This window comes from Chitinophaga sp. XS-30, assembly GCF_008086345.1.
Taxonomy (GTDB): Bacteria; Bacteroidota; Bacteroidia; order Chitinophagales; family Chitinophagaceae; genus Chitinophaga.
On sequence record NZ_CP043006.1, the window covers coordinates 2941246 to 2998916 of the forward strand.

Sequence of the window (57671 nt, forward strand, 5' to 3'; positions counted from 1 at the left end):
CCTGGGGATCAATTACTTCGATACGGCGGACCTCTATGATAAAGGGCTTAATGAATCCATACTGGGCAAAGCGCTCGACGGTATCCGCGACCAGGTGGTGATCGCCACCAAAGTGGGCAACCAGTGGCGGCCGGATGGCAGCGGGTGGGACTGGAACCCCGGCAAAGATTACATTCTCTCCGCCGTTGAGGCCAGCCTGAAGCGTTTGCGAACGGACCATATCGACCTGTACCAGTTGCACGGCGGCACCATCGATGACCCGATCGATGAAACCATCGAAGCATTTGAATCCCTCGTAAAGGCCGGAAAGATCCGGTATTACGGCATATCATCCATCCGCCCGAATGTTATCAGGGAATACATCAAACGTTCCAATATCGTCAGTGTAATGATGCAATACAGTTTGCTGGACCGGCGGCCGGAGGTCTCCTGCCTGCAACTGCTGGAACAGCATAACATCGGTGTACTCGCCAGGGGCAGTGTTGCCCGGGGGCTGCTGGTGGATAAACCGGCGGAGCCTTATCTCGATTATACCGCCGAACAGGTGCAGCTGGCCAGGGAAGCCATTGCCGCGGCATCAGGCCCGGAAAGGTTGCCTTCACAGACAGCCATCCAGTATGTACTGAAACATCCCGCGGTCGTTTCTGCTGTTGTGGGCATCCGTACCCCGCAGCAACTGGAAGAGGCGGCTATGGCTGTAAAAAGACTTGATGCGATGGAATATGAAGCGCTGACGCGCGCCGTGCCGGTAAAGGATTATACGGCGCATCTCTGATCATCTCCGTTGTAAGGAACAATATCCGGGAAACGTATATTTCAGGAGGGAAGCAGCCGTGTGTGGCAATGCCATTCAGGATGTTGCTAACGCGGAAGATTCACGGATAATAAGGCTGCTCGGCAACACCCTGTTCTCGAAATCCGTGACGGGCCGTTTACTTTCGATCATCCGGATCAGCAGTTCCGTTGCGCTTTGCCCGATCTCGAATGCCGGCTGCCGGATCACGCTCACCGGCGGTGTGAAAAGTTCTGCCAGGTTGGTATTGGTGAAACCGATGAAACCTACCTGCTTGTATTTCCGGGCTACATTCTTCAATGCGCTGAGCGTTACCGTCGTGAGCCGGTCCCCTGCCGTAAAGATGGCATCTACCGTGGGCCTCGACTGAAAAAGATGCTCCACTGCCTGCTCCACTTCATCATAGATCATGCCCCCGTGATTGCAATGCTTTACCAGCCCCGCATCATAAGCGATGTTGTACTGCTCCAGCGCATCCTTGTATCCCTGCAGCCGTTCGCGCGTAATGGAAAGATTGCTGGTGCTGGTGATATGCGCGATCTTTTTAAAACCCTGCGATATCAAATGCTCCGTGGCATGGAAGGCACCGAAATAATTATCCGCCGTTACACGATGCGTATCAATTTCATCCGTTACCCGGTCGAATTGTACGATGGGAAATCCTTTATCATGCAGTTGCTTCAGATAGGAAAGGTCAGTCGTTTCGCAGGAGAGCGAAAGCAGCAGCCCGTCAACCGACCGGGATACCAGGTGCTGGATATTCACCATTTCCCGCTCTTTTGATTCATGTGTTTGTGTGATGATAACGTGATACCCGTTATTATAGGCAATGGACTCTATTCCGTTGATGGCCTGGGAGAAGAAGTTATTGGCGATCTCTGAAACCACCACGCCGATAGCCTTGCTGCGCTGCTCTTTGAGGCTGAGGGCAATGGGATTGGGGCGGTAGTTCATCCGCTCGGCATACTCCATGACCAGTTTCTTTGTTTCTGCAGAAATCTCGTAACGTCCCCGTAAAGCCCTGGATACCGTGGAAGTAGAGAGGTTAAGGGCTTTGGCAATATCTTTTATGGTGATTGCGTCGTCGAATTTCATATCTGGATCAAACGTGGTCTGTACGTAAAATAAGAAATTAATCGAACTCCACCTGCTTTTTGTAACAGCTACGCTTTCCCGCAGCCTTATGCAATCGTTCCCGACAACGATTGCATAAATAAAGTCGCCGGTCTGCGGCCATCGTGATGAATTAATATGTACACTTGCCTTACCACGTTTTATCAACCTTCCACATATGAAACTGATATTATCCGCTAATAACTTCAACACATGCTTTAATACAAACACAGTGAACAGGCTCGCTGCCTGCCAAATCAAACGGTGCCTGCAAAATTCCGGGTGTTTTGCACCCGGTGCAGGGCCGGAAAGATCAAATATGAACAGATGAAACATTACAGCCCTGTTATTCCAGTTATATTCCCCTTCATCTTGTGTAAACACTACCCGGAAGGGGCGCCGGTGTCCGCTGCCCCGGACATCGCTTTTTCAAAACGTGAACAATGCCCGGATGACGGTGTTGGGAGCTTACAGCTCCCTCACCGGCGACCAGGGGTGCTGCACTATGGTATTGCGGCCATCCGGTTCCGGTGCGGCCACAGCCGGTAATAGTGGTCTTATCGATTCCCCCGGCGGGCTATTGGCGGAAACAGTTCCGGCCGGCGAATGATGGCATAAAACTTATTGAACTGATGTTGACAGCTAAACGATACAGTGTATTATGCTGGCTGCTGCTCTGCACATGGAACGTGCAGGCGCAGGAAAGGTCCATGGCGAAGGAAATGGCGGCTACGGTCATGCATATATGGAAAGACTCCCTCTCCATGCATCCCGGAAGACCTGTTAAATGGACTTATGACCAGGGCGTAGTATTACGCGGTATCGAAGGGCTCTGGCGCCGCACGGGAGATACGGCTTACCTGGCTTACATCCGGAAGTGCATGGACCATTTCGTGCAGCCGGACGGGAGCATCCGCACCTATAAACAACAGGATTACAATATCGATAACGTGATGCCCGGCCGCAATTTGCTGCTGCTTTACCAGGTAACGGGCGGGGAAAAATACCGCAAAGCGGTGGACATACTGCGCAGCCAGCTGGCCACGCATCCCCGCACAAAAGCAGGAGGTTTCTGGCACAAAAAGATCTATCCCTGGCAGATGTGGCTGGACGGCCTGTATATGGCGCAGCCCTTCTATGCGGAATATGCCGTGGCGTTCCGGGAAGATACCATCTTCCATGATATCACCCGGCAGTTCGTACTGATGGAACAGGTGTCCCGCGATGCCCGCACAGGCCTGCTGTATCACGGATATGACGAATCGCGCCGGCAAAAATGGGCCGACCCGGTTACGGGCCGCTCCCCGCATTTCTGGGGCAGGGCAATGGGATGGTATGGCATGGCCCTCGTGGATGCGCTGGAACATTTTCCCGCTACGCATCCCGGTAAAGCGCAGCTGACCGCTATACTCAACAGGCTGGCCGTAGCGGTGACAAAATACCAGGATAAAAAAACGGGCCTTTGGTGGGATATCGTCGATCTGCCCGACAAAGCAAAGAATTACCGGGAAGCCTCCGCTTCCGCCATGTTCGTGTACACGCTGGCGAAAGGCGTACGGCTGGGGCTGTTGCCGGCAAAGTATAAAAAGGTGGCTGCAAAAGCCTATCAGGGCATTATCCGTGAGTTCGTGAAAAAAGACGAACAGAGATATGTCCACCTGCATGGCACGGTAAGCGTGTCCGGCCTCGGCGGCAATCCTTACCGCGATGGCAGCTTTGATTATTATATGAGTGAAAAGGTGGTAGTGGATGACCCCAAAGGAGTAGGGTCTTTTCTGCAGGCCGCCAATGAAATGGAGTAAATATTAACCGGAGGAGTATGATCCTGTCTCGTTTTACATTAAAGAACATTGTGCCGGGCGCACTGGAAGTACCGGATGGATCGCTCTTCAGCCTGCCGGAAAAAGTTTTGCAATTCGGTACCGGCGTATTGCTGAGGGGACTGCCGGATGATTATATCGACAAAGCCAACCGGAAAGGGATCTTCAACGGAAGGATCGTGATCGTCAAGTCCACCGCACAGGGCGATACAACTGCTTTTGAGCAGCAGGACAACCTGTACACGCTTTGCGTACGGGGCATCAGGAACGGGGAAAAGATCGAAGAGAACAGGATCAATTCCGCGATCAGCCGTGTGCTCAATGCGCAGAGCGATTGGGAGCAGATACTGGAATGTGCGCATGACAGCGATATGCAGGTGATCATTTCCAATACCACAGAAGTAGGCATTCACTTGGTGAATGACGATATCCGCCGCCATCCGCCTGTTTCTTTTCCCGGCAAGCTGCTGGCATTTTTGTACGAACGCTTCCGCGCCTTCGACGGTAGCCCGCATAGCGGCATGGTGATCGTACCCACGGAACTGGTAGAGAACAACGGGAAGAAGCTGGAATCTATCGTATTGGAACTGGCACATCTCAACAGCCTGCCGGAGGAATTCATAGAGTGGCTGGAGCAGTACAATCATTTCTGCAATTCGCTGGTAGACCGTATTGTGCCGGGCTGGCCGGATGCGGAAAAGCAGGCGGCGCTGGAAGCGGAGTTCGGTTACCGGGACAAGCTGCTTTGCATGGCCGAAGCCTACAGTCTCTGGGCGATCGAAGGAAATGAGCACATCCGGAAAGTACTGGGTTTTGCGGAAGCGAATGAGGAGATCGTTATCGTGCCGGACATCAGCCTGCATCGTGAGCTGAAGCTCCGCCTGCTGAACGGAACGCATACCCTCAGCTGCGGTCCCGCTTTCCTGGCGGGAATTGACACCGTGAAGGAAGCAACGGATGATCCCGTGCTGTCTGTTTTTATACAGGACCTCATGCTGCAGGAATTGGCGCCGGCGATCCCTTACGGGGTGGAACCGGCCGTAGCGGCTGCTTTTGGCAACAGCGTGCTGGACCGTTTCCGGAACCCGAACATCCGTCATCTCTGGAAAAGCATTACCGCACAATACAGTTCAAAAATGAAAATGCGCTGCATCCCGCTGCTGCTGCATCATTACAGATCGAACACCACACCGCCGCCTTTGTTTGCCTTCGGCTTTGCGGCGTACCTGTGGTTCATGAAAGGAGAAACACATGCCGTAACAGATGATCAGGCCCCTGTTTTCAGCAAGCGCTGGAAATCCCTGTCTACAGAAGAGCTGGTGTTGCAGACGCTGACGGACAAGGCTTTCTGGGAAACCGACCTGACTTTGCTGCCCGGATTTTATACCGCTGTCGTTACCCACCTGCAGGCCATGATGCAGTCCGGTGTAAAGGCAGCCCTGCAAAAACATACCGTACAAGCTATATGAAACAGTTCCTGGACGAGCATTTTTTACTGGAGACACCAACAGCGCAAAGGCTGTATCACGATTTTGCGAAGCAGATGCCGGTGATCGATTATCATTGTCACCTGCCACCGGACCAGATCGCCGGTGATATCAATTTTCCCAATCTCACTCAAGCCTGGCTGTATGGCGATCATTACAAATGGCGCGCCATGCGTACGAATGGCATTCCCGAACGCTTTTGCACCGGGGATGCGAAGGATGAGGAAAAGTTCGCCAAATGGGCGGAGACCGTGCCCTTCACCATGCGTAATCCCCTGTATCACTGGACGCACCTGGAACTGCAGCGTTACTTTGATGTGCATGATATCCTCAACGAACGCTCTGCCGCCGCGATCTACGAAGCCTGCACCGCAAAGCTGCAGACCGCCGAATATTCCGTGCGGAACCTGCTGCGGAAGATGAACGTAAAGGTCGTTTGCACAACCGATGATCCTGCGGACACGCTGGAACATCATCAGAAGATCAGGGAGGAAAATATGGATATCCGCGTATTGCCTGCATTCCGGCCGGACAAAGCGATGGCCGTGGAAGATCCTGCATCCTTCAATCAATACATCTCCCGGCTGGAAGCTGTGTCCGGTATCGCCGTTTCCGATTACCGGCATTACCTGGACGCATTGAAACAGCGGCATGATTTCTTCGCATCGATGGGCTGCTCCGTATCTGATCATGGGCTCGAAAGGATCTACGCGGACGACTATACGGAGCAGGAAGTGACGGCGGCTTTTTCAAAGATCCGTGCCGGAAAGGCCTTGTCCGCGGAGGAGCAGTCAACATTCAAATCCGCCATGCTGGTAGTGTTTGCGCAGTGGGACCATGAAAAAGGATGGGTGCAGCAATATCACCTCGGGGCTTTACGCAATAACAACTCCCGGATGTTGCGGCAGCTGGGCCCGGATACGGGCTGGGATTCGATCGGGGATTTCTCCCAGGCCGCAGCCCTCGCCCGTTTCCTCAACCGCCTGGATGCAAATGATCAGTTGACAAAGACCATCATCTACAATCTCAATCCCGCCGATAACGAACTGATGGCTACCATGACGGGGAATTTCAATGACGGGAGCTTCCCCGGCAAAGTGCAGTTCGGCTCCGCCTGGTGGTTCCTGGACCAGAAGGACGGTATGGTACGCCAGCTGAATGCCCTGAGCAATATGGGCTTGCTGAGCAGGTTTGTGGGCATGCTCACCGATTCGCGCAGTTTTCTTTCCTATCCCCGTCATGAATATTTCCGCCGCATCCTCTGCAATCTGCTGGGAGAGGAGATCGAGAAAGGAGAACTGCCCAATGATATCACCTGGGTAGGCAGCATGGTGGAGCAGATATGTTACTTCAATGCCGTACGGTACTTTAACTGGAACAAGGTTGTTATACAGTGAACACGGTTTACAGGCACTGCCATACGGTGTCTGTAAACCACTTTTTTGTATCGTGAAAATGCCGCAGCGGCTTGAATCCCGCGCTCTCCATCATCTGGTGGATCTCTTCCAGGGTGTATTTCTGCGATATCTCCATATAGATCGCTTCATCTTTCCGGAACCGTACTGTTCCTGCTTCTCCGATACGTACCGTCTGTTCAGCAAGACTGATGAGATAGCTTTTGCAGCTGCCGGTCAGCGGATCGTACACGGGATAATGCCCGAAATTGTCCGTATTGAAATCCGCGCCAAGTTCCCGGTTGATGCGGTGGAGCAGGTTGAGGTTAAAAGCTTTGGTAATGCCCTGTGAATCGTTATAGGCTTTCAGGATAATGGCCGGATGTTTTTTCAGGTCAAATCCGACAATGAGCACATCGCCCGGGTTCATCTGCTGGCGCAGCCTGCAGCAGAACTGCAAGGCTTCGGGCGGAGTGAAGTTCCCGATGCTGGAGCCCATGAACATGATCACCCGTTTTCTGCCGGAACGTTGCCTGGTCATTTGCAGCATATCCAGGTAATCTCCGTTCAGCCCCTCCATGTTCAGTCCCGGTAATTTGGCCGGCAGCGTTTCTTCCAGGTGTGCGATGATGTTGGCGGATATATCTATCGGGTAGTAGCAGTGCAGGGATTTGCGCTGTATAAGCGCCTTCAGCAGATGGAAGGATTTGGATGCATCCCCCGCGCCCAGCTCTATCAGGTCGAACGGTTGGTCTCCCGAAAGCAGGGCCGCCATTTCGCCGGATTGTACCGAGAGTATTTCCATCTCGCAGCGGGTCAGGTAATAGTCCCGGCAATGCATGATCTGCTGGAACAAGGCATCTCCTCTGGCGTCGTAAAAGTATTTCGACTGGAGGTATTTGGGGCTGGCGTTCAGGCCGGCCATTACATCGCTCATAAAAACATTGACCTGCTTCCGGGTCGTCACTGCTGTGTTCATAAGTTTGTTATTGTGCAAGCCGGATGCCAGTCAGCTGCCATCTCAAATGCGGATGAAAGAAATTCCGGTAAGTGATCCGCTGATGCCCCGGGGACGTAAATGCGGATGCGCCCCGCAGCACTTTCTGGTTCACCATGAATTTACCGTTATATTCTCCTACAGCGCCGGGAGCGCGGGTAAAACCGGGATAGGGGAGGTATGCGCTTTCCGTCCATTCCCAGCATTTCCCCCAGGCAAAACGGTCTGCCGCGGCTTCCCATTCAAATTCCGTAGGCAGGCGCTTTCCCTGCCAGGCAGCGTAGGCGGCCGCTTCGTAGTAGCTGACATGCGTTACCGGGTCCTGCATGTTGACCGGTTGCAGGCCCTGCAAGGTGTAATTGTACCATTGCCCGTCGATGTAATGCCAATACAGCGGGGCTTCCACGGCATTATTTTTTACCCAGTCCCAACCCTCGGCATGCCAGTGTACGAAGTTCTTGTATCCGCCTTCATGGATAAAGGCCAGGTATTCTTCGTTCGTTACCAGTTCCGATGCGATCCTGAAATCCTGTATGTACACCGGATGCCGGTCCAGTTCATTATCATAGCAAAAGCCATCTCCCTCATAACCGATATCGTACAACCCTTCCTGTACCTGCAAAAAGCCGGGTTTCGCCATTTTTTGCGTGGCTGCAGGCGCCTTTTCGCTGTATGCAGGGAACAGGGGATTATGGCCCAGGATGTATTTGATATCCGTCCACAAAAGCTCCTGGTGTTGCTGCTCGTGATGGCAGCCCAGCACAATGAGCGTAGCCAGATCGCTGTTTACCGGGGAGGCCAGCAATGTTTCCATGCCTTTATCTACGTGTGCACGATAACGATAGATCTCGTCCACCGTCGGGCGGCTGAGATTGCCGCGCTGTGTGCGGATCACCCTGGTACCAAGACTTTCATAGTAACTATTGAAAACGAAGTTGAAATCGGGATCATATTCCGTATAGTCTTTGCTGTAAGGTTTCAGTATCAGCGTCTCGAAGAACCAGGTGGTATGGCCGAGATGCCATTTGGGAGGACTGACATCCGCTACGGGCTGCACCACATAATCTTCCTTTTGTAAAGGGCTGCAGATACGCTCTGTCAATTGCCGGACGGTCTTGTATTGTGTAAGAAGGTTCATCTTTTGTTTGTTTTTCCGGTAAATGGTTCCTGTCACATTGTCTTGTTATCATCATTTGTCATTCCCGCCGAGATAATCTGCGAGGTCCGATATGCTGCGGATATTCAACTCTTCCGCGCGCTCTTTCCGCATCATCAGCGCATAAGCATTATTGAAGCCGATGGGTTGCAGCCAACGGAGCTGGTACTGCCGCAAGAATTGTTCCTGAACGAATTGGTACACACTATCCTTATTTTTTGTCAGGCGGCTGACATTTTCTTCCTCCGCCTGCAGGATCACCAGCAGGCCGGTGCCGGTATATTCGGGATAGAGATCTATCTGGTCGTTAACGATCGCATCGAAGCAGATCTTGGTGCCGCCAAGGCCGGTTTTGGCCGATACGTCCAGATCTGTATATCCTTTGATCAGCATGCTGTACATTTCCACGAGAATGTATTGCTCCGTGAATATTTTCGAGCCGATGCGCACCGTGCCTTTGGTGCCTTTGCGCGGTGGCTGGTAGAGCTGTTGGGCAACAAGGAAATCCTTTGCCACGGCGGCCGGATCTTTTTTCAGGAAATCCGCCTGGTAATTGAGCATGGTCATCACCGAATCATTGATCCTGCCGGCCAGTTTGTTCAGCGCATCTTCCAGCTCAGGATACTTTTCCAGCGTGGCGGTGCGTACAACCGGTGCGGCAAAATACGGCGGGAAGATGTGGCGGTCATCTTCCAGCGTTACGAGGTTGTAGGAGCGGATGCGCCCGTCCGTACTGTATCCGCTGACCACATCCAGCTTACCTTCGTACATGGCCTGGTACATTACTGCGTCATTGATCACCACGGTACGGATATCCAGCCCGTAGTATTTTTTCAGCCCAAGATATCCATCCATCCGCCCCATGAACTCCGGTGTGAAGCCCGCCAGCAGTTTACCCTGCTTTACGGAAGGCAGCATCGAAAAAAGAACGAAGGATATTACCACTGCGCCGATAATGCCCGCTTTCATGCGGTATTTGCGCCAGTTGAATTTTTGTATACGGGACAGGATGAAGTCGAACAAAAGCGCCAGTAATGCCGCGGGAATAGCCCCCGCAAGGATCATGTTCGTATTGTTCAGGGCAATGCCGCCGAAGATAAATTCTCCAAGCCCTCCCGCTGCGATGTAGGCGGCCAGCGTGGCCACTCCCACATTGATAACGGTAGCCGTTCTGATACCGGCGATCAGCACGGGCATGGACAGGGGGAGTTCCACTTTGAACAGTATCTGGCTGCTGCTCATGCCAAGGCCTTTGGCCGCTTCGATCACCGTAGCGTCCACACCGGTAATGCCCGTATAGGTATTGCGGATGATGGGCAGCAGGGCATAGAGGAAGAGCGCGACAATAGCAGGTTGCGAGCCGATGCCGAGCAAAGGGATCATGAAACCCAGCAGCGCGATGCTGGGGATGGTCTGCATTACCCCCGCGGCCCCCAGCACCGTGCCGGCCAGCCTGCGTTTCCGCGCCACCAGGATGCCCAGCGGCACCCCGATCAGTATAGCGATCGCTACGGATACCAGGGTAAGATTGATATGCGTGAGCGTCTGCTGCAATATTTTGCCCCCGTGCGATCGCAGAAAGCCGGCAAATTCATTCATCATGTTGCGTGGTTATATTCTCCCTGAAGGAAACGGCTCACAAAATCGTTCACCGGTTTTTCCCGCAGTTCTTCCGGTGTGCCCAGCTGCACAATGGCGCCTTTATCCATCAGGCAGATGCGCGTAGCCAGGGCAAAAGCGTCCTGTACATCATGCGTGACCATCACGATGGTCTTTCGCTTCAGCTCATCCACTTCTTTGAAATCATTCCTGATCTTCTGCCGCGTAATAGGGTCCAGCGCACCGAACGGCTCATCCATCAATAATACCGGCGGGTCCGCCGCCAGCGCGCGCGCAATGCCTACCCGTTGCTGCTGGCCGCCGCTCAGTTCATGCGGGAACATATGCACATGCGTGTCGTAAGACAAGCCCAGCTTATGCATCAGCTCCCGCGTGCGCGCATTGATCTTTTCACCTGGCCACTTTTCCAGTTTAGGCACAATGGCGATATTTTCCGCTATGGTATAATGCGGAAACAATCCCGTCTGCTGCATGACATACCCTATCCCCCGGCGTAATTTTTCCGGGGAAACCGACCGTACATCCCTGCCGTTGATGCGGATGTTGCCGGATTCAGGCATAATGAGGCGGTTAAGCATCCGCAGTGTGGTGGTTTTTCCACAGCCGCTGGTGCCGAGAAGTATAAGGTTTTCGCCCGTATTTACTTCAAATGATATATCCTTTACAGCAACCGTATTGCCGAAGGACTTTCGGAGATGCGAGACTTCAATCATTATCCAGCGTCATAAACAGATTATTCAATGATTCTGTAAATGTAGGGTGTGCAAAAACATTATTGCGCATTTCTTCATATGTAATGTGGCCCATCATCGCCACCTGTAAAACAGACATGATCTCTCCTCCGCTCACGGAGAGGATGGAGGCGCCGAGGATCTGTTTCGTTTCCGCATCCACCACCGCTTTCATCAAGCCCCGGGTTTCGCCGGACTCGATGCCCCGCGCCACTTTTGTCAATGGTAATTTAGCAACTTTTATCTTAAATCCCTGCGCGCGCGCTTCTTTTTCCGTCAGCCCTATCCTGCCTAGTTCCGGATCGGTGAACATGCAGTACGGCACCTGCCGGTCCCTGACAGAGCGCTGTTTTTTTTCCAGGAGATTGCCTGACACGATCAGGAAATCGTTATAAGAAATATGTGTGAAAGCCGGACCGCCTTTTACATCGCCAAGCGCATAAATGCCTTCCACATTTGTTTCCAGTTTTTCATTGGTGATGATGTATCCTTTGTCGTCCGCAGCCACACCTGTTTGCTGCAGCTGCAGGGCATCGGAGTTGGGAATGCGGCCTGCGCCGATGAGGAGATGGGAGCCGCTGATCCGCTGTGTGGCGCCGTTGATCGCAACGGCAAGCGTGATCTTCCCGTTTTCCTGCGTGGCTTCCTTTACATCAGCGGAGGTAATGATGCGGATGCCGTCTTCTTCCATGATGCCCGCTATCGTTTCGGCAACGTCCTCATCTTCGCGGATGAGAATGTTGGGCGCGCGTTCCAGGATGGTTACGGCGGACCCGAAGCGCCGGAACATCTGCCCGAATTCCATGGCAATGTAGCCGCTGCCCAGTATCAGCAGGTGTTCGGGTTTCTCCGGTATATCGAGCAACGTAGTGGAGGTGAGATAAGGCACATTGTCCAGTCCGGGTATGGAGGGGATGCGGGGCCTGGTGCCGGTATTGATGAAAATATGATCAGCGGAGAGTTCATCCGCGCTGCCGTCGGTATAAGTGACGTTGACGGTCTTGTGGCCGCTGAATGCGGCCGTGCCGGTCAGCAGATCGAGACCGGGCGTTTCCGTCAGGCTTTTGAGCAGACCTTCCCGGGAGCGGCTGACCACACTGTTCTTTCTGTCCACTACGGTTTTCAGGTCTATTTGCGAAGGGTCTGAAGGAATGCCGAATTCCTGTGCCCTGCCTGCCATATAGGTCATTCTGGCGGCGCCTGCCATCGTTTTGGAAGGAGTGCATCCATCATTGACACAGGTGCCGCCAACGAACCGTTTTTCTATGATCGCTGTTTTCCATCCTGCTTTTGCCAGTTTTTTCGCGAGCGGAGTGCCGGCCTGTCCTGATCCGATAATAATAGCGTCATATTTTTTCATCTGTTCATATTTACTTGTTACGGGTCAGATGGAATGTTATTTCATCTGTTCATATTTACTTGTTACGGGTCAGATGGAATGTTATTTCATCTGTTCAGTTTTTTCCCAACAACTATAACAAGGACTGCTCCAGCTTGTTCATAGTGCGATATTAGTATGCCTGGCTGAAGTAATTTAAAATGTAAGGCATACTTAAGGCATATATAAGCCATATCTTATAAAGATAGCTTATCAATAAGTGGGATATAACTTCGATATGAATGAGATATGGCTTAACCTGCCTGTATTCCCCTGTCATGGTGCATTATAAGGCATGCAATGATACGGGATGATGAGATAGATGGACAGAGAGACCGGAATAAAAACAAACAGGTACGCGTCTGCGTACCTGTCGGGAGGATGTATAAAAATAACCCGGAACTTATAAGACAATTAAATTGAAAATATTTATATGTAATATATTTTCGGAAGTCATTTTGTTGATTTAAAACAAATCTCTATTGTAAGTCATGAAAATAAAGTAAATTTTTTATTTTTACGCTTGTTCGATGTGATTGTTATCAAATAATTGTTTATTTAATGTATATAATATGCCAGATCCGCAATTATCTTTAGTGGGAGCGGGGCCGGGAGATCCCGAGTTGATCACGCTGAAAGCCATCCGCACGATCGGGCAGGCCGATGTGATCCTTTATGATGCGCTGGTGAATGCGGATCTTTTGCAATATGCCTCACCGGCCGCGCATAAGCAGTTCGTTGGCAAGCGCTATGGCTGCCACGCGCTGTCCCAGCAGGAGATCAACGATCTCATCGTGGAGATGGCATTGGCGCATGGGCATGTGGTGCGATTGAAGGGAGGTGACCCCTTCATATTCGGAAGGGCCGTAGAGGAGATGGAAGCTGCGCAGAAAGCGGGTATCCCGGTGAATGTGGTGCCCGGCATTTCCAGCGCACTGGCAGTTCCGGCCATGCAGCTGCTGCCGCTCACCTGCCGCGGTGTTTCGGAAAGCCTCTGGATCACCACGGGCACAACCCGGACCGGCGATATTTCAGCCGACATCCGGCTGGCAGCGCAGTCCACCGCCACCGTAGTGATCCTGATGGCCATGAGCAAACTGGCCGGGATCATGGACATATTCGCAACTAACGGCAAGGAACATACGCCGGTGGCCATTATTCAGAACGGCACCATGGCAAATGAACGTATTATCACCGGCACCGTCAGGGATATTATGCTGAGAGCGGAAGCCGGCGGTTTTGCCAACCCCGCCATCATTGTGGTGGGAGAAGTCGTAACGGTGCGTGCGCAGCTGTTGAAAATATTGGAGGAGCCGCGCGTACGGCCGAATGTAATTACAGGTAATGAAGAAAGATAAGCAAGGATGTGATCTGCAAACCTGTCTTTTATGCAGGAGAGGCATGAAGGAGTGGTTGCCCGCTATTCATGCGCACAAGAAAAATTTCACGCTCAGGAAAGGGGATACCATTTTCAGGGAAGGTGATCCGGTGAACGGCATATTTTTTCTCTACTCCGGGAAAGTGAAAGTGCACAAGCATTGGGCGGATGGCAAGGAACTGATCGTCCGTTTTGCCCGGGAGGGCGATATTGTAGGCCATCGCGGCATTGGTACGGAGCTGGTGTACCCCGTCACGGCTACCGCACTGGAACCGGCAGCGGTCTGTTTCTTCGAGATCGATTTTTTTAACGCCAGTCTGAAAGTAAACCATGACCTGTTATACGAACTGATGCAGTTCTATGCAAAGGAACTGATGGAATCCGAAAAAAGCATGCGCAACCTCGCGCATATGTCTGTAAAAGGCCGCCTGGCCAATGCGCTGCTGGTGCTGAAAAGTAAATTCGGGCTGGACGAAGAGGGATTTATTGCGTTCCCGCTCAGCAAGCAGGACATGTCTTCCTACATCGGCGCAACTTACGAAACAACTTTCCGGATGATGAACGAACTGATCAACGAGCATATCATCTCCGTATCCGCCAAATACATCACGATCCTGCAGGAAGAGAAACTCCGGCAACTGATCCGGGAGGATTGATATCAAATAATAGCGCATCTTTGTAAAAACATCAGCGCTTGGCATCCGAATCACTGACAAGGTCAAAATACATTTCGCTTATTCTGATCCTCGGCTCCCTCACTGCATTGGGGCCATTTACAATCGACATGTATCTTCCGGGTTTTCCGGCCATTGCAAAGGACCTTGACACGGATGTTTCCACCGTGGCCCTTACGCTTTCCAGTTATTTCATCGGCATTTCAGCCGGGCAGTTGTTGTATGGCCCGCTGCTGGACCGTTTTGGGCGCAAGCCGCCATTATACATCGGCCTGGTCCTCTATATCCTCACCTCCGCGGGCTGCGTGTTCGTGCAAACGATAGACAGCCTGATCGCCCTGCGTTTTTTGCAGGCCGTGGGCAGCTGTGCCGCGGCAGTGGCGGCGGTAGCCATGGTGCGCGATCTTTTCCCGGTGAGCGAGACCGCGAAAGTATTTGCCCTGCTTATGCTGGTGGTGGGCGCTTCTCCCATGGTGGCCCCGACCGTTGGCGGTTATGTGACCAGCGCATGGAACTGGCATGCGGTGTTCGTGATCCTTGGCGGAATGGGCGTGGCTATATTGCTGGCTACCATTTTCTGGCTGCCGGACAGTTATAAGCCGGATACTACGCTGTCTTTAAAGCCCAAACCTATCATCAGCAATTTTCTGGCGGTGGCAAGGGAGCCGATGTTCTATACTTATGCATTTACCGGCTCGGTGGCCTTCGGTTTGCTGTTCGCCTATGTGTCCGGCTCCCCCAAGGTATTCATGGATGTATTCGGCCTGAGCGATAAAGCGTATGGATGGGTGTTTGCCCTGCTTTCCGTAGGTTTTATCGGCGCTAACCAGGTGAACAGCCTGCTGCTCAGAAGGTTCAGCAGCGAGCAGATCGTACCGGTGGCGCTGGGTTGCCAGACTGCAGCGGGAGCTTTATTTGTAGCGGGTTTGCTCAACGGGTGGATCGGCTTGTATGGAACGGTCATTTTCCTGTTCATTTTGCTGAGTTGCCTCGGCCTGGTCATTCCCAATACTTCGGCGCTGGCGCTCAGGCCGTTTTCCAGGAATGCGGGAAGTGCCTCATCCCTGATGGGGGCCTTACAGATGGGTACCGGTGCGCTGGCTTCGGTAGTGGTTAGCCTGTACGCGGAAAAAAGTGTGCTGCCTATGGCCTGTACAATGGCCGCTGCCGCCACGCTTGCCCTGATGATACTGATGATCAGCCGCAGGATCTCCGGGGGGAAAGGCGCATTATAGCAGTTCCCTGTTTCTCCGCACCCTCAGCAACCCTTTTACAAGGCTCTTCCATTGCAACCGGGATATGCCCAGCATGGCTCCCAGCCCCGCAAGCAGGTTGCGCAGTTTCCTGAATGCACGGCCAGTAACGGTATTGGGCATTTCATTCCGCCCGTAAACGCTGGCCCTGATGAGATTGCCTCTTTTTTCAACAATAAAGGAACTGGTAGCATCCTGCCGGAAGAAATGCTCAATTTCCCTGTCCACATCCTCCGGCGGGGTGGCGGGCCTTACGCGCATGCCGGTGTACGCGGTGCCGCGGGGGCTTCTCATTTCAACGATCTTTTCTATCCTGACCCAATCAAATTCCCGCGTTTCATCCGCGGTGGAACCGGGTATCCTGATACGGATATAGTCACCTTCCATGGCCGGCCGCCGTACAATTGTCCCCCGGCTGTCGTTCAGCACGAACGAGGCGCTGACGTTGCCGCTGATCTCTTTCCAGCTGTTAACGTCCAGCAATCGCTGTTGCGCAGCCTCGTACAGCGCCCGCGCTGCTTTGTGATTTTCCGTCTTGATGGTGTGGGAGGTGGCGGATTGATGACCTTTTTCGTTCGAAGGGATCAGGTCCCCGCCTGATAAATTTTTTTCCATGCCATCCTTTTTGAAAATGTCCCGCCAATATTATGCCGTTGAAAATGCTCATCCTGCGCAATGCTGTTGTGCAATTTCCTCTACAGGTTGGCTTGATTTTCTGCTGTTTCTCCTGCTGTTAAAGATGGCACAGATTTTTACCTTCTTTCCGTAAAAAAGAATATGGATGAGAAAGATATGAAAGACAACCGGCGCGACGAGCAGCGCATGCAGCCGGAGGAAGTGAATATGGACCTGCCCGAAGTTAAAGATATTCCCGGCCAGGAGCATATAGCGCCCCCGCCGCCCGGAGAGCTGGCGGATACTACCGCATCGTCCGGTGACGAAGAGGGAAAAGGCGTACTGGATGAAGTCAATGAGGGGGATGTATCTGCTGAGGAAAGCGAATTGCTGGAGCAAAGCGCCAATACTGATCCGGCCTATCACGATGAACAGAATTTTCAGCGCACGGCGCTGGACGACCGGGATGCGGACGGGACGCCATTGAATGAATATGACCGGATAGAAGACCTGGACGTACCGGGAAGCGAGCTGGATGACGAGCAGGAGGAAACCGGCGCGGAGGATGAGGAGAACAATGCATACAGCAGAGGAGATACAGATTGATTATTCGGTTCCCGGCCAGCGGAATGCTTCGTGCTCCGCGGGAGTCCTGGCCTTGCGCGCCACGGCCAGCAGTTCGCTTACCTTGCCGGCCTGCTGGTCCGCCAGGTTGCGTGTTTCGCCGATATCATTGCTCAGGTCGTACAGCTCAACGGTTTCGGGACCGTCTTTCGGTTTCAGCCGCAACAGTTTCCAGTGGCCCTGCACGATCGCTTCTTTGTAATATTGTTTTTCATAGAACTGCCAGTACAGCCAGGGATGTTTTGCTTTCTGCACTTTCCCCGTCAGCGCCGGAGTAAAAGAAATGCCGTCAATATCCCGGGGAGGGCGTGTTCCGGCCAGTCTGCAAACGGTGGGCATAATGTCCCAGAATGCCCAGATGTCGTCCCTTACAGCACCGGCAGGCACTTTACCCGGAGCCCTGACCAGCAAAGGCACACGAATGCCGCCTTCGTAAAGGTCGCGCTTGATACCCCTGAGCGGTCCGCCGCTGTTGAAGAATTCAGGATCCGCGCCGCCTTCCTGATGAGGACCGTTATCGCTGGTGAAGAAGATGTAAGTATTGTTGTCCAGCCCAAGTTCCTTTACCAGCGCCAGTACCCGCGCCACGTCCTCATCCAGTTTTGTGATCATGCCGGCAAAGGCCGCCCGAGGCTGTTCCTGTGAGCGGTAGGTAACCCTGCCTTTCTGAACGAACGGCGTTTCGGGCGCAAATTTGCTGCTGCCGTCCGCATGACGGAAGGGTGCCATGTAAGCGTCAGGGACATGCAGCTCCGCATGCGGGATCGTCAGCGGCAAGTAGAGGAAAAAAGGATTGCTCCTGTTGCTCCGGATGAATCCCAGCGCTTTCTGCATGATCAGGTCATCCGTGTAGGCGGTGGTATCCAGCGGTACGCGAACGGATTTTCCGTTTTGTATCTCGAAAAGGTAATCGGTGTAGTAGTGATGGGCATGCGTCTGGTTCAGGTAACCATAGAATGCGGAGAATCCTTTGTGTTCCGGTGCGCCGGCAGTGCCGGCTTCCCCCAGTCCCCACTTGCCGAACATGCCGGTGGTGTAGCCGCCTGCCTGGAGATATTCGGCCAGTGTTGTGTCCTGCCCGCGCAGGTGCGCACCCGCATTGCCGCGGATGTAAGCATGGCCCATATGCTTTCCTGTCATCAGCGCACAACGGCTGGGCGCGCAAACGGTGTTGCCGGCATAGAAGCGCGTGAACCTTGTACCCTCGGCCGCAAGCCGGTCGATATTCGGTGTAGGCACCTTATGCGAAGGATTATAACTGGTAAGGTTGCCATAACCAAGATCATCTGCTACGATAAAGATGATATTGGGGCGCTGCTGCGCGATGACGGTATAGCTGAACAAGAGGCTGGCTGCCAGTGTGAAGATCTTCATCCCGTGAATTTTACTGGCTGTCAATATACAGCAAAATATATTGTTGTCATACCCGGTGGCCCTGTACGGGGGATTTGCTCTGACTGTTAGACAAGGGGCGTTAACGGGACGACGGTACAAAAGGCCGGCTCTTTCGCTGTTACTTGTATTTGCAGGAAATGGTGCTATTTTTATAGCATATGCGATTATCCCTCATCTCCCGTTTTATACTGCCTGCTGCTTTGCTGCTCGCTATGGCCGCCGATGCGCAGGAACAGCGAACCATTCCTTTCGGTAAAAGCAACAGGATCATCTACGACCTTCATTCCGGTATTTACAGCGTATGGGCGAACGGTCGTGAAGTGTTTCACGATGTTTTTGCGGCTTACGAAGGCCATATCCCGGATACTGCGAACATGCGGCGAAGCCTGCAGGTAATACCGGTGAACGACAGGTTCGGCAAGGGAAAAAAATACACTTTCCGCGCCGGCGAAAGGGAGCATTCCTTTTATACGTATAAGGGACTCAACGGCTTTTATACGGAAACAGTTGAATCCGGCGGCGCCCGCAGTGCCAGCCCGCTGACGGGCAGTCTTTCGTTTAAAGGGAAAGGTGTGCTGGTGCCTTTCGATAACGACGCCTGGGTAAAATACAAACTACTGGACCCGGATTCTACGGCTTTTACCAGTTCCGGGGTCACGGCGTTATTTGATCCGTCAACACGCAACGGATGGATCATCGGCGCTGTTGAGCATAACGACTGGAAAACCGGCATTCAATTGTCCGGCGATAGCAGCATAGCTGTATTGGCCGGATGGACGGACAGTACGCTTACGCGGGATAGATTGCCGCATGGCCTTGTAACACATGGCCGTTCGCCACGCATACTGGTGCTGTTCGCGGAAGACTGGCGCGCGGGGATGGAGCATTACGCCAGGGCATGCCGGCAGGCGGAGCCGCGGTACATATTCCCGTGGAAAGCAACCAAGCCCTTTGCCTGGAACAGCTGGGGAAGTATTCAAACCGGCCTTTCGCTGGAGAAGGCCAACCGCGTTGCGGATTTTTTTGCGGACTCCTGCCGCGATTTTCGCAGTGCGGACGGTACTTTGTACATAGGGATGGATTCCTATTGGGACAATCTGACCCCGGGTGGTATGACCGGTGATTTTCGCCAGCTTGACGAATTTGTGGCCCATTGCAGGGCCCGGGGATTGAAAGCAGGCATTTACTGGGCGCCGTTCGTGGATTGGGGCAAAACGCCCCGTACCGTTGAAGGCAGCACGTATAATTATGCCGAAACCTGGACGAAAGTGCGCGGCCGGTATCACGACTTTGACGGCGCCCGGGCGATGGACCCTACCCATCCCGCCACCCGCGCCCGCATCGCGTACCTGATCAAAAGATTCAAAGATTGCGGTTTTGAGATGATCAAGATCGATTTCATCGGTCATGCGGCGATAGAAGCGGACGGGTTTTATGATCCCGCGGTCACCACCGGTATGCAGGCCTTCCGGCAGGGTATGGAATTCCTCACCGATCAACTGGATGGCAAAATGCTGGTGTACGCCGCTATCTCCCCGACCCTTGCAACTGCGCGTTATGTGCATATGCGCCGTATCGCCTGCGATGCATTCAAAGGCATACAGGAAACCGCTTATACGCTGAACAGCACCAGTCTCGGCTGGTGGCAGAACTATCTGTACGACTTCGCTGATGCGGACCATATGGTATTTGCAGGAGAAGCGCCCGGCGTGAACCGGGCCAGGCTGGTGTCCGCCATTGTAACCGGAACCCTCGTCACAGGGGACGATTTTTCCAAGCCCTCAGGCGCCAACGCCGTTGCGAGATCATTACTGCAGCAACCGGACTTGCTGGAAGCCGCACGGAATGGCGGGGTGTTCCGTCCTGTCGACCATCAGCCGGGGGAGGCGCCTGCGCATATATTCGCCAGTCCCCATTACCTGGCCATACTCAACTACAGCCAGCAGGAGCGGGTGTTTGAAGTGAGTGCGGACGGAGCGCTGAAGGAGCTTTTTTCCGGGGAAACGTTGCGGGCTTCCGGGAACACCCGTATCAAAGTAGGGGCGGAAGATGCGGTGCTTTTCCGGGTCAGCCGCCGGTGAGGGTATTCCTCCGCGAAGCGGCACACATCCGGTCCATGGCATTTCAACCCGGAATTTTGCAGCCTCGCCCCTGTGGCTGCGCCCGTTCATAGGTATATGTCGCATATTTACCGTGTGAATAAACAACTTGAGAACAGGATCGTTGCGTACAGCGTAGCGGTCATCGCCCTCCTGGTCAATCTGCCGAAGCTCGCCCTGATGTATGAAGGGAGCCTGGCGCGGCAGTTCATCACTTTCGACCTGGGAGAATTCCTGTACCTGCTGCTGGTCACCTCCCTGTTCGGTTGGCTGTTTTTCCGGCTGAACCTTCGCTGGCTGCCTGAACTGCGGAAAAATGGCCCGGACCTGTTCAGGCCCTTTCTGCTGCCGAATCTGCTTTTTCTGCTGCTTGGCTGCATCATTGCCATACAATTGCACTGGCTGCTCTTTCAGCCTCCGTTCGCCGTAAACTTCCTGCGTGGCGCCTATTTCCTGCGTTTCGGGGTATGTGTGCTGCTGGAGCTGCTGATCGTACGGATCATTTACCAGATCAGGGAAACCCGGCGGCATGAGGCGGAAAAGGAACTGATACTGCGGAAGAGCGCGGAAACAGCGCTTGAATTGATGAAACAGCAGCTCAACCCTCATTTCTTTTTCAATGCGCTCAGCACTTTATCAGGGCTTACACGGGAAGACCCGGGCAAAGCGCAACGTTATATTGCCCATTTATCACGGATCTTCCGCAACCTGCTGCATGCGCCGCAACAGATCTTAACGGTCGGGGAAGAATTGCGGCAGCTTGCCTCTTACGCGGAACTGCTCAAAATGCGTTTCGAAACGGGTATCTGCATCAGGGTAAACGTTCCGCCGGATTTCGAATCCAGGATGATACCCCATTTTTCCCTGCAGCCATTGATGGAGAACGCAGCCAAGCATAATATCGCCGTTCCTGAACTGCCCCTGGAAGTGAATATCTATACGGAGGGGGAAGACCTGGTAGTGGCCAATAATCTGCAACCCGCAAATGGCATGTCGTTTTCATCCGGACTGGGCCTGCATAACCTTAACGAACGCTTCAGGATGCTGACCGGAGGCGTGGTAAAGGTCAGCAGGACCAGCGAACATTTTATCGTTAAATTACCGACCACAAATGATACCACCACTACGTTTACTGATCATTGAGGATGAGCCTGTGAATGCACGCAACCTCGCCTTTGAGCTGCAGCGCGCGGCAGCCGGCGTGGACATTGTTGCCACGCTGCCTTCCGTAGCCGCCACCGTGGAATGGCTGAAAACGGACGGCGGTTGCGACCTGATCTTTATGGATATCCAGTTGGCGGACGGACTTTCATTCGAGATATTCGGGCAGGTGGACGTTCAGCAACCGGTCGTCTTCGTCACCGCCTATGATGAATATGCGCTGAAAGCATTCCGGGCTAACGGTATCGACTATGTGCTGAAGCCATTCCTGCCGGAAGATATCGAACGGGCATTGAACAGGTACAGGCGATGGACACAGGGGCCTGCAGACGCAGGATCGCTGAAAAATATGATACAGGCTTTGCAGCAGGCGCCGGTGTACAGGCAGTCTTTCCTCGTGCATCACCGGGACAGGCTGATCCCGCTGTCCACCGCAACAATAGCCTGGTTCTATTCCAAAGCCGAAGTCGTACAGGCATGTACGGCAGACCGCAAACAGTATTTTATCGACCATACCCTGGAGGAGTTGCAGCAACTGCTGGACCCGGCCGTTTTTTTTCGTGCCAACCGGCAGTTCATCGTACAGCGCAAATACATCCTGGAAGTGGAGTTTTTCTTTAACGGCAGGCTGCTGCTGAATATGCAGGTTCCCGCTCCTGAAAAAATATTGATCAGCAAAGCCCGTGTACCGGCGCTGCGGAGCTGGATGAATACCTGAACATTTCAACCCCCGATACGGCAGTTTCACCAGTTTTCCCCTTTCCCGGCTTCGGTTTTCAGCGCAATTTCGGGTTGTAAAAAACAAGTATATGGATTTTGCAACCGGAAAATACAGAGGGATCGTGCTTTTGTTCCTTGCGCTGCTCATTACAGCAGAAATCATCTGGAGCTGGCGCCGGGACAAAAAAGTGTATGAGGTCCGGGAAACGGTGACCAATATCACTATCCTGGCAGGCTTCCATTTATCCAAATTCCTTTTTGCAGGATACCAGCTCTTTTTCCTGGAACTGGGAGCAAGACTGGCCATCTTCGATCTGCCATTCAAATTATGGGTGTTCGGCCTTTGTTTCATTGTTACGGATTTCATCTACTACTGGTTCCATCGCGCATCGCACGTCTGGAAACCGCTCTGGGCCTTCCATGTAGTACATCACTCCAGTCCCCTGATGAACCTGACGGCGGCTTACCGGCTCAACTGGTTCAGTGCGCTGGTAAGCCCTTTTTTCTTCATCCCGGCTGTTATAATCGGCTTTCCGCCCGGGTTCATTGTACTGTCCTATGCGCTGAACCTGTTATACCAGTTCTTTCTGCACACGGAAGCTATAGGAAAGATAAAACCTGTTGAAGGGATACTGGACACGCCTTCGGCCCACCGGGTGCATCATGGCTCAAATCCTTTGTATATCGACAGGAATTTCGGCGGTGTGCTGATGATCTGGGACCGCCTCTTCGGCACCTACCAGCCGGAAACCGAAAAGGTCCGCTACGGTATCACCAGCGGTTTCGTCAGCCAGAACCCTTTCAGGCTTGTCTTCTTTGGTTTCATCGATCTCTTCAGGAAAAAAATGAAATACAAAGGCTGACAGTAAAAGATAGTACCGGGACCGTGCAATGTGTAACACAGAAAAAAGCAGAGATGCCGCTCCCGGGAAGCGGAGACCCGTTGCTACCCTGCTGAGGCAACGGGTTCTCCATTTTACCGGTTATATTATTTTTTTTAGATAGCTTTGGCATTCATCCATGCCCTCGTTTTTTAAACTAAAATACTATCCGATATGGCCGGAACATTCTCGAAGATCAGAGAGGCTTACAAGCTGTTTAAAAGTATTGATTTCGACAAGCTGGGAAAGCTCTCCCGGAAGGTGGACCTGCAACAGGTGATGGAAGGTTTTTCCAGACTGGATGATAACCAGCTGAAAGGACTGATGAAAATGATGAACAGCAGTGGTGGAAAGAAAAAAGAACTGCCGGAGATCAACGGTGATTTTTATGAGCTGCATCTTCGTTTGAGCGATGAAGACCGTGCCATTCAGCTGAAAGTACGGGAGTTCATGGAGCGGGAGATCAAACCGATCGTCAATAATTACTGGCTGCATGATGAATTCCCTTTTGAAGTCATCCCCAAATTCGCGGAGCTTGGCCTCTGCGGGGTTACTTACAAAGGATATGGCTGTCCGGGCAAATCTTTCCTGATGGAAGGCATCATTGCCATGGAAATGGCGCGTATCGATTCTTCCATAGCCACGTTCTTCGGTGTGCAAAGCGGCCTCTCCATGGGATCGATCTATCTCTGCGGATCGGAAGAGCAGAAGCAGGAATGGCTGCCCGGAATGCAGCAGATGAAGATCATCGGGGCATTCGGGCTGACGGAACCGGAAGTAGGCTCAGGTGCCGCGGGCGGGCTCACCACTACGGCTAAACGCACGGAAAATGGCTGGGTGCTGAACGGGCAGAAGAAATGGATCGGCAACGCCACTTTTGCTGATGTAACCATTATCTGGGCGAAGGATGTGGACGACGGTGAAGTGAAAGGATTCCTCGTGCGCAAAGGCACGCCGGGTTTTGCGGTGGAAAAGATCAAGGGCAAAATGGCGCTGCGCATCGTGCAGAACGGGCTGATCACCATGACGGATTGCGTGGTGGAAGAGCGTGACCGGCTGCAGCATGCCAACTCCTTCAAAGATACCGCCAGAGTATTGCAGATGACCCGTGCCGGTGTGGCCTGGATGGCCGTTGGCTGTGCGCGCGGCGCTTATGAGAATGCACTGGATTATACCCGCCGACGGAAACAGTTCGGTAAACCTATTGCCGCATTTCAGCTGATACAGAACCATCTGGTGGAAATGCTCTCCAACCTCACCGCCATGCAATCCCTCGTTTTCCGTTTATCCGAATTGCAGGACCAGGGCATGCTGAAAGATGAACATGCATCGCTCGCCAAGGTGTTCTGCTCGTTGCGTACCCGCGACATTGTCAGCCAGGCGCGCGAAGTGATGGGTGGTAACGGCATTCTGCTGGACCATAACGTAGCGCGCTTTGTGGCGGATGCGGAAGCGATCTATTCTTATGAAGGCACCAAGGAGATCAACTCCCTTATTGTAGGGCGTGCCATTACCGGGTTTAGCGCATTTGTGTAACCCGTTCCCGGAATGGATGAGCGGTATTGACCGGTTGGCGGCATTTGTATAGGCCGCTGCCGGGCGGACTACGGGATTTCAAAGCATTTGTTCAACCAGAAACGGAAATATTCCCGCCCGGGATTGATTTTTTTATATCTTGACCGGTCTAATTCCACATTTATCTATGTCAACACCTAAATTCACCGAGAAAAAATTTATCCTCACCTTCATTTTTGTTACCTCGCTTTTCATGTTATGGGGTATTGCCATTACGATGGGAGATGTACTGAACAAACATTTTCAGAATGTGCTGAGCGTTTCCAAAGCACAGTCCGGTCTCGTACAGTTCTCCATTTTTGGCGCTTATTTCGTGATGGGCATCCCGGCAGGATTGTTCATGAAACGGTTCGGGTACAAGAACGGGGTTTTACTTGGACTTTTCCTGTATGCCACCGGGGCATTTTTATTTGTGCCGGCTTCCAATATGGAATCTTTCCTCTTTTTTCGTGTAGCCTTGTTCATCCTGGCCTGCGGGCTGGCTACGCTTGAAACGGTGGCGCATCCCTTTGTAGCTTCGTTGGGCGACCAGCGGAGAAGCGACCAGCGCATCAATTTTGCGCAATCGTTCAACGCCCTGGGTGCAGTGATAGGGCCGTTGCTGGGCGCTTATTTCATTTTCGGGAACACCGAAAGCACAGGGCTGGATTCCGTCCGTACCCTGTACGTTTGCATCGGGCTGGTGATCGCTGCGGTAGGCGTATCTTTCTATTTTGTGAAAGTGCCGCCGCTGGTGGACCCGCACTCCGCACCGCCGGCAGCAGTGGAAGAAGGGGCCGTGAATGTGGACCTTGCCCCGGAGAAAAAATTGTTCCAGCACCGCCATTTCATTTGGGCGGCTATCGCGCAGTTCTTCAATGTTGCCGCACAGGGAGGGACCTGGGCTTTCTTCATCAACTATGGTGTGGAAAAGATGGGCTTTACCGATGCCCGCGCAACCTATTATTTTTCATTAAGTATGGTCATGATGATGACCGGTCGTTTTGTTGGTACTTATCTGATGAAATTCATCGCACCTAACAAGCTGCTGGCTACGTTTGCGGCATGCAGCATCCTGATGTGCATCATCGTGGCGCAAAGCTGGGGGTGGCCCTCTTTTGTAGCGTTGCTGATGATCAATTTCTTCTTCAGTATTATGTTTCCCACCATATTCAGTCTTGGTCTGAAGAACCTGGGCGGTCATACGCAAAGAGCCTCTTCCTTTATTGTGATGGGCGTTGTGGGCGGTGCGGTTTTTCCGCCGCTGATGGGTATGCTGGCAGACAAGGATGTGGCGCATGCCTATTACCTGCCGATCATCTGTTATGCCGTGATCTTCCTGTTCGCCTATAAATTCTACAGGACGAGGTAGTATTGGGGCGCTACGCCCTGCCGTTAAAGTCTCATTTACCCCTTAAAATGTTAATATTCGCGGATAATTTGTGCATATGGCACAGGTAATCGTCAATGTTGATGATTATTATTGTGGAACACATTGACGTACACGTATGAAAAAAATTTCCTGTTCCACCCTGTTACTGTTGCTGGCCGCTGGTTTATTTGCGCAGCAGCAGCCCGCAATGAAGCTATGGTACAACACCCCCTCCGGAAAAGTATGGGAGAATGCCTTGCCCGTAGGCAACGGCAGACTTGCCGCGATGGTATATGGCAATGTGGAACAGGAGATCATTCAACTGAATGAATCAACAGTATGGACCGGCAGCCCGAATCGCAACGACAATCCGGATGCACTGGCAGCCCTGCCGGAAATAAGAAAACTGATATTCGAAGGGCGGCAGAAGGAAGCGCAGCAACTGGCCGAAAAAACCATGCAGACCAGGAAGTCGAACGGCCAGATGTACCAGCCGGTGGGCAACCTGGATATCCATTTCGCTGACCACGGCAGCTATACAAACTATTACCGGGAGCTGGATATTGAAAAAGCCGTTGCCAGAACCACTTATACGGTTAACGGAACAGCCTATACGAGGGAAGTGTTTGCTTCCGTACCGGCGCAGGTCATCGTCATAAAACTTGGCAGTTCAAAACCGGGCGGGCTTTCATTCAGGGCTTCCCTGTCAACCCGCCATAAAATGGCAGTGATTGGCGCAGAAGATAATGAGCTGATCATCAGCGGAACTACCGCCGGTCATGAAGGAGTGGAAGGCGGAAAGCTGAAGTTCAAAGGCATCGCGAGGATCAGGACGGAAGGAGGGACCCTTAGCCGCACAGATACCGCTATCGATATCCGCAACGCCACCAGCGCGGAAATATGTATTTCCATCGCTACCAATTACGTGCATTACAATGATCTCGGCGCCGATGCGGACAAGCGTACCGGGGACTATCTCGCCGGTGCCTGGAAGAAAGACTATGCACAACTGAAGCAGGAGCATATCACCGCCTACCAGCGGTATTTTAACCGGGTGAAAATAGACCTTGGCACCACTGCCGCCGCTGCGGCACCGACTGATGAAAGGCTGAAGAATTTCTCCATGGACAACGATCCGCAATTTGTGGCATTGTATTTCCAGTTCGGCCGTTATCTGCTCATTTCCTGCTCGCAGCCCGGCGGCCAGCCCGCAAATCTTCAGGGGATATGGAACGGCAGCATGACGCCGCCCTGGGACAGCAAATACACGATCAACATCAATACCGAGATGAATTACTGGCCGGCGGAAAAGGATAACCTCCCTGAAATGCATGAGCCGCTCATTCAGATGGTGAAGGAGCTTTCCGTCACCGGCCGCGAAACCGCCCGTTCAATGTATGGCGCAAGGGGATGGCTGGCACATCATAATACAGACCTCTGGCGTATCACCGGCCCGGTGGATAATATTTTCTGGGGCGTGTGGAGCATGGGAGGCGCATGGCTGTCCCAGCATGTGTGGGAGAAATATCTCTACAACGGCGATAAAAAATACCTCGCGAAGGTGTACCCCGCGCTGAAAGGCGCTGCCATGTTCTTTGTGGACCACCTGGTGGAGGAGCCAGCACATCAGTGGCTGGTCATCAACCCCGGCACTTCCCCCGAGAATGCACCAAAAACAAGGCCCGGTGTTTCATTCGATGCGGGCTGCACCATGGATAACCAGATCGTTTTCGATATGCTGAGCGTGGCCATAGAAGCGGCCACAGTATTGAAAACCGACAAGCTGTTCAGCGACACGCTGAGAGCTGTGCGCGACCGGCTGCCACCCATGCAGGTCGGGCAGTATGGCCAGTTGCAGGAATGGCTGGAAGACCTGGACGATCCGGAGGACAAGCACCGCCATATCTCGCATCTGTACGGATTGTTTCCTTCCGCACAGATCTCTCCCTACCGCACACCGCAACTGTTCAGCGCGGCGCAAACATCCCTGCTGCAACGCGGAGATGTATCTACCGGATGGAGCATGGGCTGGAAAGTGAATTGGTGGGCACGCCTCCAGAATGGAGAACGGGCGCTGAAACTGATATCCGACCAATTGAGCCCCGTTGGTACGAAAGGCGGCGGCGGTACTTACAATAACCTGTTCGATGCGCATGCCCCTTTCCAGATAGACGGGAATTTCGGCTGTACTTCCGGCATCACCGAAATGCTGATGCAAAGTCATGATGGCGCCATTCACCTGCTGCCCGCACTGCCTGCCGTATGGAAGAACGGCAGCATCAAAGGATTGCGGGCGAGAGGAGGTTTCGAGATTGTGGAACTGGTGTGGAAGGAAGGAAAGGTGGAAAAGCTGGTGATCCGTTCCTCGCTTGGCGGAAACTGCCGTATCAGAACGGCCAATGTGCTGCGATCCGCCGCACTCCGCCCGGCCAGCGGTGATAACCCGAATTATTTCTATCACATCATCCCGGTAAAAGAACCGCTGATCTCTCCAAAGGCGGAGAAGCAGCCAGTTGGCCCTGCGCCTGTCTTGTTGTTCGATCTGCCCACAAAGCCCGGCAAAACCTATACGCTGACGGCGAAATAAAACACCGGCCGGCAACCGCAGAATGGATTATAAATGCTGCCCGGGGTGGGTTATATTTGTTCCCAAACATCGCACCCATGAAACACCTGATCCTGTTTTTGCTGTTGGGCTTTGCCCTGCCTGTTTTTGCGCAGGATACCACTACCTACGCGCAGCAAGATAACATCCAGTACCGGACCGGCGAACTGACGCCTTACATGAAGGAACGCTGCCGCCTGGATGTGTATTATCCCGCGAAAACCGGCAATGTTCCGGTGATCGTCTGGTTCCATGGCGGCGGTATTACGGGTGGCAACAAGAGCATCCCGGCTGAACTGAAAAAGCAGCACGTTATCATCATATCCGCCAATTACCGGCTCAGTCCGAAAGTATCCTGCCCGGCGTACATCGAAGATGCTGCCGCTGCAGTGGCCTGGGCGTTTAAAAATGCGCACCGGTACGGCGGGGACAGTACGAAGATCTATGTATCCGGCCATTCCGCGGGTGGGTATCTGGCTTCCATGGTGGGGCTGGACAAGCAATGGCTCGCAAAGCATGATATCGATGCCAACAGGATCGCGGCATTATTCCCCTTCAGCGGTCAGGCTATCACGCATTTTACCATACGCAAAGAAAAAGGCATCCCCGATACGCAACCGGTGATCGACGCTTATGCGCCGCTATATCATATCCGCGCGGATGCACCACCATTATATCTCTACACCGGGGACCGGGAAATGGAAATGCTGGGCAGATACGAGGAGAATGCCTACCTGGCGAGGATGATGGGGCTGATCGGGCATAAAGCCACGCATTTGTATGAGCTGGACGGATATAACCACGGAGATATGCCGAAGCCTTCTTTTTACCTGATGCTGAAGGAGATCAGGAAGAAATGACCGTCATTTTTCCCGCTTTACCCTTTAAAATGTGAAGATTAGCTATCAAATTGTCAAAATAGTCTTACCCCGTTTACCTGCATATTCGTACCTATGCATTAGTCTACAGTGAATTTATGTTTAGTCGCGCGTTCAGCAGCAGATAATTGATGGATACCACATTGCTACAGGAACAGATTGCCATTTTCCGGAATGAGGGCGCCTACAAGCGGCTTTTTCTCTATTTCTACAAAGGGCTGGTGAGGTTTGCGGATACTTATGTCCGGCAAAATGAAGTAGCGGAGGAAATTGTGTCCGATGCCATGCTGAAGGTATGGACGATGAAAGAATCCCTCCTGGGCATCCGCAATCTGAAAGTCTATCTTTTTACCGCCGTCCGGAACGCGGCCATTAATTACCTGGTAAAGAACAGGAACTATACGACCTGGGATATCGACAACATCGCTCCCGAAACTTTCATTTCCCACATCACCCCGGAGGATGAGGCCATTGGCCGCGAACTGAAGCATGATTTTGCCAAAGCCGTCCGCCAGCTGCCCCCTAAATGCCAGATGGTGTACAAACTCGTCCGGGAAGACAGCTTTTCCTACAAGGAAGTGGCCGCCATTATGGATATCTCCGAAAATACGGTGGACCGCCACCTGAATATTGCCATGCGCCGCCTGGCGGATGTGCTGAAAACCTACCGCCGTAATCTGCGCTGAAATTTTTTTTGAAATGGATTGGGGAGTTCTGACCCCGATCTTGTCTTACTATTAATCACCCTTTGTGACATGCAGGAGCAACGCTTTTATTATTTGATCAGCCGGATCTTATCGGGAGAGGCAAATGAGCCGGAAAAGGCTGAATTGCAGCAACTTGTCGATGAGGATGAGGGTTTGCGGATATTATACCGCGAGCTATTTCCGGGTACTGACAACGGGAGGGAAGAAAATGCGGATGCCCTGCTGGCCTATACTACGCATTATACGAAAATGCAGATAGCGGGACTGTTTGAGGAGACGCCGGTCCCCGAACCGGAAACCGGCCGCCGATGGCGGAAAGGCAGCCTTTGGGCGGCCGCGGCCGTATGCATAGGGATAGCTGTAGCAGGATGGTGGTTTTGGAACGGGAGTGCCGGAGAAAAGAAAAACCTGGCCAGCCGGGAGGTAAAAACGCTCAAAGGTTCACAATCCTATCTTACCCTGCCGGACGGAACGGAAGTTTGGCTGAATGCCAACAGCAAGATCGTTTATGATGATGATTTCAACGTATCAGACCGGCATGTGACCCTGACCGGCGAAGCCTATTTCCAGGTAGCGAAGAACGAGAACAAACCTTTTGTTATCCGTGCCGGAGGGTTGAAAGTAAGGGTGCTTGGCACCGTATTCAACGTCAGATCTTATCCCGACGAGCAAAATATAGAAACCACTCTGGTCAGCGGCTCTGTGGAGATCACGCTGGACGACCAGCCCGGCAATACCATTCAGCTGAAACCCGGGGAAAAACTCAGTGTGCACAACAGGCAGAATGTGGACTACATTGCCACACGGCACCTGAAAGACAGCCTGGAAACTACCGGCGCACCATTATTGCTGCTCAGCAAAATGAAGGTCAATCCGGATGACAGCACATTGATCGATGCCGCATGGAAAGAAGGGAAACTGGTGTTTGACGGGGAAAATTTCGGCAAAGTAGCCTCCAAGATCGAGAAATGGTACAATGTCACTATTGTAGTGGAAAACGAAAATCTCTATACAACAAGTTTTACAGGTGTGTTCGGCAAAAAAACACTGACCACGGTATTAAGCACACTGCAGGCAACCGGCAAACTAACGTACCGCCAGGAGAATGATACGGTGTACGTACGATGATAAACTGATAATTAATTTGCTAAACTAATCTCACGTTACCACATGAATCGAACGACAACAATGAAGATCAACTGAAATCAGCCGTAAAAAAGGAAGGAGAATGTTGACGCATTCTCCATTCCTGCGGCAATGCTAGATGTAACGGCTTTCCCCGTGTTAAAGGAAAGGGGCAGCCATTTTTTACACAACCTAACACCAAAAGTATGAAAAAATTGAGACTAGGTCCGGCGCCAGGGTCCGGGATACCTGTCATTCCACTTGTCAAGCTCCTGCTCATGATGAAATTGACTGCCATTATTATTTGTATGTGCTCCATACAATCATTTGCCCTGACCGCGTACTCGCAGGAAACGGTCTCGCTGAACCTGAAGCAGACCTCCCTGAAAAAAGTACTGAAGGCTATCGAGCGGCAGACCTCCGTTCATTTCGTTTACAACGATGAAATGCTGCAGAAAGAAGCGCTGGTAGATGTAGCGGTAAAAAATAAAGCCTGGACGGAAACCGTCAGCCAGCTGTTAAGGAATACCGGCCTGAGCTACAAACAGGTAGATGATAACCTGGTGGTGATCACTTCCGCAACCAGCAGAACTATTGTGTACCAGACGCAGGTGCGCGGAAAGGTGCTCGGGCCTGACCGGCAGCCGCTTCCGGGGGTGACCATACTGGAAAAAGGGACTTCCAACGGCACGACTTCGAACGAAGAAGGGGACTTTACCCTTACCGTGGAAAATGATTCGGCTATACTGGTCTTTAAATACATCGGTTTTGCCACCCGGGAAATTCCGGCGGCCGCTGCCTCCACAACCATTGTGCTGGCAGAGGACAATACTGCGCTGAGCGAAGTGGTGGTGGTAGGGTATGGTACCCAGAAAGCCGCGAACCTTACCGGCGCTGTGGCCACCGTATCCGCCAAAACATTGGAAAGCCGCCCGCTGGTGAACCTGGCGCAGGGCCTACAGGGTACTTTGCCCGGATTGAACGTTTCCCTGGGGAACGGGGCTCCGGGGCAGGGGGCTTCTTTTAACCTGAGAGGGACCACCTCTCTGAATGGGGGCGGCCCATTGGTGCTGGTGGACGGTGTGGTGATGGACCCTAACCTCATCAATCCCGATGATGTTGAGAATGTAACCGTATTGAAAGATGCGGCTTCCGCTGCTATATATGGTGGCCGTGCCGCTTATGGCGTGATCCTTATCACCACCAAAAGCGGTAAACCGGGAAAAGTGAATATCAGTTATTCCGGTAATTATACCGTTGCGCGGCCCACCCGTTTGCCGGAGTACCTCAACGGTTCCCAGTATATCAATATGTTCCGAGATGCCGCGCGCAGAGCCGGCGGGAATAGCTATAACTATACGGATCAGGATTCTATCCTCGCTGCGCAGCACCTGGCGGACCCCGCCAACAATCCGGCGGTTTATGTCGACCCCGACAGACCTAACCGCTACCGCTACGTGGGCAGCACAGACTGGATAGATGTACTGTATCCCGGTTATCAGCCCCAGCAGCAACATAATATTTCCCTCTCCGGAGGCGAAGGCAAAACAACCTATGCCGCCAGCCTGGGTTATTTTAACCAGAGCGGCATGCTGGAAGAAGCCGATCAGGATTTCAGGCGTTATAATGCCACCATCCGGCTGACCAACAAGACGACCGACTGGCTGGACCTCAATTTCAAGGCCAGCCTGAACCGTACCACGCTGAATACGCCCAATGGCACCCAGTTCGTAGACGAAACCTCACAGACCTGGTCTTTCATTCCTACAGATCTTACGCCGCTGATGCCGGTCTATCACCCTGACGGCAATTTTTCCGGACAGGGCAACTACACCAATATGATCGCGCTGATGAAGCTGAATGGCCGCCAGAAATACGATATCAATGACTTTTGGCTGACCGGCGGTTTTGTGATCAGACCGGTGAAGAACGTTCGTATCGTGACGGACTACACCTGGAACGGATATTTTTATAACAAAACACAGCATTACAAGGCATTCAATGAATACGGTGTTGATGGCGCGCTGCTCGGCACTTACCCCTGGACAACGCCCAGCCGCCTGTTCCAGACCAACAGCAGCGACAGCTATTACGCGCTCAATTCCTATGCGGAATATGAAAATACGTTCGGCGCCAAACACTACCTGAAAGCCATGGTGGGTTACAATGAAGAGTTGAAGCAGAACAGGAGCTTCGGCGTTACCGCGCGTAACCTGATCGATCCTACCCTGCCCAGCCTCGTGCCGCATAACGACCAGAACCCGGCATTGACAGCCGCTCAATCGGAATGGGCTGTAAGCGGTTCCTTCTTCCGCCTCAACTATATCTATGCGGATAAATACCTGCTGGAAGTGAACGGCCGCTATGACGGTACTTCCCGTTTCCGCCGGGGCAACCGCTATCTGTTCGCACCTTCCGTATCTGCAGGATGGCGCATTTCACAAGAAAAATTCTTTGAGCCGCTCACCCGCTATGTGAATGATCTGAAGATCAGAGGTTCCTACGGTACATTGGGCAACCAGTTCACCGACTCCAATTATCCTTACATCGCTACGATGCCGGTGGGGCAGACGGGGTATATCTTTAATGATAACCTGACCGGTCCGTATGTTGGCGCACCGGGACTGGTGAACCCACAGTTCACCTGGGAAAAGGTTACAACCCGGAACATCGGTGTGGATGCGGTTTTCCTGAATAACAGGCTGGTGCTGAATTTTGACAAATATACCAGGACAACGAAAGATATGCTGGCATCCTCCGCTCCATTGCCCGGCATCATTGGTGTGGCACCTCCTTCCAGCAATGCGGTGGATATGAAAACAGATGGATGGGAACTGATGCTGAACTGGAAGGACCAGGTGACAAAAGACTTCAGCTACAGTGTAGGCTTCAACCTGTCTGATTATACCGCTACCATCACCAAATATGATCTGAACCCTTCCGGTCTTATCAGCGACTACTATGTTGGCGCCAAGATCAATGAAGTATGGGGGTACACTACCGCCGGCTATTTCCAGTCTGAAGATGAAGTGACCAAATCAGCTTCCCAGCGCGGTATCTGGGGCGGGCAATGGCTGCCCGGCGATATCCGCTATGTGGATCTGGACGGTGACGGCAATATCACGCAGGGGGACAATACGCTGGCTAACCCCGGAGACCGCCGCATTATCGGCAATACCACGCCCAGGTATCAGTTTGGCCTGAACCTCGGCGCGGAATACAAAGGCTTCGACGCCACCGTATTCTTCCAGGGCACGCTGAAACGTGATTACTGGCTGGGCGGCACCTATTTCTGGGGCTTTACGGATGAATGGTCCGTTCCCCTGAAATACCACCTGGATACCTGGACGCCCGAGAACAGGGATGCCTATTATCCGGTGAACAAGATCGGCGCATGGTACAATCAGCAGACACAGACCAAATACAAACAGAATGCAGCATATGCAAGATTGAAGCAGGTAACGATCGGATATTCCCTGCCGCAGTCCCTGCTCTCCCAGGCAAAGATCGCCCGCGCAAGGGTGTTCCTGACCGGGCAGAACCTGTTCCTGATCACCGACCTGCACAAGGCGTTTGATCCCGAACTGCTGAACGGGCAGACCTATCCGCTGAGCCGCTCATTTGCCTTCGGTTTACAGGTAGGCTTATAATTCTGTCATTACAAAATTGATCAATCATGAGGAAGATACACGCTGTTTATATATCCACACTGGTCCTGCTGATAAGCGCCTGCAAAAAGGAGGATTTCCTGGACAGGTTCCCGCAGGACGCCATCAGTGAGCCCACGTATTTCAAGAACGAGAACGATCTCAAGTTATATGTCAACCGCTTTTATGATGCGCTGCCCGTACAACGCGGCAACAGCGAGAGCAATTCTGACAATTTCGCGCCCGGCTCCCGCAATACTTTCCTGGCCGGTGAATACGTAATTCCGGCTACAGATGCCAACTGGAGTTATGATGGATGGGCCAATGTCCGCAATGTCAATTATTTCCTGCAACGTTATGACCGGGCGGAAATGGATGCCACGCTGAAAAGTCACTATGCCGCGGAAGCCCGCTTTTTCAGGGCTTTGTTCTACTGGGAAAAAGTAAAGCGCTTCGGCGCAGTGCCCTGGCTGTCCGAGGACCTGACGGATACCTCCTCAACCGTGCTGTACGGTCCCCGCCTGCCGCACAAACAGGTGATGGACTCCGTGCTGGCGGATCTCAACTTTGCGGTTGCCAATGCCGCAGCAGCTACGAATGCCCAGTTTGCCGGAAGGATCACGGTGGATGTAGCCAATGCTCTCAAAGCCAGGATCTGCCTCTGGGAAGGCACTTTTCGCAAATACCATGTGCTGGGTGACGATCAGCCCTGGCTGCGCGCCGCGGTGACAGCTTCGGAAGCCCTGATGAACAGCGGGCGTTACGGCATCTACATGACCGGCAACCCGGACATGGATTACTACAACCTCTTTATCCAGGAAGAGCTGCGCGGCAATACCGAAACCATCCTGGCGAGACGTTACATCAAAGACGTCAGCATGCATAACCTGACCCGCCAGCTGTCTGACGTATGGCCCGCGCTCACGAAGAACTTCGTGCGGTCCTTCCTGGACAGGAATGGTGTGCCCACCGCCCTCAGCCCCCTTTACCAGGGTGATGAAACGCTGGACGAAGAGATGATCGACCGGGACCCCCGTTTCCGGCAGATCATCGCCACCCGCGGGTTCTCCTTCACCAATAATACAGATGGCTCGCGCGATGAAATGACGCTGCCCCGTATTCCCGGTGTTGTCACCGGTTACGCCGGCGTGAAGAATTACAGTCCCGATCCGGCGCAATGGAACGCGAACCAGTCCACATTGGACCTGTTCATTTTCCGTTATGCGGAGATATTGCTAATCTACGCAGAAGCCAAAGCAGAACTGGGAGAAGCCGACCAGGCGGTGATCGATGCAACGATCAACAAGATCAGGGAACGGGTGGATATGGCGGATATGGTGATTGCTTCGCTGGTGAAAGATCCGGAATCGGATTTCCCCGCGCTGCCTGTGCTGCTGGACGAGATACGCCGGGAAAGAAGGATAGAACTGATAGGCGAAGGTTTCCGCTTCGATGACCTGCAACGCTGGAAAGCCGGAGAACTGATCAACAACCCGGAAACGATCCTCGGCATGAAGCTGACACCTGCGCTGCGTGCGCAATACCCTGCCAACCAGGTGAGCAATGTACAGGTAGATGCCAACTTCTACATCCGGGTGTATCCGAATATTACCGCCAGGGTGTGGAACGACAAGATGTACCTGTACCCGGTGCCGATCAATGAACTGACGCTGAATCCCGCACTGCTGCCGCAGAACGCAGGATGGCAGTAGGATTCATGAAGGAGCCAGGCTCCTTTGAAAGGTTCATAGAAAGAAAAGCATAACCAGATAAATCTCAACGATGAAAATATTCCTATATACAGTTCTGGCAGGCATGCTGCTCTCGGTGGCGGCCTGTAAGAAAGACGGGCCATTTACCAAGGATGATGCAGATGTCCGCGTCTACATGTCACAAGCCATTAACGGCGCTTTCCAGGATATTACGGTAAACCGCAGGGCGCCCCTGCAGGGAGATTCCCTGTACGCATTTGAAGTGAACGCTTTCTTTGCCGGCGGAGGATACGTTTCCGCTCCGCGCGATGTTGCCGTTACTTTTGCGCTGGACTATTCAAAATGGGATTCGATCAATACCGCCCGCGCTACAGCCGGACTGGCGGAATTTGAGCGGATACCGGACAATATCTTTGATTTTCCCGCCACACAGTCCGTTATCCGAAAAGGCACCACCGTCAGCGAGGACATTGCCTTCACCATCGATGCGAAGCTTGTGGAAGAGGGGCATAACTACATGATCCCGGTGAAGATCACTTCAGTGGATGGTTATCCCATCAATTCTGCGATGGCGTTGACCTATTTTGTGGTGACAGTGACCCCGCCCGTGTACGCGGAGATCAACCGCAGCAACTGGACCATCCTGGAGGTGGATTCAGAGGAAGCGAACGGGGAAGGCCCGAATAACGGCAGGGCCATCTTTGCACTGGACGGGTTGCTGAACACCTTCTGGCATACGCAGTGGGATGGGGGAGAGCCGCCGTTGCCGCATCACATCGCCATCGATATGCAAACGGAGCATTCGTTATCCGGACTGTACCTGACCGCCCGGCAGAACGCGCCGAACGGCGCCCCGAAAACGGTGAATGTGGATGTAAGCACCAATGGTACAACCTGGCAGTCCGCCGGCACTTATGCGCTGCAGGCGATCAATGCCCGCCAGCCGGTGTTCTTTTCGCAGGCATTTACGGCCCGGTATTTCAGGGTAACGGTCACTGCCACGCACGGGAATACCAATATCACGTTCTTTGCGGAGATCAGCGCTTTCTGATGTTTGTATGATAAAAATGAAAGAGCCCGCTGCCGGTATGCAGCGGGTTTTTTGTTTGTGGCCGGTGCCTGTATGCCAATATCATGCTGTGCCGGTGCCAATATCTTCCTCCTTACGGCGCTCAGCGCTTTCTTCAGCCTTGCAGCCCGGCTTCACTGCCGTCTTTTGCTACCACCTCCCAACCCCGATTTCCTCCTTTCAAACCGGCACTTTTGCCACTCAACTGATCCGTTCCAAAATTCCCGCCTTTTACTGCAACCTTTTTCGTTCCCGGCCGTCTTTATTATCAGATGCGAACATGGGACCTGTTTGCTTATGGCAGTCTCCTGCTTGCTGATCCATCAAGATAAATTCATCTGACAGAAATCGTCCGTAAGTGCTGTCATTGCCCGAATAACCCTGTATGTAGATCTCAAGATCCGGACATGAGGGGCAATGTCATCCAGAACAAAATCAAAAACCGGTATGAACAAGATCATCCTCACGGGATGCCTGTTGCTGTGTGCAATATTGTCATTTGCACAGCAGGCCCCCAAAGGCAAAGTGCTCGTCAAGATCACGGATGCTGCAGGCAGCCCGCTGCCGTACGCCAGTGTAGCGGTGCGCAAGACGGCGGACAGTGCCGTTGTGAAAGGGCAAATGAGTGATGCCGGGGGGCAATGCGTATTCGAAGGCATCCCGGAAGGCAGTTATTTTATCCATGCCACGCAGCTGGGTTATGCGGAGCAGCGGAGCGAGGTGTTCCGTATCACTGCGGCCGGATCGCAGGTGAACCTCAAAGCCCTGGCGCTCACGCCAGCCTCCCGCGATCTGAAAACCGTGGACGTGGTGGCGCAGAAACCGTTTATCGAAAGAAGCGAAGGCAAAACCATCCTGAACGTGGAGAGCAGTGTGGCAGCCGCCGGCAATACCGCCATGGACCTGCTGCGCCGGGCGCCGGGTGTGAGTGTGGACAAAGATGAGAACCTCGTCATCAAAGGTAAACAGGGCGTTACCGTGATGCTGGACGGGAAGATCACCTACCTGTCCCCCGAGGCGCTGGCGGAACTGCTGAAGAGCATGCCCGCCGAAACTATCTCCCAGATAGAGATCATCACCAGCCCGAGTGCGAAATATGATGCCGCGGGCACCTCCGGCATGATCAACATCAAAACGAAAAAAGGCCAGATGACAGGCTTCAACGGTACTGCTACGGTCAGCGGCGGCGGCGGCCGGTACCTGTTCTACAATACCGGTCTCAATATCAACTGGCGCACAAAAAAGCTGAATGTATTCGGGAACCTTAACCATGGGGACCGCAAGAACTTCAATACCCGGGAGCTCCACCGGCGGACCGGCGGCAGCAATCCCCTGCAGTTCAGGCAGGAAGTATATCAGATCAATGACTTCATGTACCGGTCCTACAAAGGAGGGATCGACTATTCCCTCACGGAAAAACAGACCATCGGCGTGATGGTCAACGGGTACAGCAATGCCTTCTGGAGACGGGCGCCCAGCGCCACGGAGATCGCCAATAAAGGCGGCGCCACCGATTCCCTGCTGCACACCGGCATCGACGCAAATAACCGGTTTACCAATACTTCCGTCAACCTCAATTACAAACTGAAAATGGATACCTCCGGCTCGGAGTTCACCATCGATGCGGACTATGCGCGGTTCCACAACCGCATGAATACCGAACTGAGCGACAGTGTTGTAGATGCGCACAGTGCGGCCGTTCTGCAGAGCAATGCGCTGAGAACGATGCCTTTTACCAACATCACCATCAAAAGCATCAAAGGGGATCTCGTGAAAGTGCTGAACAAATCCGTTCGGCTGGAAGCCGGTGTGAAAGCCAGCTTCGTCAATACAGAGAATAATATGCGCTACGATTCCCTGCTGCATGGGGAATATGTGCCGGTGCCCTCCCAGTACGACCAGTTCATTTATGATGAAAATGTACTGGCCGCATACCTCATTTACAAACAGCAGCTGAAGAAAACGGATTTTGTATTGGGGCTACGACTGGAGCAGACCATCTCCGACGGCAATTCCATTTCCCTGAAGACCCGGGTGGAGCGGAAGTATCTCGATTATTTTCCCAACCTTTCCATCGACCACCGGTTTACCGATGATCACAAGCTTTCACTGGCCTATACCAAAAGGATCAACCGGCCAGGATACGGCCAGTTGAACCCTTTCCTTTTCTTCCTGGACAAATACACCTTCTTCCGCGGCAATTCCTATCTCACACCGGAGTACACGCACAATACGGAGATGACCTACATGTTCAAACAGAAATATATGGCCACGCTGGGATACAGCCGTACCAACGATGTGTATGACGAATTCCTGCTCACTGATGAAGCCACCAATGCTACCATCAGCACGAATAAGAATCTCGGTACGCAAACCACTTACTCGCTCAATCTCACGCTGCCCTTTGATCCGGTTAAGTGGTGGAATACCAGCAATAATGTATCTATTTACTACAACCAGTACCAGATCAGGGATACGGTGCGGGATTTTACAACGGAGCGGCTGGCCTGGAGTTTCAACAGCACGAATACTTTTACATTGCCCCGTGATTACAAGCTGGAGGTCAGCGGCTGGTACGATGCGCCGAACGTGTATGGGATATGGAAAAGCAAAGCGATGTGGAGCGCGAACATCGGCATCCAGAAAACGGTGCTGAAAAAGAAGGGCACCCTGAAGGTGAATGTAAATGACATTTTTGCTTCGGCGCGTTTCCAGGGCGTTGCCGAGTATAACGATATCTACCTCAGTGTGAATAACCGCTGGCAGAACAGAACGGTGAATGTATCGCTGAGTTACCGGTTCGGGAACACCAAAGTGGAAGCGGCAAGGGAGCGGAAAACGGGGAGTGAAGAGGAATTGAGGAGAGCGGGGAATTGATGTTGGGTTTCTTCAAACAGCCACCTCTCTTGATAATCGCAGCCATATAAATTGCTTTACGCAGGGTATGCAAATAAAAAGCGGGTGTATCAATACCGATACACCCGCTTGCATGTCAGTTGCTTTTAGTGAAACCAGCAGGTTCATGCAGATCACTCATACCCGCTGTTCTGCTGTCCTTGCAGGCCGGTATTCACGTCTATTTCCCTTTGCGGGATGGGGAGGATCACAAAGTCGTCACCAGGATCGGAGATACCCGCTCCGGCGCCGGTAGTGCGCAGCGGTTTGCCGTTACGCAACAGGTCCATTCTCCTGTGCCCCTCGAAGCAAAGCTCTTTCCGGCGTTCGTTCAGGATGCCGTCGATGAATGCCTGCTTGGTGGCGAATGTAAGCAGCGTCCAGTCCCCAAGGTTAGCCCTTCCCCTCAGGTCATTGATCAGGCCGATGGAGGTGAGGTTAATGCCGTCGCGTTGTGCGAGCGCTTCCGCTTTGTTGAGGTACATTTCTGTTACCCGGATGAGCGGAGAGTTATCGGCATTGGTGGATGCATCAGGGAATTTAAGGGTAAACCTGCGTTGTACGGCGCCAACTGCGGTGCCCATATCGCTGAGCGCGAAACGTTCATCACCCGGTTCCGCTTCAAATGCAGCGATCAGGTTGGCAGAGAACGGGCAGTCGCCACGTCCGCTGGCATTGGTAGGCCTGTAGTAGCTGGACCAGCCGCCGGAGCCTGTCCGGCTGTTATCCGTTGCGGACATCTGGATGGAAAAGATATCTTCCGGCGTATTGCCGTCATAAAAATCGTAATTGGGCGCCAGCGTGTAGAGTGCAGTATTGTCAAGCACATCGTCAGCATAGTCAGCAGCCTGTGTCCATTCACCCCGGTATAAATGGAAGCGGGAGAGGAGGGCATTGGCAGCTCCTTTGGTGGCGCGCCCGCGGGTGAAGACCGGTGCATCGAAATTGTTCAGCAGGTCAGGCAGCGCTTCTTCGAGATCTTTCTGTATCTGTGCATGTACCTGTTGAACGGTAGACCTGCCGGGGAATTCCACGGTGCCGGTAAAATCGTTCAGTATCAGCGGTACGCCAAGATTGCTGCCCTGGGATACCTGGTAGGGCTGTGCAAACTGGTTCACCAGCTGGAAGTACACGTACGCCCGCACGAACTTGGCTTCGGCAATGTATTGCGCTTTTTCCTGGTCAGTAAAGGTTGCGTCCGATACACCGGGTACGCGGGCTATCACCTTGTTGGCCGCCAGGATCACCTCATAGCTGAACCGCCAGATATCGCGGGTGCTGGAGTTGTCGGACGTGCCTTCGAAGTTGTTGAGCTGCTGCAGTGTAGGGAAGGAGCCGCGGAATTCCACATTGTCGGCCATGTAGTCATCGATCACCTGGGGAAGCGCACCAAATACCTCCAGCATTTGGGAGCGGCTGTAAACACCCAGCAAAGCACTGAGCGTAGTGGATTTTGATGAAAACGTTTCATCTTCGGATAAGGACTGTTCCGGTTGCAGGTCCAGCCTGTTCTTGCAGGAGGTGCCCAGCACGGAGAGCAGCAGAAGCATTGTGAGTGTTTTATATATCGCGTTCATATGGATACAATTTTATGGGTCATTAAAAAGTAAGGTTAACGCCTACCGTGATCGTCTTGGGCTGTGGCAACGCGAAGAATGATTCGCCCACTACCTGGTTGCTGCCGCCATTGGCAGATACTTCAGGGTCTGCACCTTTGAAGTCTTTATTCTTGATGGTCCATATGTTCTGCGCCAGTGCATATATTCTTGCATTGGTCAGCACTTTGGTGCCGGACAGCAGGTTCTTTGGCAGATTGTAGCCGAGCGTCAGCATTTTCAGGCGCAGGTATGAACCGTCCTGCAGCTGTAATGTGGACAATCTGCTGAAAGTACCGGTCGTGGTGCTGGTCAATGCCGGCGCATAGGAATTGTCTCCCGGATTCTTCCAGTAGTCCAGCAGGTCGGAACTTTTGTTAAGCCCGTTGTTGGCCATGTTCCCGGTAAAGCGCAAGCCATCCAGCAACACCTTGTTGCCGTACATGAAGTTGAAATTGATGCCGAGATCAAAACCTTTATAGGTAACGGTATTGTTGAAACCGCCGTAGAATTTCGGATCGGCATTGCCCACGATCACCCGGTCCGCATTGGTGGGGGAGGTTGTAGGTTTTCCATCCCTGTCCAGCCATTCGGCATTTCCTGTTTCCGGGTTGATGCCATGGAAACGGATCAGGTAAAAACTGTTGAGGGAGTGGCCGAGAACAGCTCTTTGCGCATTGGAGGCTGCAATCACATAAGGCCTGCCATATTCATCTTTCGTATCTTCCGGCAGTGCGAGCATTTTGTTCTTCACAAAGCTGATGTTCAGGCCGGTGCTCCATTCGAAATCTTTCTTCCGGATGTTCACCGTATTCAGGCCGATCTCGATGCCCTTGTTTTCCATCTTGCCCACATTCTGCTTGATGATGGAAAAGCCCGTGGTATAAGGAATGGGAATATCCACCAGCAGGCCCGGGTCATGCGTTTTTTTATGATAGTAGGTCACATCAAGTTTGATCCTGTTGTCTACGAACACAGAGGAAAGGCTTACATCAAACTGCGCCGTTTCTTCCCAGGATAGTGCGGGGTTGGGTGTTTGTGTAGGCCTCAAACCTGCGGCCCCGCCGTAGTCCGCATCCGTTCCACCGCCGTAAAGGCCGGGATAAGGGAAGTTGCTTACCTCGTTGTTGCCCGAAGTACCGTAACTGGCCGTCAGTTTCAGGAAATTGAGCCATGAGCTGTTATTCAGGAAAGACTCTTCTGTCAATATCCATCCGCCGGACACCGCCCAGAAGCTGCCATACCTTTTGGATTCATCAAACCTGGATGAACCGTCGCTCCGGAAAGTACCTTCCAGCAGGTATTTATCGCGGAAGCGGTAGTTACCGCGGAGAATGTAGGATTCCAGCGCCCATTCCGTACCCTCTGAACTGGTGATGGTGGGAGTGGAAGCGGAAATTACGTTAACCAGTTTGTCACTGGCAAAACCAGCGCCCTCTACCGTAATATCCTCAAACCTCGAGGTCTCGAAGCTGTGAGCCGCGAAAGCACTGATCGCATGATCGTTATTGATAACCTTGTCGTAATTCAGTGAGTTGGTGGTCATCCATTTGAAATCCTGTATGATAACCCTGGACCCGATACCACCCGGCGTGAAGAGGTCAACCTCTCTGTATTTTTCTTCCGCCTGTACCCGGTCGATGCCCCAGTCCGTCTTGAATTTAAGGTTGTCGAAAAGGCGGAACTCCGCATAGGCGTTACCGGTAGAACGGGTCGTGTAGAATTTGTTCAGATTCAGCGCTTCCAGCCCCAGTACGTTCTGTACAAAGCCGGTATTGACATACTGTCCGTTATCGTCGAACGGCTGAACGAAGGGTAACTGCAGGAAAGACGAGGTGAGCGGTGCATAGGTACTGTTTTCTGCGCCGATCCTGTCCATATCCGCATAAGATGTATTAAAGTTTACCCCGAATTTCACCCTTCCGCTGATGTTATGTTCCAGGTTGAGACGGCCGGAAAGCTTTTTCAGGTCATTGCCAATGGTAAAGCCGCTTTCTTTGGAATAAGCGCCGCCAAAATAGAATTTGGTCTTTTCATTTCCGCCTGCGGCAGAAAGGGAATAATTGTTAACGCGGCCGGTGCGGGTTACCGCATCTACCCAGTCAAATTCTCCATCGGGGAAAGTTTCGGCAGGCAGCCCTTTTGCTGCATTAAAGTCGTTCACATAGGTCTTATACTGTTCCGCATCCATCATGGGGATCAGTCCGGTTGGTTTTGACCAGCCGGTATAGTAATCAAAGTTTACCCTGGTCTTTTGATTGGCGGAGCCTCTTTTTGTGGTGATCAGTACCACGCCGTTCGCGCCCCTTGATCCGTAGATTGCCACAGCGGCGGCATCTTTAAGTACGGTCATGGTCTCGATGTCGTTCGGGTTAATATTCAGCAGCGGGTTCAGTCTGGCCGCGCCGCCCTGTCCTGTAGAGTACAGGCCTTCATTCAGTGGTACCCCGTCCACAACGAAGAGCGGCTGTCCGCCTGCGGTGATGGAAGATGCGCCCCTTATCCTGATCTGTGCGGCACTGCCCAGCAAACCGGAAGAGTTGGTCATCTGTACACCGGCCGCCTGGCCCTGCAGCAATTGTTGCGGCGAAACTGCCGGCACGTTCTTGATATTCTCTTCTCCCACAACGGATACGTTTTGTGTTTTGTACCGTTGCGTCTGCTCACCGTAACCCACCACTACCACTTCGGAGAGTTTGGCTTCATCCACGGCGAGGATAATGTTAATGCTGCTCCGCTGACCGACGGTCTCTTCCCGGGTAACATATCCGAGGAAGGAGAAGATCAGCACGGCATCATTTGTTGCCGTCAGGCCATAAGTTCCGTCCGTTCCGGTAACAGTGCCTGAAGAAGTGCCCTTCAACTGGATGGTTACGCCGGCTAAGGGGTCACCCGTACCTGCTTCGGTAACTCGCCCTGTGATTCTTCGGCCCTGGGCATAGGTGATCGTAGCACAACATGCTAGAAGCAGCCCGACAAGTAAAGCTTTTTTCATAATCGATTTTGGTTTAAGTAAAGATTTCCAAGCCCTGTAGGCAGGCTGGAAAGACCTTTGTTATGGAATTGGGATATACATCATTCCGTATTAAAATGATTGATCAGGAAGTAAGACGGTCCTGTTGGTGGAACATGTGGAAATAGAATGTAGGGGGTAATGATTCCCTACTTTCATAAGCGCATATTTATCTCGATTTACTCTTCCTAGCTCTCTTTACATAAGCATCACCTCATGGTGAACATAAGCACTCATTTCTCCAATTAGATTTTGTTTTTTTTAAGGTCCAACACAACAAATTTGACGTTTACTTTTAATCAGTGTGAAATTGGTAATTACTTAGACTTTGGTTTATTATGGGTATTTGGTACGTACTCAAATTACAAAAAAATATTGAAAATAATCAAAACAGGGTCAGAATTTATCCGCAGTTGATTGCGGTCTGAAGCATTCTTATCATGATAAGATGCCGGGTGGGCAAAACCGCTGCCCTTTTTATGGTGAAATACAGTTTCACCAGTATCGTATTATCCATTAAAATCAAAGGATAACCCATTGTGGCGGTTTGGCGTGCAAACTACTTTTGAGCGGCAGGCTACGCCTGTACAGCCCGGGAAAGCTGAAGGCCCCGTCCGCAATCCTTCGGGGAAGATGCCCGGTTGTGGCGGGCGGGCATGCGGATTACAGCAATATTAGTGAAATTACGTTCTGGAAAAGGTAATAAACGACCGGAAAATTACACCAGAACCTGCGATTTTGCATGCAGAAAAAGACAGACGAACACTAAAAAATCAGATTGATCAGTGAAACCATTCAAGCTTAGTTTATTGACAGCGCTCGTTTTCAGTTTTATGAACGGGCATGCGCAGCAAAAAGGGACGGCACGGCCGCTGCCGGCGCTGCAGCAGGAATTTGTGGACCTTGCCTTCGGCATGTTCATCCACTATAACATCCCGACGTATATGGAAGACGATTGGGCGGACCCGGATGCATTGCCGGCCATCTTCAATCCCCGTAAACTGAATACGGACCAGTGGGCGCAGGCGGCCAGATCGGCCAATATGACCTACGGCTGCCTGACAACGAAACATCACAGCGGCTTTGCGATATGGGATACCAAAACTACGCCTTACAATGTGATGAACAGCCCGTTGAAACGCGATGTGGTGAAAGAATACGCCGCCTCCTTCCGCAAGCAGGGCCTCAAGGTCATGCTCTATTATTCTATCCTGGACACCCACCACAAATTGCGCCCGGGGCAGATCACACCGGAGCATATCCGTATGATCAAGGAACAGCTGACGGAGCTGCTCACCAATTACGGGGAGATATCCGCGCTCATCATTGACGGATGGGATGCACCATGGTCCCGCATCTCATACGATGACGTGCCTTTTGAGGAGATCTACCGCCTGATCAAGTCCATCCAGCCCAATTGCCTGGTGATGGACCTGAATGCGGCGAAATATCCGGCAGAAGCTTTGTTTTATACCGATATCAAATCCTATGAACAGGGCGCCGGTCAGCATATTTCAAAAGAAAGCAACCGCTTGCCCGCATTGTCCTGCCTGCCGATCAACCAGAACTGGTTCTGGAAACCGTCTTTCCCCACTACCGATGTGAAGAAAGCTGCGCAGCTGGTCAATGATAACCTGGTGCCGTTCAACCAGGCCTACTGCAATTTTATACTCAATGTAGCGCCGAACCGTGACGGGCTGATAGACGATAATGCCGTGGCAGAACTGAAAGAGATCGGAAAGCTGTACAAGCGGCCGGCCGCATTGCCGAAACTGCCTGTATTTGATGCGCCCGTGATCTCTTCCAACCTGGCAAAAGGCGCCGCCGCCAATTCCAGCTGGAGCAATGATATGGCATTGATGGATTTTGCCAACGACGATGATTTCAGCACCAACTGGCATTCCCACCGCGATATAAAGGAACCCTGGCTGGAAATAGACCTGAGAAAAGAAACCGGCTTCAATACGATCGTGATCACGGAGAACAGGGCCAACGTTTCCGGCTACACGCTGGAATACCGTGTAAACAATAAGTGGTATCCGCTGGTGGATGGAGACAACCGTTCCCGCATCAAAGTGCATCGTTTCGACCGGGTGTGGGGCGACAGGGTACGGATTAAATTCAAATCATTCCGGAGACCTCCGGCCATTGCCGAAGTAGGGGTGTATAACGAGAGGCGTTAGCCCTGTTTCTTCCGCAGCAGCCGGTATTGTTCCGGTGACATGTCCATCAGCTTTTTGAACAGGCGGGAGAAATAATAAGGGTCATCATACCCGATGGCCATGGCAACGTCCTTGACCTTGATAGATGCATCGTAAAGCAACTGGCAGGCCTTCTGTATTTTCAATTGTATGAAATAATCGATAGGAGACATGCCGGTTGCTTTCCGGAATAAATTGGAAAAGTGGGAATGGGACAGCTGGTGCCGCATGGCCAGGTCTTCCACCGTCAGCTTTTCACCCAGCCTGCTGCGCATGAACAGGATGGATTCCGTAACCAGGTCCTGCGCCGCGTTGCCCGCCTGCTCCGTATGTTTGTCGGGATACAGGAAGGTGGCCAGAAAATAGTGCAGGCAGAGGTTGGCATTCATCAGATTGTCCTTGCTGTAGCCCATTTCAAGACTCTGGTAAATGTTTTCCCATATCTGTATTGACTTTTCATTGAAGGCGATATTTTGGGGCCCGTCCTTTTCCGTTATCCTGAGCATATTGTTGAAAGCCGCCATATCCTCCCCGCTGAAGTGCACCCAGTAGATCGTCCAGGGATCTTTATCATCCGCACCGTAGCGCATATATTGCGTTGTAGCCGGTATGTGGATGAATTGGTTCGGCCCTACATGATACTGTTTATCCCCGATGATATACCAGCCTTTTCCCCGCAGGCAGTAAATGAGAATATTGTCCACACAGCCCTTCTTCCTTTCCCGGTAATGATAAGCAGCTTTCGGGAAGTAGCCGATATGGGTAATATAGATATGATGATACTGGGGGATGCTCCTGTACACCGTATTGGGCAGGCTGATCAGCTTTTGCCCTTCAAAACCATCTCTTCTTTTTTGTAAAGGCGTAGTCATTAAAAAACGATATTATAATCCGGTTGGTTGTTCACGTTGCAGGTGTTTATTTACCGTAAAACCGTTGCTGGTAAAAGGAAGTGGTTAAAAATAGCAAAAAAGCTGAAGATCGCAAGGCCGATGAGAAGGAAAGCGAATAATTTAGCCTTTGGCCTGGGGCGAAGAAGCGATGTCATCGCAGATGCCTGCGTATTTTTGCTGTCTGACAAAGCGCGTTTCATTACCGGGCATATCCTGCCGGTGAGCGGCGGGACGGAGCTGGGTACAGGAAGGTGATGCAGCATTGAGCGGAGTTTTGTATTTTGATGAGGTCATGATCCGCCAATACGAACACTTCAATAAAAATAAAGCAGATGTAAGCGTGCTTTATGCAGATGCTTCCCTGCACCTGGCGCAATGCAGCTATCAGCGCCCTTCTGAAGATGAATTCTTTATGCCCTGCGCCGCCATTACCTATGTGCTTCAGGGGCAAAAGGTCGTTTTCCTTAATGGGATAAAACACGAAATGAAAGAAGGCGATGCATTGTTCATTCCCGGGAATTCCATTCTTTACTCCGATATATCTGTCAGACAAAAGCCTTTCGTTAGCCTCAACGCGCTGATCCGGGATGATGCGCTGCTTGGGGATCATACACTGCGGTGGGCATTGACGATGAAAGCGCAGCCTCCGGTACAGGAAATTCAGCAGCTTTCTCCTGCTTCTGACCCCGATATATTGGGCTGGATGGCCTGTCGCATTACCGATAACCTGCAGCTGCATCATTATGCCCGGTCCGCCAACATGAGCCTGAGCGCTTTCAAACGGTGGTTCAGGAATAACATGGGCGGCAGCCCGGCCCAATGGGTGATCGAAAAAAGACTGGAGCGGGCCAGGTATCTTCTGCTGCATAAGCAACGGAGCGTTACAGTTGCCTCTTTTGAAAGCGGTTTTCACGATGTTTCTTACTTCATCCGCAAATACCGGCAGCACTATGGTCATACGCCGGGTTGTGAAAAATGAGCTTTTTGTCCTATTGCCGAACCCCGCCGCACTGTATTTTTACAAAAAAAACATGATCACACGAGAACAGGCTTTGCAATTCGCTGACGAATGGGTCAGCGCATGGAATGACCATGACCTTGAAGCGGTATTGACCCATTATACGGATGATTTCGAGATGAGCAGTCCCGTTATGCTCCAGATGGGACTGGGTATCAACGGTACCCTGAAAGGGAAGGACAAAGTCAGGGATTACTGGCAGCAGGCCATGAAAAAGTACCCGGACCTGCATTTTGGGCTGATAGAGGTACTATCCTGCATCGATACCGTTGTCATTTACTATACCAGCATTGCCGGCAAGAAAGCGGCCGAACTGTTCTTTTTCAATGAGGAAGGGAAGGTGTACCGGGCGATGGGGCACTATAACTGACATCCCGCGCCATGAAGATCGGGAAAGAGACGCGCCGCTGCCGCATTACGCCGGAAAACTCAATTTGCCCATCGATACATTCGGGATGCCGTTCCTGCCTTTGCCGAAGCTGACCTTTCCCCCGCATATCATTTCATTGGCCAGTACGGCGAACAGCACCGCCTCTTTTGCATCCGGGTTGATATGCAGCTCCTTCGTGCTTTTAAATGTGCATTCCGGTAATAATGCGGCGAGGTGCTGCATCAGCAGCGGATTATGCATGCCACCTCCGCTGACATAGAACCGGAATTCCGCCGGGTCTTTCACTACGGTTTTAATGGCCGCAGCAATGGTTTCCGCGGAAAAACGGCTGAGCGTGGCCATAACATCCTCATTGCTGATGCCGGTAGTGCCGGACTTCTCCTGCGCCTGCTCCAGGTAAGCCAGGTTGAACAGTTCCGGGCCGGTGGTTTTCGGGAAGGGATGCGCGAAGAACGGATGGTCCTTCAATACAGTGAGCAGCGCGGTATTCGCCTGGCCTTTTGATGCTACTTCCGCATTTTCATCAAAATATTTACCCGGATAGTACCGCTGGATGAAAGCGTCCATCAGTGTATTGCCGGAACCGGTATCGGTGCAGAATACTTCATCGGCCTGGAGGCTGCCGGGAAGGAACGTGAAATTGGCGATCCCGCCGATGTTCAGCATGATCCGGTTCTCCTCTTTTTTGGAGAAGATGAGAAAATCGCCATAAGCGGCCAGGGGAGCACCTTCTCCTCCGGCTGCTACATGCTTCTGCCTGAAGTCGCTTACGGTAACAATGCCTGTTTCTACCGCCATATGATCGCCATCCCCTATCTGCAGCGTAGCGTTCCCGAATTTTGTCTGCTTATGCAGGGTTTTCGGGGCGTGAAAGATCGTTTGTCCGTGACTGGCGATCAGGTCTATCTCCTCCGGAGACCTTTTCCATCGCCGGAGGCACGATAATATGATCCGCGCATGCGCCAGCGCCACCCATCCGTTCAGCAGGCAAACCTTTTCCAGGTCAACATTCCTTTTGGAGAACACGCTGCGGATCTCCCCTTTATAATCTTCACCGTAAGGCACCGTTTCAAATTCCAGCAATTCAATCCCCGTGTCCATACCGGTACCGGAAAACCTGCAAAGCGCTACATCCAGCCCATCCACCGAAGTGCCTGACATCAAACCGATCACCAGCCGGGAAGGCTTGCCTGCGATGCCCAGCAAACGGGCCATGTTGGTATTGAGATGCTGCATGATTGTATTTGTTTTTGTTGGTGTGAGTGCGGTTATTTACATATTTATTAGTAAAAATATGCATCTTTTTGCGGTTTTGTCAAAAATAATGCTGTAAATTGCTAGCAAGAAACCAAAATCGATCCGCCAGATGTTAAAAAAGGAACGGCAATCATTTATCCTCCGTCAGGTGAATTTGCACAACAAGGTGCTGTCTGTAGACCTGAGCCAGCAGATGGACGTGTCTGAAGATACGATCCGCCGCGATCTGAACGAAATGGCCGAACAGGGCAAGCTGATCAAAGTACATGGCGGCGCCCTTTCCAAGTCCTTCCACCTCTCTATTGCTTCCGATAACGTATATGCTTTAAGCAGCAAGAAACATATTGCCATGAAGGCAAGCCGGCTTATTAAAGACGGCATGTTTGTGCTGACCACCGGGGGTACGACCATCATCGAGCTGGCGAAGGCGCTTCCGCCTGAATTGTCCGCTACCTTCATTACGGTAAGCCTTCCGGCTGCTTATGAATACATCCATCATCCCAATATTGAAGTGATCTTTCTGGGAGACCGGATATCCAAAAGTTCGCAGATCTCTATTGGCGGCAGTGTGGTGTCCCGCATTAAAGGGATCAGGGCTGATCTGTGTTTTCTGGGCATCAATGCCATCGATGTGCAGCATGGTATCACGGATAACGACTGGGAAGTGGTGGAAGTAAAAAAGGCCATGATAGAATCCTCCGAGCGGGTAGTCTCGCTGGCTATTGCCGAAAAGCTGGATACGGCGCAACGGATCAAGGTCTGCGATATTACGCGCATCAGTACATTGATCACGGAGCTGGAGCCGGGTGACCGCGTGCTGAAGCCGTATAGAGACACCGGTATTGAGATCTTGTAACGGAATAGCGTGTACGAACATGTGCTGTGCCTGGCATAGCCACAGTTAATTGTCAATATGCACAGATCGCCGGAACAACCGGCCAGCGAAACAGTCATCAAACTATTATTATATACCGGTGGGACCGGCTACATGTGAACAGTATAATCAGCAATTGAAAACCAGGCCGACCAGCCACCAGACAAATCAGACAGTAATCAGCAAGTTCCGGGGAATCCCGGCAATTGAACTCACAGTGAAGGATTAATTATTTAACGAGCAAAACGGGGTATTTACCAACCAATTTCAGCAACAACTAAATTATGTTCAACATGAAAAAAAGTCTATGGCTATGGCAGAGACATTGGAAGTTCGCTTCTATTGTCTTTATGCTGCAACTTGTGTCCCTTCTCGCCCTGGCACAGGTTCGCATTTCCGGTAAAGTAACCGGAGAAGACGGGGAACCGCTTCCGTCTATTGCCGTGCAGGTCCGTAACACCGTCAATGGTGCATACACGGATATAAAAGGGGAATATGTCATCAATGCCAATCTGAAAGACGGGAGTTACATCCTTGTTTTTACGGGATTAGGTTTAAAGCCGCAGGAAAGGACTTTCCAGGTGGGCAATACAAAAACATTCACTTTTAGCGTACAGCTTGCAGAGGATATCCTTGGGCTGAACGAAGTGATCGTCACCGGTACCAGTGTGGCCACTTCGAAGAAACAACTGGGCAACGCCGTGTCTACCGTATCTGCCAAAGATATTCAGTACAGTGCGGCAACCGGTATCGATGGAGCTTTGCAGGGCAAGGTGGCTGGTGCGCAGATCACTCAGAACTCCGGTAACCCGGCGGGCGGTATCAGCGTGCGGCTGAGGGGACCGAGCACCATCGTGGGTTCATCCGACCCCCTGTATATTGTGGACGGTGTGATCATAAACAATGATTCCCGCCAGCTGATAGACCTTGGCGGTTATGCGCAGAACAGGCTGGTGGACATCAATCCGGCGGACATCGAAAGGATAGAAGTGATCAAAGGCGCCGCTGCCGCCGCGATCTACGGATCACGGGCGAACAACGGCGTCGTGCAGATATTTACCAAACGCGGGAAAACGGGGAAACCGCAGATATCTTTTTCCACCCAGTTCAAAACGAACAGCCTGCGCAAGAAACTGCCTTATAACGAATATCCTTTCCGGTTCAATAATAACGACGTCAATGATCTTTCGCAAACAGCCGTGACGCGTTATGACTACCAGGACAAAATATTCAGCACCGGCATCGGTACCGATAACTCGCTTTCCGTGTCCGGCGGCACAGATGAAACCAAGTATTATGTAGGCATATCCAGCCTGTATAACGAAGGGATCATCGAAAACACCAACTTTTCCCGGAACGGCCTTCGCATAAATGTTTCGCAGAAGCTGAATAAAATATTCACGCTTTCCGCCGGTGTCAACTACACGATGAGCAGCAGCCGCGAGATACCAAATGGCGGTATTCAGGAGGCATATGGCGCGCTGACGGGTTTTATCTTTTCCAATAACTATGTAAATCCGGATAAAGACCCGGTAACCGGTGTATATCCTTCTACTGCGCCAATTGCCATTCTCCGCAGAACGAATCCGCTGGAGGCGATCGAGCGGTTTGATTTCCGCCAGAAAGTGAACCGCTTCATGGGTAATGTGCAGCTGAATGCCAAACCGGTGGACGGGCTGAACATTGATTACATCATCGGTCTGGACAACTACACACAGACCGCTACCGGATACATCCCGCCGAAGAACACAACGCCCAGTTACAACGGCGGTTTGTCCCGCCGGGCGGATGCGACAGTTTTACAGATGAACAATGACCTGAATATCAGCTACCGCAGGAAACTGAACAGCTGGCTGGAATCCACTACCGGATTGGGTGGAACCATTCAATATGACAGGGCGTACACGTTCGGCGCCACCGCTCAGCAGCTTGGGTCGTTCGGGCAGACGATCAACAACGGGGTTACGCTGGCCACGGAACTACGCACCGAAAGGTCTATCATGGGTGCTTTCCTGCAGCAGACCTTTGCCATTTCCGATAAGCTGTATGTAACCGGTGCTGCGAGGGTGGATGCTTCTTCTGTTTACGGGAAGGAGAACCGCTGGCAGTATTTCCCGAAAGTAAGCGGCTCTTACATCCTCTCCGAAGAAGATTTCTGGAAAAATTCCGGCCTGGCGGACGCGATGCCTTCTTTCAAGCTGCGTGCAGCCTGGGGCGCATCCGGCAACCTGACAGCGATTGGTGTATATGACCGTTTTACCTCCTATACGCCTGTTATATATGATGGAACTGCCGGTTATGCTGCGCCTTCGTTGTTGGGCAACTTCAATGTAATGCCGGAGAGACAAAGGGAAATAGAGCTCGGTGCAGATATCAGCTTCCTGAAAGACAGGATAAGCCTGGAGTTTACCTATTATAACAAAGATGTGGATGATCTGATCCTTGGGCGCACACTGGCACCCAGCACCGGTTTCCTGAGCCGTTTTATCAATATCGGTACAATGACGAACAAAGGTTTCGAGTTTATGCTGAAAGGGGTGCCGGTACAAACGAAAGATCTTACCTGGATATCCACCCTCAGCTATGTGAACAACAAGAACGTGATCAACGGCGTGGAAGGTAATGGTGTATTGCCATTTTCCGGAGGATTCGGGCAGGTTGCGGCTGTGAACGGCTATCCGCTGGGTGCTTTCTACAGCACTTTCTTTGCCCGCAACGATGATGGGTCGTTCTTGCTGGATGCAAGAGGACTGCCGCAGCGGGAAAGAGGCGTGCAGGGCCCTAACGGCACCTACACCGCCCAGCGCGATGCCAACGGGCAACCCAGCGGCGCTATTCTGAGCAAAGTGATCGGTGACCCGAACCCGAAACATGTTGTATCCTGGATCAATGAATTCAACTACAAAAAATTCAGCTTCAGGATGCAGTGGGATGGCATGCTTGGCTTTGACGTATTCAACTTCACCCGGCGCGTGGGAGATAACCAGAACTACGGAGGCCTGCAGGGATATGAAGCCGAGCTGAAAGGTGATGTGATCAAAGGTACCAGCGGCGCATTGTTTTCCATATTCGAGAACTGGATCGAGAAAGGCGATTTCGTGAAACTGCGTGAGCTGGCCGCTTCCTATCTCATTACACCGAAAGCAGGGAAGCTCCGCGATATCCGGCTCACCTTATCCGGCCGGAACTTGCTGTCCATCGACAACTACAGCGGATATGACCCTGAAGTGAACGCAGCCGGGCAGGACAATGCCGTGAGAGGATTCGATTTTGTGGAAGTGCCGCTGCCGAGAACTTTCCAGCTCGGGGTTAATGTAAATTTCTAAACACAATCCGGACGTTTAAATTCTGAAACATGAAAAAGAGATCAATATATATAGGCTTGACTGCGGCGTTGCTCACCGCCGGAGGGTGCAAGCTGGATTATGTGAATCCAAACGGTCCTACGGACACCGAAGTGGTGAATAGCCGGGAGGGCCTGCTTTCGCTGGCTGTGGGGATGAAACAGTTTTATTCCACTTCTGCGGTACAGTCCCTGTTCACCGCTACGGCCGTAACAACCAGGGAGCTGAAAGGAGTGACCACATTTACCAATGTGCTGGAACTGGAAGCCGGCGGTACGGCATTGCCCACGTTCAACGGGAATGTGCTGGGCGTGTGGAGCAATATGCTTCGTACGATGGGTATGGCGGAAAGCCTCATCAACAGCTCACCGGCCGTATTGCCAACGGAAACGGATACACAGACCGGGCTGGTGGCCTTCGGCAAGTTTTTCAAGGCAATGTCCATCGGAGGGCTGGCAACGGCATTTGAGCAATTTCCGATCCAGACGAATGTAACAGGCGGGGCAACTTTTGTGTCGCGCACAGTAGCCTTGCAGGAAGCGGTAAAGTTGCTGGATGAAGCGGCCACGGCTCTGGGCACCACCGCCCCGTCTGCTGAATTCAATACCCGTGTGCTGGGGTCCGATATTGTGCTGCTCGATTGCATCAACGCCTACCGGGCAAGGTATAACATGATGCTGGGCAATTATGCCGGGGCTTTGGCCGCTGCCAATGCCGTCAACCTGAACACGAAATCGCAGTTCAAATACATCAATACCATACCTGGCGCCAATCCCATCTATCAACAGGTGCAGGTATCCGCCAACTTCAAGGCCCGCGAGCTCTTCGGCCTGCCGGAGGAACTCACGGAACCGGATGATGCCCGGCTGGATTTTTACCTGACCACTCCCGATGTGGAGGTAGGCGGCGAAACGCTGAAAACGCTGAAGGGATTTTTTGAAAGCATCACCAGTCCCATTCCGATTTACCTGCCTGATGAAGTGCGCCTGCTGAAAGCGGAAGCTATCATCCGCAGCGATGGGGACCTGAACGTAGCCAAAACACATATTGATGCCGTACGCACACAGGCCGCAGGCGATCCCTTCGGCGTGAATGCCAATCTGCCCGCTTACAGCGGTCTGATGACGAAGCCCGCCCTGTTGCTGGAAGTGTACAAGCAGCGCTGCGCGGAACTTTTCCTGCAGGGCCTCCGGCTGGAAGACAGCCGCAGGTTCGAAAGACCAGCACCGCCGCAGAACGTAAACCCGGTGCCCACCACTTACGAACGCACCCGGAACTTCTATCCTTATCCCGACCAGGAAAGGCTGACCAATCCGAACACACCGGTTGATCCGGCGATATAAAAAACAAATCAGCAGGAGGGGCCGCGGTAAAACGGCGGCTTCTCCCGCTTTTGACAAACAAAGACATTAGCAAAGCTGCTTCAGCGGAAAGACAAGCACACGGATGAAAAAACTGATTACATTGTTGCTGTTGCTATCCTTCGCACCCGGCCTGCAGGCGCAGGACAAATGGTCGAAGGCCCGCAGCAGCATCGTATTGCTGCACAACGGCGATCGCATGATACCCCTGGTTAACCCGGAAGAAGGGCGCATAGCCGTTATCAGCGCCGAAAGAAGCCGGATGTTCGACAGTATTGCAGGGAAATACGCGCCGGTAGCGTCTTTCAGCATCAGTAACGACTGGGATGATATGAACGATCGCCTGAAGCTTTACCGGCACATCATCGTCCGTTTATCCCCCCAAACGATATTCACCCGTCCGCTGCTGGATTTCATCCGGGAGCGCAGGGCTATTGTGGTCATACCCGGCAGCCGCGCCAGCCTGGCTTATCTGCAGCAGGTATCCACACCTGTCATCTGGTATCCGGAGGATACGCCGGAAGGCGCTTCCGCTGCGGCGCAAGCCATCTTCGGCGGTATCGCCACACCGCAGTCCAAAAAGACCCGCCTCGGTTACGCAGCGCCCGAAACCCATGGTATGGCAGCGGATTCGCTGGCCCGTATCGATGATATTATGGCGGCCGCCATTGCAGGCCGGGCCACTCCCGGTGGTGTGGTGCTGGTGGTGAAAGACGGGGACGTGGTATTTGAAAAGGCCTGGGGCCATCAGACCTATTCCGGCACCAGGGCCGTTCGCACCGATGATCTGTATGATCTGGCCTCTGTTACCAAGATCGCGGCAACCACGCCTGCTGTGATGAAATTGTATGATGAAGGCCGCCTCAGCCTG

At 52.4% G+C, this 57671-nt stretch carries 43 protein-coding genes (2 of these 43 only partly in view); 31 read left to right on the plus strand and 12 right to left on the minus strand.

Going from position 1 to position 57671, the window contains the following annotated elements; all coding sequences use genetic code 11:
• On the plus strand, positions 1-775 hold the 3' portion of the coding sequence (locus FW415_RS12105; protein WP_148385219.1) for an aldo/keto reductase. It extends 116 nt beyond the left edge of the window; only the last 775 of its 891 coding nucleotides appear in the window; its start codon lies off the left edge, out of view; the stop codon is at positions 773-775.
• A 75-nt stretch (positions 776-850) separates the two neighbouring features.
• On the opposite strand, the gene FW415_RS12110 is transcribed toward FW415_RS12105, so the two are convergent.
• Positions 851-1888 carry a LacI family DNA-binding transcriptional regulator gene (locus tag FW415_RS12110; protein WP_148385221.1) on the minus strand — a complete coding sequence of 346 codons (1038 nt, stop codon included), beginning with the start codon at positions 1886-1888 and terminating at the stop codon, positions 851-853.
• 454 nt (positions 1889-2342) lie between these two features.
• Here FW415_RS12110 and FW415_RS24980 point away from each other — a divergent pair, with 454 nt between their 5' ends.
• Genes FW415_RS24980 through uxaC form a run of 4 tightly spaced genes read left to right on the plus strand, consistent with a single transcriptional unit; the run spans position 2343 to position 6610 of the window.
• Complete coding sequence (locus FW415_RS24980) at positions 2343-2516, plus strand: hypothetical protein (RefSeq protein WP_168208788.1); 174 nt, start codon at positions 2343-2345, stop codon at positions 2514-2516.
• 22 nt (positions 2517-2538) lie between these two features.
• A complete protein-coding gene (locus FW415_RS12115; protein ID WP_148385223.1) occupies positions 2539-3708 on the plus strand; it encodes a glycoside hydrolase family 105 protein in 1170 nt (389 codons plus the stop codon).
• A 17-nt stretch (positions 3709-3725) separates the two neighbouring features.
• On the plus strand, positions 3726-5195 hold the full coding sequence (locus tag FW415_RS12120; protein WP_148385225.1) for a tagaturonate reductase: 1470 nt from the start codon (positions 3726-3728) through the stop codon (positions 5193-5195).
• Complete coding sequence (uxaC, locus tag FW415_RS12125; protein WP_148385228.1) at positions 5192-6610, plus strand: glucuronate isomerase; 1419 nt, start codon at positions 5192-5194, stop codon at positions 6608-6610. The genes FW415_RS12120 and uxaC overlap by 4 nt, the downstream gene beginning before the upstream one ends.
• A gap of 7 nt (positions 6611-6617) precedes the next feature.
• Here the strand turns inward: uxaC and egtD are convergent, their stop codons facing one another.
• The 5 genes from egtD to FW415_RS12150 are packed head-to-tail and all read right to left on the minus strand — an operon-like array spanning position 6618 to position 12471.
• On the minus strand, positions 6618-7586 hold the full coding sequence (egtD, locus tag FW415_RS12130; RefSeq protein WP_148385230.1) for an L-histidine N(alpha)-methyltransferase: 969 nt from the start codon (positions 7584-7586) through the stop codon (positions 6618-6620).
• A gap of 7 nt (positions 7587-7593) precedes the next feature.
• Positions 7594-8742, minus strand: a complete 1149-nt coding sequence (egtB, locus tag FW415_RS12135; protein ID WP_148385233.1) for an ergothioneine biosynthesis protein EgtB — start codon at positions 8740-8742, stop codon at positions 7594-7596.
• A gap of 51 nt (positions 8743-8793) precedes the next feature.
• On the minus strand, positions 8794-10362 hold the full coding sequence (locus FW415_RS12140; protein WP_148385235.1) for an ABC transporter permease/substrate-binding protein: 1569 nt from the start codon (positions 10360-10362) through the stop codon (positions 8794-8796).
• Entirely contained in the window at positions 10359-11093 is a 735-nt protein-coding gene (locus FW415_RS12145; protein ID WP_148385237.1) for an ABC transporter ATP-binding protein, read from the minus strand. Before FW415_RS12145 ends, FW415_RS12140 begins: the two co-directional genes overlap by 4 nt.
• Positions 11086-12471, minus strand: a complete 1386-nt coding sequence (locus FW415_RS12150; protein ID WP_148385240.1) for a mercuric reductase — start codon at positions 12469-12471, stop codon at positions 11086-11088. The genes FW415_RS12145 and FW415_RS12150 overlap by 8 nt, the downstream gene beginning before the upstream one ends.
• A gap of 590 nt (positions 12472-13061) precedes the next feature.
• On the opposite strand from FW415_RS12150, the gene cobA reads away from it, so the two are divergent.
• The 3 genes from cobA to FW415_RS12165 are packed head-to-tail and all read left to right on the plus strand — an operon-like array spanning position 13062 to position 15776.
• Positions 13062-13847 carry a uroporphyrinogen-III C-methyltransferase gene (gene cobA, locus FW415_RS12155; RefSeq protein ID WP_148385242.1) on the plus strand — a complete coding sequence of 262 codons (786 nt, stop codon included), beginning with the start codon at positions 13062-13064 and terminating at the stop codon, positions 13845-13847.
• Positions 13848-13890: 43 nt separating this feature from the next.
• Positions 13891-14523 (plus strand): Crp/Fnr family transcriptional regulator, encoded by a 633-nt coding sequence (locus tag FW415_RS12160; RefSeq protein WP_246859017.1) that lies wholly within the window; start codon positions 13891-13893, stop codon positions 14521-14523.
• A 38-nt stretch (positions 14524-14561) separates the two neighbouring features.
• A complete protein-coding gene (locus tag FW415_RS12165; RefSeq protein ID WP_246859018.1) occupies positions 14562-15776 on the plus strand; it encodes a multidrug effflux MFS transporter in 1215 nt (404 codons plus the stop codon).
• Here FW415_RS12165 and FW415_RS12170 read toward each other — a convergent pair.
• Positions 15771-16409 (minus strand): hypothetical protein, encoded by a 639-nt coding sequence (locus FW415_RS12170; RefSeq protein WP_148385247.1) that lies wholly within the window; start codon positions 16407-16409, stop codon positions 15771-15773. The two genes, FW415_RS12165 and FW415_RS12170, sit on opposite strands and share 6 nt — an antisense overlap.
• A 162-nt stretch (positions 16410-16571) precedes the next feature.
• Between FW415_RS12170 and FW415_RS12175 the strand changes: the two genes are divergently transcribed.
• Positions 16572-17015 carry a hypothetical protein gene (locus FW415_RS12175; RefSeq protein ID WP_148385249.1) on the plus strand — a complete coding sequence of 148 codons (444 nt, stop codon included), beginning with the start codon at positions 16572-16574 and terminating at the stop codon, positions 17013-17015.
• On the opposite strand, the gene FW415_RS12180 is transcribed toward FW415_RS12175, so the two are convergent.
• A complete protein-coding gene (locus FW415_RS12180) occupies positions 17016-18407 on the minus strand; it encodes an arylsulfatase (protein ID WP_148385251.1) in 1392 nt (463 codons plus the stop codon). It lies immediately after the preceding gene.
• A gap of 179 nt (positions 18408-18586) precedes the next feature.
• On the opposite strand from FW415_RS12180, the gene FW415_RS12185 reads away from it, so the two are divergent.
• The 14 genes from FW415_RS12185 (at position 18587) to FW415_RS12250 (ending at position 40835) form a co-directional block, all read left to right on the plus strand.
• On the plus strand, positions 18587-20509 hold the full coding sequence (locus tag FW415_RS12185; protein ID WP_148385253.1) for an alpha-galactosidase: 1923 nt from the start codon (positions 18587-18589) through the stop codon (positions 20507-20509).
• Between the two features lie 114 nt (positions 20510-20623).
• Positions 20624-21670, plus strand: coding sequence for a sensor histidine kinase (locus FW415_RS12190; RefSeq protein WP_168208789.1), 1047 nt, complete (start codon positions 20624-20626; stop codon positions 21668-21670).
• Positions 21639-22406 carry a LytTR family DNA-binding domain-containing protein gene (locus tag FW415_RS12195; protein WP_148385259.1) on the plus strand — a complete coding sequence of 256 codons (768 nt, stop codon included), beginning with the start codon at positions 21639-21641 and terminating at the stop codon, positions 22404-22406. The genes FW415_RS12190 and FW415_RS12195 overlap by 32 nt, the downstream gene beginning before the upstream one ends.
• Positions 22407-22497: 91 nt before the next feature.
• On the plus strand, positions 22498-23271 hold the full coding sequence (locus FW415_RS12200) for a sterol desaturase family protein (RefSeq protein ID WP_148385261.1): 774 nt from the start codon (positions 22498-22500) through the stop codon (positions 23269-23271).
• Between the two features lie 192 nt (positions 23272-23463).
• Positions 23464-24825, plus strand: a complete 1362-nt coding sequence (locus FW415_RS12205; protein ID WP_148385263.1) for an acyl-CoA dehydrogenase family protein — start codon at positions 23464-23466, stop codon at positions 24823-24825.
• Positions 24826-24991: 166 nt separating this feature from the next.
• The gene (fucP, locus tag FW415_RS12210; RefSeq protein ID WP_148385266.1) at positions 24992-26215 is read left to right on the plus strand and encodes an L-fucose:H+ symporter permease; all 1224 of its coding nucleotides are present in this window, start codon (positions 24992-24994) and stop codon (positions 26213-26215) included.
• Between the two features lie 136 nt (positions 26216-26351).
• Positions 26352-28802 carry a glycoside hydrolase N-terminal domain-containing protein gene (locus tag FW415_RS12215; protein WP_148385269.1) on the plus strand — a complete coding sequence of 817 codons (2451 nt, stop codon included), beginning with the start codon at positions 26352-26354 and terminating at the stop codon, positions 28800-28802.
• Between the two features lie 77 nt (positions 28803-28879).
• A complete protein-coding gene (locus FW415_RS12220; RefSeq protein ID WP_148385271.1) occupies positions 28880-29680 on the plus strand; it encodes an alpha/beta hydrolase in 801 nt (266 codons plus the stop codon).
• A 149-nt stretch (positions 29681-29829) separates the two neighbouring features.
• Positions 29830-30384, plus strand: a complete 555-nt coding sequence (locus FW415_RS12225; RefSeq protein WP_148385274.1) for an RNA polymerase sigma factor — start codon at positions 29830-29832, stop codon at positions 30382-30384.
• A gap of 69 nt (positions 30385-30453) precedes the next feature.
• On the plus strand, positions 30454-31533 hold the full coding sequence (locus FW415_RS12230) for a FecR family protein (RefSeq protein WP_148385277.1): 1080 nt from the start codon (positions 30454-30456) through the stop codon (positions 31531-31533).
• Positions 31534-31808: 275 nt separating this feature from the next.
• On the plus strand, positions 31809-35180 hold the full coding sequence (locus FW415_RS12235; protein ID WP_168208790.1) for a TonB-dependent receptor: 3372 nt from the start codon (positions 31809-31811) through the stop codon (positions 35178-35180).
• Between the two features lie 26 nt (positions 35181-35206).
• A complete protein-coding gene (locus FW415_RS12240) occupies positions 35207-36889 on the plus strand; it encodes a RagB/SusD family nutrient uptake outer membrane protein (protein ID WP_148385282.1) in 1683 nt (560 codons plus the stop codon).
• A 70-nt stretch (positions 36890-36959) separates the two neighbouring features.
• Complete coding sequence (locus tag FW415_RS12245) at positions 36960-37940, plus strand: discoidin domain-containing protein (RefSeq protein ID WP_148385284.1); 981 nt, start codon at positions 36960-36962, stop codon at positions 37938-37940.
• 465 nt (positions 37941-38405) lie between these two features.
• Positions 38406-40835, plus strand: a complete 2430-nt coding sequence (locus tag FW415_RS12250; RefSeq protein ID WP_168208791.1) for an outer membrane beta-barrel protein — start codon at positions 38406-38408, stop codon at positions 40833-40835.
• Positions 40836-40987: 152 nt separating this feature from the next.
• On the opposite strand, the gene FW415_RS12255 is transcribed toward FW415_RS12250, so the two are convergent.
• Both FW415_RS12255 and FW415_RS12260 read right to left on the minus strand, forming a co-directional pair.
• Entirely contained in the window at positions 40988-42430 is a 1443-nt protein-coding gene (locus FW415_RS12255; protein WP_210420872.1) for a RagB/SusD family nutrient uptake outer membrane protein, read from the minus strand.
• A gap of 22 nt (positions 42431-42452) precedes the next feature.
• Positions 42453-45443, minus strand: coding sequence for a TonB-dependent receptor (locus FW415_RS12260; protein ID WP_148385289.1), 2991 nt, complete (start codon positions 45441-45443; stop codon positions 42453-42455).
• Positions 45444-46246: 803 nt separating this feature from the next.
• Here FW415_RS12260 and FW415_RS12265 point away from each other — a divergent pair.
• Positions 46247-47644, plus strand: a complete 1398-nt coding sequence (locus FW415_RS12265) for an alpha-L-fucosidase (RefSeq protein WP_246859019.1) — start codon at positions 46247-46249, stop codon at positions 47642-47644.
• Here FW415_RS12265 and FW415_RS12270 read toward each other — a convergent pair.
• A complete protein-coding gene (locus FW415_RS12270) occupies positions 47641-48534 on the minus strand; it encodes an AraC family transcriptional regulator (RefSeq protein WP_148385292.1) in 894 nt (297 codons plus the stop codon). The genes FW415_RS12265 and FW415_RS12270 overlap by 4 nt on opposite strands.
• Positions 48535-48654: 120 nt before the next feature.
• Between FW415_RS12270 and FW415_RS12275 the strand changes: the two genes are divergently transcribed.
• Genes FW415_RS12275 through FW415_RS12285 form a run of 3 tightly spaced genes read left to right on the plus strand, consistent with a single transcriptional unit; the run spans position 48655 to position 49943 of the window.
• Complete coding sequence (locus tag FW415_RS12275; RefSeq protein ID WP_246859020.1) at positions 48655-48810, plus strand: SDR family oxidoreductase; 156 nt, start codon at positions 48655-48657, stop codon at positions 48808-48810.
• Between the two features lie 37 nt (positions 48811-48847).
• Entirely contained in the window at positions 48848-49534 is a 687-nt protein-coding gene (locus FW415_RS12280) for an AraC family transcriptional regulator (RefSeq protein WP_148385294.1), read from the plus strand.
• A 52-nt stretch (positions 49535-49586) separates the two neighbouring features.
• A complete protein-coding gene (locus FW415_RS12285; protein ID WP_148385296.1) occupies positions 49587-49943 on the plus strand; it encodes a nuclear transport factor 2 family protein in 357 nt (118 codons plus the stop codon).
• 45 nt (positions 49944-49988) lie between these two features.
• Here FW415_RS12285 and FW415_RS12290 read toward each other — a convergent pair whose 3' ends face one another.
• Positions 49989-51200: an anhydro-N-acetylmuramic acid kinase gene (locus FW415_RS12290; RefSeq protein ID WP_148385299.1), complete on the minus strand. Its 1212-nt coding sequence runs from the start codon at positions 51198-51200 to the stop codon at positions 49989-49991.
• A 130-nt stretch (positions 51201-51330) separates the two neighbouring features.
• Between FW415_RS12290 and FW415_RS12295 the strand changes: the two genes are divergently transcribed.
• The 4 genes from FW415_RS12295 to FW415_RS12310 form a co-directional block, all read left to right on the plus strand.
• A complete protein-coding gene (locus FW415_RS12295) occupies positions 51331-52077 on the plus strand; it encodes a DeoR/GlpR family DNA-binding transcription regulator (RefSeq protein WP_148385301.1) in 747 nt (248 codons plus the stop codon).
• A gap of 311 nt (positions 52078-52388) precedes the next feature.
• Positions 52389-55421, plus strand: a complete 3033-nt coding sequence (locus tag FW415_RS12300) for a SusC/RagA family TonB-linked outer membrane protein (RefSeq protein WP_148385304.1) — start codon at positions 52389-52391, stop codon at positions 55419-55421.
• Between the two features lie 29 nt (positions 55422-55450).
• Positions 55451-56782, plus strand: a complete 1332-nt coding sequence (locus FW415_RS12305) for a RagB/SusD family nutrient uptake outer membrane protein (protein WP_148385306.1) — start codon at positions 55451-55453, stop codon at positions 56780-56782.
• Between the two features lie 103 nt (positions 56783-56885).
• A protein-coding gene (locus tag FW415_RS12310; RefSeq protein WP_148385309.1) for a serine hydrolase crosses the window boundary here: on the plus strand, positions 56886-57671 show its 5' portion. Its footprint extends 927 nt past the window's final position; 786 of the gene's 1713 nt are visible here — the first part of the coding sequence; the start codon lies at positions 56886-56888; its stop codon lies off the right edge, out of view.

Coding starts and splice junctions, on each gene's coding strand:
- FW415_RS12110 (WP_148385221.1), bottom strand. CDS start 1,888: ATGAAATTCGACGACGCAATCACCATAAAAGATATTGCCAAAGCCCTT.
- FW415_RS12115 (WP_148385223.1), top strand. CDS start 2,539: ATGTTGACAGCTAAACGATACAGTGTATTATGCTGGCTGCTGCTCTGC.
- FW415_RS12120 (WP_148385225.1), top strand. CDS start 3,726: ATGATCCTGTCTCGTTTTACATTAAAGAACATTGTGCCGGGCGCACTG.
- uxaC (WP_148385228.1), top strand. CDS start 5,192: ATGAAACAGTTCCTGGACGAGCATTTTTTACTGGAGACACCAACAGCG.
- egtD (WP_148385230.1), bottom strand. CDS start 7,586: ATGAACACAGCAGTGACGACCCGGAAGCAGGTCAATGTTTTTATGAGC.
- egtB (WP_148385233.1), bottom strand. CDS start 8,742: ATGAACCTTCTTACACAATACAAGACCGTCCGGCAATTGACAGAGCGT.
- FW415_RS12140 (WP_148385235.1), bottom strand. CDS start 10,362: ATGATGAATGAATTTGCCGGCTTTCTGCGATCGCACGGGGGCAAAATA.
- FW415_RS12145 (WP_148385237.1), bottom strand. CDS start 11,093: ATGATTGAAGTCTCGCATCTCCGAAAGTCCTTCGGCAATACGGTTGCT.
- FW415_RS12150 (WP_148385240.1), bottom strand. CDS start 12,471: ATGAAAAAATATGACGCTATTATTATCGGATCAGGACAGGCCGGCACT.
- cobA (WP_148385242.1), top strand. CDS start 13,062: ATGCCAGATCCGCAATTATCTTTAGTGGGAGCGGGGCCGGGAGATCCC.
- FW415_RS12160 (WP_246859017.1), top strand. CDS start 13,891: ATGAAGGAGTGGTTGCCCGCTATTCATGCGCACAAGAAAAATTTCACG.
- FW415_RS12170 (WP_148385247.1), bottom strand. CDS start 16,409: ATGGAAAAAAATTTATCAGGCGGGGACCTGATCCCTTCGAACGAAAAA.
- FW415_RS12175 (WP_148385249.1), top strand. CDS start 16,572: ATGGATGAGAAAGATATGAAAGACAACCGGCGCGACGAGCAGCGCATG.
- FW415_RS12180 (WP_148385251.1), bottom strand. CDS start 18,407: ATGAAGATCTTCACACTGGCAGCCAGCCTCTTGTTCAGCTATACCGTC.
- FW415_RS12185 (WP_148385253.1), top strand. CDS start 18,587: ATGCGATTATCCCTCATCTCCCGTTTTATACTGCCTGCTGCTTTGCTG.
- FW415_RS12195 (WP_148385259.1), top strand. CDS start 21,639: ATGATACCACCACTACGTTTACTGATCATTGAGGATGAGCCTGTGAAT.
- FW415_RS12200 (WP_148385261.1), top strand. CDS start 22,498: ATGGATTTTGCAACCGGAAAATACAGAGGGATCGTGCTTTTGTTCCTT.
- FW415_RS12205 (WP_148385263.1), top strand. CDS start 23,464: ATGGCCGGAACATTCTCGAAGATCAGAGAGGCTTACAAGCTGTTTAAA.
- fucP (WP_148385266.1), top strand. CDS start 24,992: ATGTCAACACCTAAATTCACCGAGAAAAAATTTATCCTCACCTTCATT.
- FW415_RS12215 (WP_148385269.1), top strand. CDS start 26,352: ATGAAAAAAATTTCCTGTTCCACCCTGTTACTGTTGCTGGCCGCTGGT.
- FW415_RS12220 (WP_148385271.1), top strand. CDS start 28,880: ATGAAACACCTGATCCTGTTTTTGCTGTTGGGCTTTGCCCTGCCTGTT.
- FW415_RS12225 (WP_148385274.1), top strand. CDS start 29,830: ATGGATACCACATTGCTACAGGAACAGATTGCCATTTTCCGGAATGAG.
- FW415_RS12230 (WP_148385277.1), top strand. CDS start 30,454: ATGCAGGAGCAACGCTTTTATTATTTGATCAGCCGGATCTTATCGGGA.
- FW415_RS12235 (WP_168208790.1), top strand. CDS start 31,809: ATGATGAAATTGACTGCCATTATTATTTGTATGTGCTCCATACAATCA.
- FW415_RS12240 (WP_148385282.1), top strand. CDS start 35,207: ATGAGGAAGATACACGCTGTTTATATATCCACACTGGTCCTGCTGATA.
- FW415_RS12245 (WP_148385284.1), top strand. CDS start 36,960: ATGAAAATATTCCTATATACAGTTCTGGCAGGCATGCTGCTCTCGGTG.
- FW415_RS12250 (WP_168208791.1), top strand. CDS start 38,406: ATGAACAAGATCATCCTCACGGGATGCCTGTTGCTGTGTGCAATATTG.
- FW415_RS12255 (WP_210420872.1), bottom strand. CDS start 42,430: ATGAACGCGATATATAAAACACTCACAATGCTTCTGCTGCTCTCCGTG.
- FW415_RS12260 (WP_148385289.1), bottom strand. CDS start 45,443: ATGAAAAAAGCTTTACTTGTCGGGCTGCTTCTAGCATGTTGTGCTACG.
- FW415_RS12270 (WP_148385292.1), bottom strand. CDS start 48,534: ATGACTACGCCTTTACAAAAAAGAAGAGATGGTTTTGAAGGGCAAAAG.
- FW415_RS12275 (WP_246859020.1), top strand. CDS start 48,655: ATGAGAAGGAAAGCGAATAATTTAGCCTTTGGCCTGGGGCGAAGAAGC.
- FW415_RS12280 (WP_148385294.1), top strand. CDS start 48,848: ATGATCCGCCAATACGAACACTTCAATAAAAATAAAGCAGATGTAAGC.
- FW415_RS12285 (WP_148385296.1), top strand. CDS start 49,587: ATGATCACACGAGAACAGGCTTTGCAATTCGCTGACGAATGGGTCAGC.
- FW415_RS12290 (WP_148385299.1), bottom strand. CDS start 51,200: ATGCAGCATCTCAATACCAACATGGCCCGTTTGCTGGGCATCGCAGGC.
- FW415_RS12295 (WP_148385301.1), top strand. CDS start 51,331: ATGTTAAAAAAGGAACGGCAATCATTTATCCTCCGTCAGGTGAATTTG.
- FW415_RS12300 (WP_148385304.1), top strand. CDS start 52,389: ATGAAAAAAAGTCTATGGCTATGGCAGAGACATTGGAAGTTCGCTTCT.
- FW415_RS12305 (WP_148385306.1), top strand. CDS start 55,451: ATGAAAAAGAGATCAATATATATAGGCTTGACTGCGGCGTTGCTCACC.